The organism is Pseudoalteromonas sp. MMG022, assembly GCF_021654245.1.
Lineage (GTDB): Bacteria > Pseudomonadota > Gammaproteobacteria > Enterobacterales > Alteromonadaceae > Pseudoalteromonas > Pseudoalteromonas amylolytica.
Genome location: NZ_JAKFZQ010000002.1, coordinates 230686 through 288356, shown reverse-complemented (window position 1 = coordinate 288356; position 57671 = coordinate 230686). Strand labels below are relative to the sequence as shown.

Sequence of the window (57671 nt, the reverse complement as noted above, 5' to 3'; positions counted from 1 at the left end):
CTGACTACCTAACCCAGCTACAGATCCAACTAGTTAGTGTATCGCAAGCACTCCATGAAGCATTGAAAAAATCCGGAATAAGTGATTTAAATCAGCTTGTTGATGTACTTAGCTGACCTATAATTATTAGAAACCCACCAATAGCACTTTGCCAAGCGCCATGCCTTCTCTTTGGCAACTAAAATCAATGCGGCTATCCATCGGAGTTTGATACATCGACTCCAACTTTTTAAATGGCGTACCAATAAATTTAACCGTTTTCACCCGTAAACTCATACGAGAACGCTTATCCAAAAATGCAAAGGCTGTGGCATTGAGAGTCTCTTTACACGATTCCAAAATATCGCCAGAGAGAATATGCTGATGGATTGCTTGATGTATTTCTTGAGGTTCGATTTGCTGCTGGCTGCTGGCCAAAACACATGTTGCATACACATCTAGCAGAGCAACCGCTCGGACCTTTTGATTGTTTCTGTCTTCATAAATGGCCATAACACAGGGGACTTTGGTTTCGTCAAAATCCTGCGGCTTAATGGACTGGATCACCAACCCTTTATCGACTTGCTTATGGATAAGGCGTTCAAGCTGGCCTAGTTTTGGTAGTGCAAGCTGACCATTGACTTCCACCTGCTCTAAGATCACTTCACTTTCTTCTGTCCCTTGCACCAAGGGCAACAGATTATCGTGTAATTGTTGGTCGGAAAAAGGTTTTGATAACACAAAGCGCGCGCCCGCTTGCAACGCTTCGTTGATTTTATCCTTTTCATCAACTGTGGTGATCATCGCCACAGTCATATTAAGCTGACGCTTCTTTATCGCCTGCAGCAAAGTCAAACCCGACATATCGGGCATATGCCAGTCGGTTAACACAATATCGGGACGCCAGTTTCCTATCTCTCGCAACGCTAATTTAACGCTACTTGCTTTTCGGATCAAAAGCTTACGGTAGCCAAACTTTTCTAGCGCACGCCTTACAATTTCTAATGTTGCAGGGCTGTCATCGACAATCAGTATCTTCACATTTGACCACTTTAGATAAAAACTTGTTTTTTATTATAGGCATATTTTTTATGCATCACTAAACTCAAAGAGAGTTTCTAACCGGGTTAAGCTAGTTAAACAATGCACAATTTATATTTCCCCACTGAGATCTATCAATATATCGCACTCAATTTCGGCCTGCTAATTCTTGCGGCTTGGTTCTATATTCTTTTGCTGATCCTGCGCGAATTCAGGCATTTTGCAACCACTATGGTAAAACACAAACCCAGCATGCAAGACGAGGATATTTTGAGAGTCTGTCGGGAATCGGTAGACAATGCCTTAAGCTATGTTAACGATAATAGCGAAACCATTTCACAGCTGGCACAAATACAACAAACGTTGGAACAGCAACTGGCAGAAATACGTTCCTCAACTCAAGATCGTATGTCCAAACAAGAAGCGGAATCTATCAAAGCATTAAATCAAAAGTTGGTGCAATCTCACGCTCTGATCCGCAAGCTCAAAGGGGATCTTGATCAAAGCACTGAGAAGCTAAAAAGAACCAGACAAAAACTGTATAGCCAATATGATGAAATTGAGACGCTACAAAAAGAGCACCAAGAACTTCAAGAGAAATATCAAGCCATTCAGGAGCAAGCTCAGGCGTCGCCACAGAATGCACAGGGTTTTGAGCAAGAAAAGGCACAAATGAGTGAAATCATAAATAATTACAAGCGCCAGATAGCTGAGCAGAACCAAGCTTTAGAACAGTTATCGTTGCAAGCTGACACCAGCAGTGACTCTGATTTAGACCAAATTAAGACAGAACTGGAACAAACAAAAGCCGCGCTTAAGCACCTCAAAAAAGAGAAAAACTTCATTGAAAGTAGATATTTAGAAATAACTAAAACAAAAGATCAGTAATTTGTGGCATTTGATATCTTACAATTGGGCATTTATCCAGAGTTTTTTAAAACAAAAAATTAACCTTGGTGACATTTTGTCAAAAAGCATGTATTTTACCGATGCAGTCTTTTGATAGCTTAGCGCTGTAATTTGAAATGAATTTAGATTAGTGAACTATCAAAGTTACGACCGTCACTAAGCAGGAAAGGGATTACATAATGACGTATATATCTGACACCAGTGCCCAAGATACTCAGGTACAAGCACAACGCTCAAAAACAAAGCTCGCAATACCATTTATTGCGATTATCGCATTTATTGTGTTTATATATTTCATCGTTACCCCTGCAATAGCCAACTGGAGTAGCGGGCAATCAGCCGTTGAACTGGGAAAAATTCGCATAGCACAAGTTGAGCAAGGAATGTTTGTCAGAGATTTCTCGGTACAAGGGCGCGTCATTGCTGCTAAACGTCCCGTATTGTACAGCCCTGCGCAGGGAACTGTAACCTATTTAGTCGAAGCAGGCGATAGTGTGACAACCGGTCAAACGTTAGCAATTATTGATAGCCCAGAGCTAAAAAGCCTTTATGACCAAGAAATTGCTAACCTAACAAAACTAAAAACACATTTAGAACGTGAAAAGATCCAAGTTAAAAAGTCTAATCTAGCCCATGACAACCTAATTGGCAAAGCTGAGGTATCACTCAACGCAGCGCGCCGAGAGATGCGACGCTCAGAAGAAGCGATGAAAAATAGTGTGATAAGCGACATCGACTATCAAAAGGCCAAAGACGATTTACAAAACGCCGAGCGAGAATACCAACATGTCCTCAAAGAAGTCGCCTTGCTCAAAGAGAGCCAAAAGTTTGAAATACAAACCAGAGAGCTGGAATTAGAGTCACAGCAGGTCAAAGTTACTGAGCTCAAGCGTCAAGTCGATGGTCTGAAGATTAGCTCACCCGTTACAGGCTTGGTTGGCAACTTAAATGCACAACAAAAGAATTCAGTTGCTAAAAATCAGCCGCTGCTAAGCGTGGTTGACCTTACTCAATATGAATTAGAAGTGAGCATACCTGAAAGTTATGCCGATGACCTTGCACTGGGTATGGAAGCTGAAATAACGTTGAACCAAACCCTTTACGAGGGAGAGTTAGTCGCCATATCACCGGAGATAACCAAAGGCACTGTAAATGGCAAAATTCGTTTCAAAGACGACTCCTTAACAGGCCTTAGACAAAACCAACGACTCACCACCCGAATTATATTAGAACAAAAGAACAACATTGCATTCTTGCCTAGAGGTCAGTTCATTAACACCTACAATGGACAATTTGCTTACGTTGTTAAAGATAATGAAGCAGTTAAAACCCCAATAAAATTAGGCTCGCGAAGTCTTGCTCAGGTCGAGATACTGTCTGGGTTGAAGCAAGGCGATCAGGTTGTTATCTCAGATAATGAAATCTTCAAAGATGCGCCCAGCGTGCGTATCTTACAATAGAAAGGAACTGTGTATGTTAAAGATGCAAAACCTCGCGAAAGTTTTTTATGCTGATCGTATTAAAACTCAGGCATTGCACCCATTTGACTTAACGATAGAGAAAGGAGAGTTCGTAAGCGTAATAGGGCCTTCAGGCTCTGGTAAAACGACTTTCTTGAATATCGCAGGGTTACTTGAAGAGCACAGCGAAGGTTTATATCTACTTGATGGACAAGATGTCTCCAAGATGAAAGATAAGCAAAAATCAGCATATCGAAATGAAAAAATAGGTTTCGTATTTCAAAGCTTTAACCTTATTCCTGAACTGAATTTGTATGACAATGTTGATATGCCACTGCGCTATAGAAAATTCACAGCAGCAGAACGCGACGAACGTATAATGCAAGCACTCGAACAAGTCGGTTTAGCTGGAAGAAAAAACCACTACCCAACTCAGCTTTCAGGCGGACAACAGCAACGCGTTGCGATTGCAAGGGCCATTGCAGGCTCACCAGCGGTGATCTTGGCGGATGAACCGACAGGTAACTTAGACTCCAAAATGGCCGATGGCATTATGGCGTTACTTAAGGATATTAATGCCCAGGGCACTAGCATTATCATGGTGACGCATGACAATGAACAAGCGGTTCAAGCCAATCGCATCATCCAAATCAAAGATGGTTATTTAGACGAATACCATCAATTAAAAAAAGCTGTAGCCATCGCCTGAAATAAACCATAGTACACGCCGCTATGAGCGAATATCTACATCCTATTTCCTTAGAGACCTACTGGCACATTTTACTGTACCAGTAGGCATGTTAAACTGAGCCACATAACAAACCAACGGGGAGTATGTGGTGTTAAAAATCTCCAATAATGTTGAGATTTCAGCTTGGGAAATAGAGCTCAGTGCCATCCGTGCACAGGGCGCTGGCGGGCAAAACGTTAATAAAGTCTCTAGTGCAATTCATCTCAAGTTTGATATCAACCGTTCGGCTCTACCTGAGTTTTACAAACAGCGATTACTGGCCTTAAACGATAGCCGCATCACCAAAGATGGCGTCATCATTATTAAGGCACAGAGCCACCGTACGCAAGAAATGAACAAAGAAGAGGCCCTTGAGCGGTTGAAAACTCTGATACTTAATGCCACCAAAATCGAAAAAGCGCGCAGAGCAACTAAGCCCACACGAAGTTCACAACGCAAGCGCGTAGAGAGCAAAGTTAAGCGTGGTCAGACAAAAAATTTAAGAGGTAAAGTTAAGTTTTAGCTTTGACGGGTAAATGCACCACAAATTGTGCACCACCCCATTGGGAAGTCTGTATCTCACAGTATCCACCATGCCAGTGGACTATCTTGTTCACAATCGCTAGCCCCAAGCCAAATCCACCCGAAGTTTTGTTGCGACTTTTTTCCAATCTAACAAAGGGTTCAAACACTTTTTCACGCACAGCAGGCTCGATACCCATGCCGTCATCTCCCACAAATAATTGTACTTGTCCTTGCTCGTAGTTCATCGCTAAGTAGATATGCTCTTTGCCGTATTTATCAGCATTTTGTAACAGGTTTTGCATCACTCTGGCGATATAGTTACGCTCAGCAACAATAGGTAGCTGTTCAAGCTGACATTCAAACTTAATCTGTTTGTGGGTCACTCTTTTGAGCTTTTCCAATTGCTCATGCAGCAACTCAACAAAATCGAAGGCGTTAAACTGAAGCTCATTTTGTGCCATTTCGAGGCGTGCATAACTGAGCATTTCATCAATCAAGGTTTCCATCTCTTGAACGTCTTCTGACATTAATGAGACTTGCTCTGGGGCATCTTTATGCATTAGCGCCAATGCAAACTTCAAACGCGCCAAGGGTGTTCTGAGCTCATGAGATACCGCATTGACTAAGTGCTTTTGGTTGCTCATCAAGTTAGCCACTTTCTTAGCCATGGTGTGAAATTGGCTGGTCAAGTTGGCTATCGCTGAAAAGCGAGAAGGCGCAATAGAAATATCAAGCTGACCTTTTGCCAGCTGACTGGTAACGTACTTGAGCTGCATTAAATCGCGCCAAAGTGGCCGCAGCCAAAACATCAATAGCACAGCCAACAACAAAAATGAGCATAGCTTTATCAAATACTTTGGCAACACCGCCTGCTCAACTGGCATGAACGGTCCGAGTTGAACCAGCGTTTGCTTATCTTGCATTAAAAACGATAGCACTGCATGATTGTGCTCCGTGTAAGTGGTCACAACCTCGCCCTGCAACAGCTGACTTCGCTGTTCAGGCAGCCAAGCAACTTCATCCACGTGCAAAGTATTGAGCGACGAATTGGGAGAAGGTGCATCGGTCACACTAGCTTGCAAAGACTTGGCCACTTGCTTGGCATGGCGCAGCTCATCTGGTGCTTGATAGACCCAGTGTTGCCAAATAAGTTCACTGCCCTGATTAATGGCAATAATACTGATAAATACCACTAGATACAGGCTGACTAACAAACGGATCATTCAGCCTTTAGCCCCATGCCGACTTAGAACACAAATAGCCTTTACCCCAAACGGTGATCAGTCGCTCCGGTTGCTCTAGATTATCATTGAGCTTTTTACGCAAGCGGGATATACGCACATCTACACTACGATCTAGCCCATCATATTCTCTACCAACCACGTGCTTATAAATATACTCGCGGCTTTGTGTTTCACCCGCATGGCTGGCTAGCGCCCACAATAAATCAAATTCATAGCTAGTTAGTTCAATCTCTTGCTTACAAAGCAACACCTTTCGATTTGCTTTATCAATGCTAAGTTGACCAAGGGTAAGCTGTTCACCAAAACGTATAGTTGAACTGTTGCGTCGTAACAACGCATTTAAGCGAGCCAACAGTACATGTGGTTCGACAGGTTTGATAACATAATCATCCGCGCCTATTTCTAAGCCGCGTACTTGATCAAAATCACTGTCTTTGGCGGTCAGAAACAGTATCGGCCCCTGATATTGTGGTCTGACTTGGCGACATACGCTAAAACCATCCTGATTGGGTAACATAATATCCAGCACCACCACATCGGGTTGTGCTGCTAAGATGGCTTCAACAGCCTCGGCTCCATCATGTACCTGATTTACCTCAAAACCATTACTTTGTAAAAACTGCGCTGTCAACTCGGCCAGCCGAATATCATCTTCAACAAGCATTACATGCGCCATTAGAATATACTCCAGTCTGTTTTTAATCTTCTTCTGTATTGGCTGCTCATCGCAGCGTTAACTTTAATAACCTGTTGTGCTAGCACCACCTGCTCAGAGTCAATGAGGCGAAAAGTCATATTCTTTTGTAACGAGATATCGAGCTTTTCCGTTATGCTTTGTTTTGCATGCCAACAACGTATTTTCATTTCTTCCTGATATAAACAGGCATCAACGGGTTGCGTAGCTTGCCAATTTACTTTCACCGTCATCGTACAAAGCTCCCCCAGTTGTTTGACAATACAAGTAATTGGCTTAATCTCGAGCTTGGGAACCTTTGTAAAACTCCCAGCAGCCATTATATTTGTGCAGCCCAATACCAAAGATAAGGCAACCGCAAGCTGTACACTAGAATTCATACAGCCCCCCAATAAAGATACTGCTGGAACCACTGCTTGTGACTAGCGGGCTATCACTGATACCGTCAGCTAACCAAGTGTGCTTAATGTTAAACTTAAGCTGCCAGTGTTTGTTGATTCTATGGTTGTAGGCTATGGATGCAAATGGAGAAAGACTACTGCGCCCTTGATAGTACAAACGCGGATCTGAACTGTCCGTTGTACGCAGTCCATAATAGTAATCAACCAGCTGCTGGCTTTGCCACTGAGCGCCTACTTTTAGCTGTAACTTAGCGTTAGCCTCAATTGGCAAGGGCAATTGTTGACTATAAGTGAGTGTTGCATGTTGGCCTTTGTAAACACCACCTAAGTCATGAAGCCAAGATACGCTTAGTTTGCTGGTGTCGTTGATATACCAATGTAAAAGCAGGCCACCATCGATGGTCCAATCTCGGGAAGTAATTTCATCAATACTGATTTTTGGCTTGTATGAAGGCGTTTTAGTGGGGTTGTCCTCATCGGAGGTTGGCGGCACCGCTTCTGGCAAGTTGTCGACCACCATGCCATTCACGTCAAGGTACTTATCGGGAGCCACAATACTACGAAGGTGATGCCTTTCAAAAAAAGCTTGCTCAACATTGGGCTCAACGATGAAACTTAGGTCAAGGTCTCGTTGATGGCTAAACGTATACCCAACCGTGGTATTTTCCACAAAGAAATTATCACCGTAGTAGCTAAAATAAGGCAAAATAAACAGCGGTATATTGTCACCACCTTCCAAGGGGTTGGTCATCACCCCAGCCCCGACGGCAACAGCAAACTGCCATTGTCCAACTTCAATGCAATCTTCTCCTTGGGGCTGACATTGCTGAGCGTGCACACCCATCGCTGCCACCATGCTCATGGCGACTAAAACCTGCTTCAAACTTACCTCCTCTGTTTAGCCGTTGTGGTCTTTTCGCTAAAGGTCACCTAATTTAACCCCAGCTGCACATAAGCGAATTTTCCCGATAAAGCTAATTTACCATTGTATTTGCAATTTGCTATCTAGAGTAACACTTAATAACAATTCACTGATTAAAGGTAACAGTTAATCTGGCGGAATTTTGTACATTAGTACAGACTCATTTATAGAAGGAGATATAAAATGTTTAATCGAAGATTGCTCGCTGTGGGAGTGACCTTGTTGCTGAGCGCATGCTCAAGCGACAACGACGAAAGTTCAACGGATAACCCCACAACGTTACCCAAGCTGAATGCTATCAAAGTGTCGACTAGCCCGCTTGCCAGAGCAAGTACAGAACAATTTTCTAACCATTTAAAAAATGGCATATTTATAGGCCGTTATAACGCTGTTGCCTACCCAGACGACTTAGAGACAGGCAGCCCAACTACGACCTCAGACTTCTCTGTTACCAACCAGCAAGAGCAAGGCGTTGATGAAGCCGATAGGGTAAAATATGACGGTCAATACATGTATATTGCTGGTAATACAGATCTAAACTTGCAAACTCCTCAGCAGTATCGTCAATTCGTTCGCATTATGAAACGAGATGACGAGGGAGACCTTACACAAGTAAACGAAATCACCAGCACTGAAACCGCTTACCAAAAGCAACGCCTCTACTTAACAGACAATACGCTCACCGTACTAAGCCATGATAATGGCTGGTTTGGCATTGCGGAACCGGCTATGACGCAGAGCACATTTCCTGCCCCAGCAGCAAACCAATTTGAATTCAGTGTTGTGGATGTTACCACGCCAGAACAAGTAGCTGTAAAGGCCCATTACACTATTGAAGGGAGCTTAATTGACAGTAGAGTGATAGACGATCACTTGTACTTAGTAAGTAATTATTACCCTCAGTTTGACGGCTTTACGGGTAGTGGCTCCACAGAGCAAACCAAGTTGAAAGACTATCAGGCAATACAAAAAGAGAACATCATTAATCTGCTGCCAAAAATTAAAAATGTTACAACCGATGAGTCAACCCCATTGTTTAGCTCCAATGACTGTTACATCAACAATGATGCGACTGAATTAGATGGCTTTAATGCCATTATGACCATTACAAAAGTGTCTTTGGCAGATCCAACTCAACGTAGTGCTATATGTGTTAACGCGCCAGTTGATGGACTTTATGCATCACCAAAATCGCTATATACCTTTGCAACTAACTACTCAGAAGATGACTTAAACTCAGTTATCCATAAGTTTGATTTGAGCAATAGTGCTCTAAGTTATGCCGCAACAGGCGAGGTTTCTGGGCATTTTGGCTGGAGAAATAAAAACTTACGTTTCAGTGAATTTGACCAGTACTTACGTGTGGTCACGTCTAAAGGAGATAATACCAACGGCTACGAGCATAAACTCAGAATTCTAGAGCAACAGGGCCAATCCCTTGTTGTAACCAGTGAGTTACCCAATGATAGTTACCCAACACCACTGGGTAAGGTCAATGGAGACGGCATAGTCGATGAAGATGTCTATGCTGTACGTTTTACAGATAATCGTGCTTTTGTAGTGACCTTTAGACAAGTTGACCCTCTCTACGTCATAGACTTATCTAACTTGCAAATGCCCAAGATAGCAGGGGCATTGGAAATACCTGGTTATTCCGCTTACTTACACCCAGTAGATGAAAACTTGTTACTCGGTGTAGGTCAACATGTGGAGCAAATTGATGGCGACCTCCCAGTGATAGGGCAGGGTGCAAAAGTCAGCTTATTCGATATAAGCGACATTACCAATCCACAGCAACTCAGTGAGCATGTGTTCCAAGATGGATATACAGCGGCTGAAAATGATTACCACGCATTTAATGTGCTAACAATGAATGATGGTTCATTACGTTTTACTTTACCAATTGAGTCTTGGCATGACGGTAGCTCGTCAGAAACAACCTGGACCAGAGAAAATATGCTAGCTGCGTTTGAAGTGAACCCAAGCACGATGCAGTTAAACTACATGGGCGGTAGCCCCATTAGTTACACAGACACCAATGATGTGCCATATGTTTGGTCTGGGGACGATCGCGCGATTATCCACCTAGATGACCTGTATTACATTCATGGTAATTATATTTGGCAAAGTGACTGGCATACACCTGAAGTAAATAACGGCCCCCTTTAAAGGAAAGGTATCAGCGCATGACAGAAGTTACGCCGTTAGCTGATACCGACTCGATTGCACCTTTATAACAAATGGATTCCCACCGAGTGGATTCCCACCGAGTGGATTCTAAGTTGGCAGAGCCGTAAAAAGTTCAGCCAGCTTATTTCTAATCACTGGGTTATTTGTAGTTTGTTGAAGCTGTTTGAGTTTGCTTAAACTCGCGGCACTCAAAGATTGACCTGACTCCATTATCGTACGTGTAAACGCCGCCACATATTTAGGATGGGGAGCGTTAAGTAGCGCACTAACCACCTCTTCTTGATAATTCCCGTATTTACTCAGTACCTTGATACTATTGAGTTTTGCTCCATCATCATGGCCGTGAAGTAACGCAGGGAGTTGCGCTAGCAAGCCCTTGTCTTTGCTGTTACCCACCGCTAATACCGTAGTCGCCAAATTTTGCCGTGCGGATAGGTTTTCCGCTAGATAACTGGCCACATTGTGTGCTTGTTCTGGCGAGAAATGTGCCATAGTGCCAATACTTAATAGCGCCGTATTGGCAACCTGATGGCCTGGCTGCTGCACAATCGACTGTAGCGCGTGAAGTGATAGCTCACTCGATGCTCCAAAACGTCCCAATGCCATGGCCACTTTATGTTTGTCTAAGTCCGTTGTTTGTTCAAGCTGTAGTAAATCCACCAGCATGGCTTCAGCTTCAGTGGTTTGTAGCTTCTGTAGCGCATAAATAATCGCGGAGCTAAACTGTGGCTGCATATCCAACAAGGCTTGAATTTCATAGGCGCCATAGTTTTCAATAAGATATGCTCCCACCACTTTAGCCAACTCGGGAGAAAGTGACTCTTTGAGCTGCTCAAGAGATTGATCCAAAGTTTCTTTACTGGTTATCTGAATATCAGTCTCGGTGATGGTTTCAGCTTGAAGATGTGCATTGGCTCTAGCGTTTGCAGCAAGTAAAGTTGTCTTGTGAGCTGGTATCTCACTCACTGCTACCGTTTGCTCAACAATGTAGCGCTGTTGCTGCTGCTCCCACACTCTCTGGTTGGTATAGTTTAAGTTTTTAACCATCCCCTGCTGTCCGGCCAACAGTTGCCACTGTTCTTGCTCTGTGAGAGGTTGACGCTGTGTGTCAAAATAAGATTGGGTGACAATCGAGCGTTTAACTTCATTGCCAGTTTGGTGGTAACTGTATTTCACTTGACGCAATGCATCGGAGTACGTCAACGGCTGATCGACATCATAGCTCAACAAATTAAATATTTGCCCTACGACCTGCAAGGTGTGCTCATTCGGTAAGCCAAGTAAATCCAGCTGTACAAAACGATTTTTATTGCGATGTACACTAAACGGTAACAGTGCAACCAATGGCACAGGTTTGCCATCTTGTGTGTATCGAATATTGCTTAGCTGCCCCAGCCAAACATGCCCGTCGTCTTGTCGTTGCAAGAGCATATGCCAAGAGAGCGTTGAGTGAGATAACATCACTTGATTAGCACCAACAATAGAGGACTCTACCTGTACCATCAAACTCAATTCCTTTTGCTGCTGTGTGACAAGCTCTGATGGTAATGTTTGTGCGCGTTGTGCATGAGATTTTTTTGCATCAACATCACTGGCCTGTGAAAGCACTAGGTACACAATCATCAATACACTGACCAAAAACGCCGCAATAAGCACTTTAATTTTCATAATAACTCCAAAAATGGCGGCCTTAAGCCGCCTGTAAAAAATTAAAGTTGCTGCCAAGTTGGGCTAGCATATTCATAAAATGTTGTTTCACGTTCATAAAGTGGGTTCCACTTCATGATATCTACATGAAACTGCAACAAGCCCCACAGTTTCTTACAATAGCCTTGAATTTTGCCATCACCTCCCGATAGCTTTCCTGAGACTTTCAACTCTAAGAAACCTTCTTCACGCACTGCATCATCAACCATGACCCGTCGAATGCCAGCCTCTACATAGCCCTTTCCTTTCACTTTAAGTAGGCTTAGCTTCCCTTTAACACCCGCCTCTGCAATACCGTGACCAAATGAACCATATGCAGCACTCGATACAACGCCACCCACATACGGCTCTACCGATGCGTAAATATAATCCGGACGGCGTACACCACCGACTTCGAATGGTACATCATTGTCATAGCCACCAATCACGCCACCTACCGTAAAATCAGCGCCCGCCTCAATTCCGGCACCAAATTTAACCCCCAATTTAAGTAAACCAAGTGGGTCTAATGGCAGCTCTACTTTTGGCTTGAATGGCTCAGGGATCAGGTCAAAATAATATTCAACAGGATAACTTACTGACGCATCTAATAAGTCATCGCAGTTTGGCTCAAATACCGCCACCGCGTCATCGCCCACCGTCAGATTAAAGCTCATGCCCTGAGTACAATCTAACTTAGATGGATCAAAAGAGAACTCCACAAAACCCACTGCCATTTTGAAATTACGGTTATGCAGTTTCAGCCAGTTACTACCTTGATAAAAACCGCTGGTGGCACCATTGGCAACGCTGTCAACGAACATCCAACCTTGCTGATCTCGATACTGATGGGTGCGACCAACCGCATTGTTTTTCGTAACCACTCGAGCCGTTTGTTCTACATAGCCGGGATCTTTATACAAAGAAGCGTGTGCCGGTAACATTGCTAATGTGCTCAGTAGCGCAGAGAAGCACATTGAAGTTAAAGTTTTCATTATTTTTCCTGTGTTAAGTTTGTAAATAGAAGAGCCGCGCAGCCGAGCGCTAATATAGGGATTGAAACTTACATTTTAGTTACAAATAGACTTAATTTAGGTACTTATCGTTAAATACAGAATTTATAATGAGATTTAGAATATTGCTTCAATTGGAGGTGTTATTTACATTCAATGCATAATTGCATATAGCAGATGTTCAAGGTGTTTGTGATATCAGTTTACCCAGTACTTCATCAAGGTATATTTTGGTCTTTTGCTGCGCGGTTTCTGGCAACCACTTAAGGTGGGCATCATAATACTCTTTGCTTTGGTATACCTGCATGATATGCGCATTGAATCGTTGCAAAAATTCACGACTTTTTAGCGTGTTATTACACATCCAGTGGCCAATAACATATTTCGGTGCATCCGCTATATCATACACGCGATATTGAATAGGTAACTGTTGCTGGTGTCGATATATTTCTGCCGGAAATCCAAGTAGGAAATCAGCGCGCTTTTTTCGAAACATATGGTACATGGTATCGTAATAGTTGGTTCCATCACGAAACAGCTTGTTGTCATTACTTACTTTTTCAAGTTGGCGGTCTAAAAAGGGGCCATATGATACCGTAGGTGCAACAACCAGCAGAGAATTACGGTAGTGACTGAATAAATGCGGTAGAGACTTAACTTCACCATGTTCATTGAGAACACTCTGATCTAACGGCTCATCACTGACATGCTGATACAAACGGCGGCTAAGGTAAATATTCACAGGTAAGCTGAACAAAAACTCCTTTAATCGTTCTGGAGTTTTGATTCTGTTGGCAACGCACACTGCATCTGTATCACTACTTTCCCGCATGGCTCTTAACGAGCGCTTATAACTGGCAGGGAATAATGATAGCTGTTCAAACTTTAATTCTCGGATCATGAGAAAGTTGGTGTTGTTACCAATATTAGAAGGTGGTACTTCACGTCGATAAACGCGCAGATCGACTTCATCATCCACATATAATTGCACAGCATATGCAATATCAAGATAGAGAAATAGCAAAAACAAAACCAAAAAAATATGCATAACATGATCGTACATTTTTTAATCAGCAATATTTAGCATAGGCCATAGTGTGGATAGTGTGCCAGCAAGGAAAGTGAAGTTATTCAAGTATTCTGCGGTACAAGAAGCTCGACAAAGGGCTATTGTAAGTCACTCGAGTCATCAGATGTTAGTAAACGAATGATCTCTTCTAAATACACTCTTGTTTGCTTTTTATCTTGTTTAGGTAACCATTTTAAATGCGCATCATAAAAATCATTCTGCTTGTATATCTCCATCATTAACTTATTGAACATGGATAGAAACTCTTTACTTTGTTCATTGTTGTTACACATCCAGTAGCCAATGATGTACCTGGGGGCATCTGCCACGCTGTAGGCACGATAAGCCACTTTTTCATACTTCGAGTGACGATACACTTCGGCAGGGTAGCCTAGTAAGAAGTCTGCCCTTTTAGACTTAAACATATTGTACATATCATCATAAGGGTTGCTACCAACACGATACACCTTATTGCTGGCGCTTACGTGTTCCAATTGCGCATCAAAAAATGGCCCATAAGACATGGTTGGTGTAAAAACGATGGTCGCATATTTATAGTGAGCAAATAACTTTATGAGTGAGATAACCTCCCCATTCTCATTGAGTACCAGAGGAGCTAGTGGTGGCTCAGAGGCGTGTTGGTATAGTCTGCGGCTTAAGTAAATACTGACAGGATAACTAAACAAAAACTCTTGTAGACGCGCTTTGGTTTTAACTCTATTTGGTACACATACAGCGTGCTCACTGGCACGCATCGCCTTGACAGCACGGCGGTAACTGGCAGGAACTAATGACACCTTTCCCAAAGGAATGGCGTTCATGATCAAGATATTGGTACTGTTGGCTATATTGGTCGTTGGATTCAATCCTTGGTAAATTGTAAAGTCCTTCTCGTCATCCACATATAACTGAACGGCGCCAACCAAAGAACAGCTTAACAAGCTCATTAAGCACGATACAACTTTAAACAAACTAAAAACCGATAATAACAACCTATCTAATAAGCATAGAACACAAAATTACAAAAATGCCAGCAAGATGCTGGCATTTGTAAAGCGGTATAACAAAAACAACTAGTTACTACTGTGTTTGTCAAACCACCATTGAATATAGGCCACTTTGTTCATTAAATTAGAAGGGCGAGCTGTGATCCCATGTGATGCATCAGGAATACGCACCATAGCGGTTTCAACACCCTGTAGCTTAAGCGCTTGATAATACTGCTCAGTTTCCGAGATAGGCGTGCGATAGTCTGCATCTCCTGTCAGTAGCATGGTTGGTGTTTTAACATTACCCACATAACTTATAGGGGAGCGTTTCATATAATGTTCTGTATGCTCCCACGGCTTGCCAGGAAACCAATAATCTGTGAAAAATGGATAATAATCAGCAGTTAATACAAAGCTGAACCAATTAATCACTGGTTTGGCAACTACCGCTGCTGCAAACCTATCGGTATGGCCAACAATCCAGGCTGTTAATACCCCGCCACCGGAACCGCCAGTAACAAATAGCCTTTTCTCATCAATAAACCCTTTACTAATCAATGTATCAACACCTGTCATGAGATCATCAAAGTCGTTACTTGGATAATTGTGATGAATTGTCTGCGCAAATGCCTTACCGTAAGAGTCACTCCCTCGTGGATTCATGTATAGAACGACACTGCCTTTAGCTGCAAAGAGTTGTGCTTCTGCGCTAAAGTGAGGGCCGTAGTTTGCCACTGGGCCACCATGTATCTCCAATACCAGTGGGTACTTTTTGCTGCTGTCAAACCCAGGAGGATATACAACCCACCCCTGAATATCCAATTGATCATGTTTAGATTTAACCCAGATCTCCTCGACCTTACCCAGCGCCTTATTACCTAACGCATCTTCGTTCAGTTGAGTTAAGCGTTCTGTTTTCCCTCTTTGTATTAATCCAACATCAGCAGGTCTTTGTGTATCTGCAAGTGTAAAAGCAACATCTCCCTTTGCACTTACATCAAAACTTCCGCCAGAGTAAGGTCGCCCAAAGGACTCACTGCCCACTTTCTTCGTAATGACTTTAGCATCGCCTTTGAGTGGTTGGTGTGCGACAACTGTTTGACCTTGAGAATCGTAACTGTAATAAAGACCACGGCTTTGTGCGTCCCACTGAATATGGCTCACGCTTCGGTCAAGCTTTTGAGTCAGCACACGCGTTTCATCGCTGTGTAAATCCAGTACATAGATATCGGCATTTTCGTAGTTGGTACGTTTATCGTTATATCCCAAATAAGCTAGGAAACGTCCATTTGGAGAAATCGTTGGCGATCTATCTGGACCAACGCGCTCTGTGATAGCTGCAACCTCCAATGAGCTCATATCTAAAGCATACACCTCAGTATTTGTCGGTTTTAATCTATAGTCGGCATGTCGGTTAGCAGAAAAATAGAGCGTTTTACCATCAGCACTAAAGCTTACTCTACCGCCATGATTAAACTCTCCTGTCGTCAACTGTTGTGCATTACCACCATTGGCATCAATACTAAACAAATGAGTAAAGCCCGCTTTTTTATAGCCAGCACCATCTACACGGTAGTAAACATCATCAATATAAACGGGGGGCTTTGCCCAGTCAGCGCCTTTTGGTTTGCCAGCTAAACTAACAGGTGTTTTCGCCGAAGCACTCACAAACTGGCTAAAAACAATGTGCTTGCCATCAGGTGTCTAGGTAAGGTTGCGTGGTGATTGCGTCAAGTTGCTAATTTTCGCTACGGCTCCTGTACTCAGCCATTTAACATATATTTGACTACTACCATCTCGAGTTGAGATAAATGCTAAGCGATCTCCTTGAGGAGAAAGGATTGGCGCATAATCGATATGGACACCACTGGTGACAGGTTGCAGTTGCTTAGTCTTTACATCGACTGACCAAATATTACTGATTTTTTTATCGGTTTTAATGTCCATGCGATTGCGCACAAAATACACTAGTTTGCCATCATCACTGAACTCAATTTGGTTAGCATACTCAAGGTCAAAAACGTCTATCAACTCAAGGGGCTTTTCAACAGCCAATGCGCTATTCATAACAAGGCTTACGCCCAAAGCAATTACACAGTGTTTCATTGTCGCTTCATTCCTTTTTTAAAATCAGAGCTTAATATCTACCCAGCAAGTAGAAGAGGTCAATTATTTGCGATCAATGCAAGCTTTTGGTCATGAATCCACTTTCCCGCGATTTTGAAGTTATCTTTCAACGTGCCTTCATGCACAAACCCTAACGCTGTTAGCAAACCAAATGAAGCTTCGTTTCCTTCAGAAACAGTCGCTATGAGTTTGTGAAAACCGCATTCAATGAGAGTAAAATCAATCACCGCTGCTGTTGACTCCTTCGCATATCCTACCCCTTGAAATTCAGGCAGTATCATAAATCCCAATTCTGCTTGCTGATATGGATGCCACATCGCTAAAAATCCGTGCAACCCAACTAACTCGCAGGTTTCTTTGCATTCGATCACTAACGTCAACCACTGTGACCGTTCTTTATGCCAAGATTCATTTTCTTCACATCGCTGTTGAAACTTTGCGTGAATCTCGGCCTCCGACATGGTATCCGAGACCCATTCAAGAACCCGCTCATTGGTGTGTAGCTTAACAAACAATGGCCAATCATGTTCTCTCATCAGCCTTAGCCGAAGCCTAGGTGTTTCTATCATTACAGCTTTTCTCTTCTCTTCTGTTACCTAAATCGTAAAGGGGCTTTACAACTATTTCAATCGTCAATACTAAGAATAAAATACGGTGATTTCCTTACCTTGGTCGCCTGTTCAAATGCATAGCCCAGCTCCAGTAGTTTTCCTTCTTGATTGGCTCCACTAAAGAAGGAGAGTCCTAAGGGAAGAGCGCGATGTTCAGACATAGGCACCGTTATTATTGGATACCCAGCAATAGCAGAAGGGCTAGAACTTAACCCAGTGTAGCTGTCACCATTTACTGTATCTATTACCCAAGCAGGACCATTAGTGGGCGCGACTAATGCGTCTAATTGATGCTCAGTTAACAGTTGATCGATACCTTTGTGCTGCGCTTTTTCTGTCACCACTCGTTTGGCAGCAAGATAAGCTTCACTGTTTAAGCCACCTTTTTTCCCAGTCATTTCCAATAAGCCTTGATTAAATCTTTGTTCAGACAAAGTGGCATTAAAGGCTATCAACTGAGCGAGTGACTTAACAGCGACCGTATCTGGCGTCTTAGCTAAGTATCGGTTAACACCTTCATTAAATTCATAAAGTAAAATATCAAACTCAGCCTGACCCAACTCTTCTTGATAGTCCAAAGTTAAGTTATCGACGATAGTCGCGCCCTGACTCTTTAATACTTCAATGGCTCGTTTAAATGCAGTGCTGGCCACCTCATTAAAGTCGCTGATATTGCGGGCAATACCGATGCGCTTGCCGTTCAAACCATTTGCCTTTAAGTGCTTTTGATAATACCCCTCAGGCTTTGCTGTCAGCACCTCTAACATCACCGCTGCGTCTGCAACTGTTCTGGTCATTGGGCCGGGGGAATCTTGAGAATGAGATAATGGTATAACGCCTTCAGTAGAGACTAATCCTACTGTAGGCTTTAACCCTACGGTGGCTGTGTGGGCAGCAGGGCAGGTGATAGAACCATCCGTCTCTGTTCCAACCGCGCCCGCTGTTAGGTTGGCTGCCACAGCCACCGCCGAGCCCGAACTTGAGCCACAAGGGGTACGATTCAAAACATAAGGGTTTTTGGTTTGTCCGCCAACATCACTCCAACCACTAGCACTTTGTGTTGATTTGAAATTAGCCCATTCACTTAAATTGGCTTTACCTAAAATTATCGCCCCAGCGGCTTTAATTCGGCTAACAAGCTGCGCATCTTGCCTAGCGTGATTGTGTTGTAGTGCAATGGCACCTGCTGTAGTTGGCATATTCCCCTCAGTTTCAATGTTATCTTTAATAATGATGGGCATGCCAAACAAGAGGCCATGCTCTTGTATCGTTGAGTGTGCGCGGTCTTTTTCTTTGGCAATCTCAATGGCACGTTGGTTAACCCTCATGATTGCATTTAATTTGGGGCCATCTTCATCAAGCAGTGCGATACGTGTCAGGTAGTACTGAGTAATTTGTTGGTATGTGAGCTGCTGTTCATCAACTAATCTCTGCAATTGCGCAAAGCTATGCTCTTGTAAGTCTAAATTTGGCTGCTGAGCCAACGCCTTTGCATTCACCAGGCTCAACAAAGAGAGTAAACTTATAAAAGTAAAAGATTTTTTCAACAACATAGGCTTTCTACGGTTAAGAAATTTATTACCCATAGTTATTGAACAAGATATATTTGGCAAGCACTTTTGACCCTACAAAAGAAACAGCCCAGTATAAACGGGGCTGTTTCTTTATTCGTCAATGTTACTTTTGAGTCTGCGCTTTATACTTCAGTCTGTACGCATGTAGCAGGGGTTCGGTGTACCCATTGGGTTGTTGTGCTCCCTTAAACACCAACTCTTGTGCAGCTTGAAAAGCTAAATTAGTTGCTAAAGACTGTTCATCCACGGCCATTGGACGGTAATTCGTATCATGTTGGTTTTGACTATCAACAACGTGGGCCATACGCGCAAATGTTTGCTTCACTTGTTCCACACTACAGATCTCATGCTTTAGCCAATTTGCTATATGCTGACTTGAAATCCGCAATGTTGCTCGGTCTTCCATTAAGCCTACATGATTAATATCGGGCACTTTAGAACAACCTATACCCTGATCTATCCAGCGTACAACATATCCCAAAATACCCTGAATATTGTTATCCAACTCGGCTTGAATATCCTCTTTGCTCAGTGCTCTATCTAACAATAGAGGTGGCGTTAATAAATCATCCAACGAAGCCTGTTGGCGAGTCATTAGTTCACGTTGCTTTTCAAACACATCCACAAAGTGATAGTGCATCGCATGTAAGGTCGCAGCGGTGGGCGAGGGCACCCATGCGGTGTTTGCGCCCGCTTCAAGGTGAGCCTGCTTTTGCTGCATCATCAATGCCATTTTATCAGGCATGGGCCACATCCCCTTACCTATTTGTGCTTTGCCACTGAATCCACACGCCAGCCCAATATCGACGTTGCGATCTTCATATGATGCAATCCAAGGTTGAGATTTTATCTGTGCTTTTGGTAACACAGGACCTGCAAACATTGAGGTATGAATTTCATCGCCCGTGCGGTCCAAAAACCCTGTATTGATAAACACAACTCTGGATTTTGCTTGTGCGATACATGCTTTTAGGTTCACTGATGTTCTGCGTTCTTCGTCCATTACCCCCAACTTTATAGTATTGGTCGGTAGTCGTAACAATGCTTCAACTTCACTAAATAATTGCTCTGTGAAAGCGACTTCTTCAGGGCCATGCATTTTCGGCTTAACAATATTGATGCTTTGCGCACTTGAATTATGAACTGAGCTGCAGCCTTGGAGGTCATGCAACGCACACAGTGCGGTGATCACCGCATCCATGATCCCTTCGAATACTTGCTCACCATGCTTATCAACTATTGCGGGGTTGCGCATCAAGTGCCCAACATTTCGCACAAACATCATACTGCGGCCTTTTAGCGTGATTGGCTCGCCATGCTTGCTGATATAGTGTCGATCGTCATTCAATCGACGTGTGATCGTCTGTCCTTGTTTTGAAAATGACTCAGACAATGTACCTTGCATCAGCCCCAGCCAATTTTGGTACACCAGAACCTTGTCTTGCGCATCAACAGCCGCAACCGAATCCTCACAATCCATAATGGTTGTCAGCGCAGACTCAAGTAACACGTCTTTTATTCCAGCTTTGTCGGCCTGCCCGATTGTGCTGTGTGGATCAATTTGAATTTCAATATGTAGATCATGGTGTTTTAACAAGATCGCGGTGGGATTTTGTGGCTGTCCCTGATAACCAACGAATTGCTCTTCAAACGCCAATGCAACCTGTGTCGAATCGTTTAATGTGACAACCAACTTGCCACCTAACACCGCATAACCGCTACTTTCGATGTGTGAGCCATGGGCAAGTGGCAACGCTTGGTCTAGAAACTGACGTACATACGCCATTACTTTAAAGCCACGAACAGGGTTATAAGCCGATGTCTTTTCTGCACCATCGTCTTCAGGCAGTAAGTCTGTGCCATACAAAGCATCGTACAGGGACCCCCAACGAGCATTAGCAGCATTCAATGCAAATCGCGCGTTACTTACCGGTACTACCAACTGAGGTGCCGCAGCAAGGGCTATTTCAGGTTCAACATTGAGAGTATCAATGCAAACTCCTTCAGGTTCGCTATGTAAATAACCAATATCTTCTAAAAATGTCCGATACTGTAGCGCATCCCACTTAGGGTGTTGTTGATGGAACGCGTCTATTTGCTGTTGCAATAAGTCTCTCTTGCTAAGCAATGCCTTATTCAAGGGTGAGAGGGTATCGATGATACAGGCAAAGCCTTGCCAAAAAGCTTCCTGAGTAAGCCCTGTGCCAGGCAAAGCCTGTTGATTTACAAAGTCATATAGGCATTGATCGATAGTCAATCCTGCCTCTTGTACGCTTGCATGCATAACGGTGATCCTAAGTCGATTTTGAACGGGTTTAAAATAACCATATCGCATTTGAGCACAAAACAAACCCCAAAATACATTCACGAAAAATATACTCACAATAACAACTATAAATTTAAAAAATCTACATTTCGGGCCTAGTGTGTAATTAAGCGTCAGTGGCTAGACCAGTGCGCAACTCTCACAACTTAAAATATTTAACCCGTTCGAAGGAATTTAATTATGACTCGTTATCAATCACAGCTAGATAAGTTCACTACCCTTTGTCAAACACAAGGTAAAACTTGGCAATCAATCAGTCCAGAATTTGCCAGCAGAATGAACTTGCAAAACCGCTTTAAAACGGGTTTGGACATTGCCAAGTATACCGCTAAAGTTATGCGCGAAGACATGAATGCTTATGATCTTGATAGCAGTCAATACACTCAATCATTAGGCTGCTGGCATGGTTTTACTGCTCAGCAGATGATGATGGCAATCAAGAGGCACCAAAAAACAACCAAACGCTCATATGTCTATTTAAGCGGCTGGATGGTGGCTGCATTGCGCTCAGAGTTTGGCCCGCTACCAGACCAAAGTATGCACGAGAAGACAGCAGTTCCAAGCTTGATTGAAGAGATTTACACATTTTTAAAGCAAGCGGACGCTCGCGAGTTAGATCACCTTTACCGTGAGTTGGACGAGGCCAATGCTAAAGGCTTGGATAGCAGCGCACTTGTCGAAAAAATTGATAACTTTGAAACGCATATTGTTCCTATCATCGCCGATATTGACGCCGGTTTTGGTAACGAAGAAGCAACCTACCTGCTGGCAAAAAAAATGATAGAAGCGGGCGCGTGTGCGATTCAAATCGAAAACCAAGTTTCTGATGCAAAACAGTGTGGTCACCAAGCAGGCAAAGTAACCGTTCCGCATGAAGATTTCTTAGCTAAAATCAACGCAGTGCGCTACGCATTCCTTGAGCTAGGCGTAGAAGATGGCATTATCGTGGCACGTACAGACTCGCTAGGCGCTAGCCTGACGCAAAAGATACCCGTATCAAAAGCGCCTGGCGATTTAGCTAGTCAATACAACGCATTTTTAGACACCACACCAGTTAATAATGCAGACGATCTTCAAGATGGGGAAATGGCCATTAAGCTTGACGGAGAACTGCGCAAACCTGTTCGCTTAGACAATGGCTTATATCAATTCAGAGCTGGCACGGAAAAAGACCGAGTAGTGCTGGACTGTGTTACAAGCCTTCAGTCAGGAGCAGACCTCCTTTGGATCGAAACAGAAAAGCCTAATGTTCAACAAATCGCTGAACTGGTCAATCGAGTTAAAGAGCAAGTTCCAAACGCAAAGCTTGTATACAACAACTCACCGTCATTTAACTGGACGCTGAAATTCCGCGAACAAGTATATACACAGTGGCAAGAAGAGGGGAGGGACCTTTCTCAGTACCCAGACCCAAGTCAAGATGCAAAAGCGCTTATGGACCCTCAGTTGGATAACTCAGAACTGGCAGCGGCTGCGGACATATTGGTACAAAACTTCCAACGCGATGGTGCGCGTGAGGCAGGGATTTTCCATCACCTAATCACTTTACCAACATACCACACCGCGGCATTAAGCACGGATATTTTGGCTGAAGGTTACTTTGGTGACTTGGGTATGCTTGCATACGTGCGAGATGTACAGCGACAAGAAATTCGTCGTGAGCAAGCATCCGTTAAGCACCAAGATTTAGCCGGTTCTAACATTGGTGATACACATAAAGAGTACTTCTCTGGAGAAAACGCTCTCAAAGCGGGGGGAGAAGCAAACACCATGAACCAATTCTAATACCAATCAAGGTTGTTCCTTAACTCAGGGGCCGATAGGCCCCTTTTTTAATGGCGCTATAAGTAATGGATCAGAATTTTACCAAATCATCATGGCAATGCCATATATAGAGTAATCTCAGCCTTTTAGGCACTAAAACAAGGGAAAAAGCGGCACATTATCAACCATCTGAAAATACTCACTATCATTTGGCCACGCTACAAAGCAAAATTTTACTAACCTACATTGTGCTGGAACACTATTTTACTAACTTGCAGAGTAAATAAATCAAAATTTTACCAACTCACAAGCAGGTAAACCGAAATTTTACTAACTCGTTGATTAATAATGTTAGTAGGCCTCATTGTTGCCAAATACTCAATTTGTAAACCCCCTTTACATTTTTCCATAACCTTCTATTAGAACACGATATATAGAGCCTGTTCAGAAAAAACAGTACAAAAAACACCAAATTACATGCAGCTTTATTGTAATACAGATGGCTTACCCTACTTTGTATATAACGAGCGCTTGTCATAATAACGTCAGTAAACGAATTAGTATATATTCCTTTATCAATCAATAACATGGCTTTTCCCAGTTTATTAAGCACACAAAAAATTTACATGTCTTTGAATTTAAAAGAATAGAAGAAGTAAGGGGTTACACAAAACTACAAATCATGCTTCAAAGGAATTTTAGTTAGTAAATTTGTGATCTGGGCTTTAAAGGCTGGATTTAATGACCTTCATCCAAATGGTGTACTCCAAATGTTCAGCTATTTGCAGACGATAGCAGTGAATATCTAAAACAGATAAGGTAACACATGCAGATCAGATTATTACTAACTTGGCTACACACTAGTATGCTGATTGATTGCAGCAGATCTTAGTTGGCCTGCACGCAGTATCTTTTTGCTCTAAAAGCAATCTTTTAACTTTCTCCTTATTTGTTCAGGAACACTAAAGCTTCTCACTTCCATAATCTTTTGACTGATTCCTTAATAGCTCCATTTTTCTTACACATTTTTTGCTTCTAATAGCAATCACAGACGGAGGACAAATGAATGACACAACGCACCATGAAACATGGAGACTGGGCCAAAATTGTAGAATCGCGCTCTAAAAAGCAACAAGCGCCAGCGAAAAAAAATGGACAAAGTGCAACGATCATTTTTACCCTACTTATTGGTTTTGCCATTTTTGCAATGCTTTGGGCAAAGTTGTTAGAAACATCCCACGGGCGTGATATACCAGTGCTTGAAAAAGAGCAAAAACAAAGGATTTCTCGTTATTTCTCAAAACAGTTCATTATGGGGAACTGGCAGTTCTACGATGCGGAATTTACAAATTCAGACATCAATATTTTGATTGAAATGCCGAATCGATTGGCGATGAGTGAGCAACAGTTAACACAATACATAAAAGGGTCACTATGTCCTTCGACCAACAGTCGAATATGGCGAGATGTAAACCACTATAACCTCAACATAAACCTGTTTGTTGGCAAACCCCGCAACGGTACATATGCGCAATGTAGCAACCCGAATAACCGTTACACTGGCTAATTTGCCAGTGTAAAGGGGGTTAACATTACTCCAGCTCTAGGCGAGCCTTTTCAGTCATTTCAGAAGGCAAAGATTTATTTACCGATACGCCCAGCTCTTTAAATTCAGAAGCCTGCTTTATTAAATTACCCTTACCGCTATATAGTTGAGCGAAAGCTTTATCATAGCTTTCTTTTGCCTTGTCTAATTGTTTGCCAACACCATCCATACTATTTAAGAAAGCATTAAGCTTGTTGTAAAACTTTTCAGCTCTTTGTGCAAGTTCTCTACTGTGCTTGCTTTGTTCTTCAAACTTCCATAATTGTTTAACAATGTTGAGGCTCGTCAATAAAGTAGTTGGTGTAGCAACTAATACATTCATGTCTAACGCTTGCTGATAAAGCCCAGGGTTATGCTTTATCGCCTCCACAAAAGCAGACTCTACAGGGATAAACATGATCACGACCTCGGGAGAGTTCAACCCAGGTAACCGCTCGTAGGATTTGTCTCCCAGCTCCTTTATTCTGGCCTGAATAGCCTGGCAATGCTCAACCAAAGCGCGTTGCGCTTGTTCATTACTATCCGCGTTAACATAACGAGTATAGGCATTGAGTGATGTTTTAGCGTCTATCACTAGATGCCGTTGCTGCGGCAAATACACAATCACATCTGGACGAAACTTTCCTTGCTCAGTGGTAAATGACACTTCTCGTTTGTAATCAAAGCCAGCTCTTAGCCCAGCGCTATCCAGTACATTTTCAAGCATTAACTCTCCCCAATTACCTTGGGTTTTCTTCTGACCCTGTAACGCAGTAGTCAGCCTATCAGCTTGCTCTGTAATTGACTTATTATTCGCCTGTAAATGCATCAGTTCAGTTTTTAGCGATGCTCTTTGCTTTAATTCTTCACTATGAATGGCTTCCATTTTATCTCGAAAGCCCTTCAACTCACCTTGTACTGGTTGCAGTATCTGGCTCAACCGTTCTTGGCTTTGAATATTAAAGCGCGCAGTTTTTTCTTCAAATATCTGATTTGCTATGTTTTCAAACTCTTGCTTTAGCAGTGCTTTGGACTTTTCTAACTGAGCGATTTGGGCATCAAAAGCTTGTTGTTTTTGTTCAAGAGTGGTTTTCAAATCTGTCAGTTCAATTTCCAGTCCGTGAGATTGCTCTCGGCTTTGTGCCAGTGACTGTTCACATTGCTGCCATAACCGTTGATATTGCTCAGCCTGCTGTTGCTTCTCAGATAATCGAGCTTGATATTGCTGACAATGGCCATGCAACTGCAGTTTATCATCTTGTAGCTGAGCAAGTTGTTGCTCAAGTATGGAACTTTGTGATCCCTGCTGCGCTAGATTTTGTTCTAGGGTAGATAATTGTGAAGAAAGTCGCTGTCGCTGTATCAAATACCAGGGAAGGGCAAGCAGCGTACCAACGCCCACAGACACAACATGGAACCAACTTATTTGTGATATAACGGCATCAAGCATACTTTATCTCAAAGATATTTCTCTTATAGCTGATGATACCTTAGTGAGTCGTTACAAGCACTTAATTAACCTCAGCTGTAAATAAGAGTTTTGATAAAATGAGTAGTTAACTCTTTGCTATTTTAGCATCCAATGATGATATTTCGCCCATTACCATGGCATTTTGAGTAATAGCAAGTTATTAAAAATGAAAGTAACGAAAAGAGGCATATTAGCTTTATTGGAAAAACTTGCTTACGTGCAGCAGAGGTTAACTAGTGCCATCTTCCAGTTGTTGCGCGTCATAACGGTAACCGGCACCATACACCGAGCCAATGAGTTTGGCTGAAAAACCTAATTGTTTAACCTTTTTACGGATATTTTTAATATGGCTATCAATGACACGGTCCGAGATATCAAAGTTATCCGGCTGAATAAAGTCTAAGATTTGTTGGCGAGAGAATACTCTACTCGGGGCATTGTACAACAAGGCAAACACGTCAAATTCAACTTTCGTCAGCGAAAGTGATTTGTTGCAAATAGCGACACTCAATTGTGACTCGTCCACAATCACCTTCTGCTGAGTCTCTGCTGTGGGTAAACAGCGCCTTAAAATAGCTTTGATGCGCATCACCAACTCTGCAGCACTAAATGGCTTACACACATAATCATCAGCGCCGAATTCTAACCCTTTGAGCCTGTCAGCTTCTGCAACCTTCGCTGTCATCATCACAATCGGAACCATAGAGAACAGTCTAATTTGCTTCATGCACTCCACACCATCTTGATTGGGCAGCATTATATCCATCACGATTGCATCGGGCTGGTTGTCTTGCACCCAAGGCACGACCTGTGCACCATCAGCAATATGAGTAGTTTGAAAGCCAGAGGCTTTAAAGAACAACATAACTTGCTCTGCAATATCAAAGTCATCCTCAACAATTAAAATATGGTGCATAGTTCCTCTTTGGACGTTTTATATTCTACTTAGCCCTCAATTGCTTGAGCGCCTTTCGACGTAATGAATCAGATAAAGTGTCGTCTAATAATAACATGGTTAGAATACTATTGAGATCCTCGCTTTTAGCTACTTCATCTAATAGATCGTAATCATATTGTGATTGTGGTTCTATAAATTTCAGTTGGGTAGAAGCCGTTTCACCACACATGTTTGTGTATCCTTTCATTTTGATTAACCGGACACCTGCTAGCAGGGTTAAATTATCAGTGTTGATATTTCAACCTAACAATGTGGAGTAAATATGGAATTTAGAACCGTACAAGAAAAAATGCTAGAAACAAAAAAGCCAGCTTTCGCTGGCTTTATTACAAATGGTAATCAAGGGGGGAAATCAACAAATGCTCATCGCTACCAACAAGCATAATTATAGACTGCCCACATTGAGATTTAGTTCAAAATTAAATTCAAACTTTATCAATTAATTGCATCAGCGCAATAAAGACAACATTTGCTCTTCATCAAACTTATTTAAATTCATAGACTTATCCTCAAACAATGCATCAACCAACGCTTGTTTTTGAACCTGCATATTGAAGACCTTCTGCTCTATTGAATTTGCCATTATCAGCTTGTAAACAAACACAGGTTTGTCTTGGCCAATGCGATATGCTCTATCAGTTGCTTGGTTCTCGACAGCGGGGTTCCACCAGGGATCAAAATGGATCACCGTATCAGCCTGAGTTAAGTTCAGCCCCGTACCACCGGCTTTGAGACTGATCAAAAATACGTTACATTCACCACTTGTAAAGGCTTGTATGGCTTTATCTCTATGCCTAGTTTGTCCTGTTAACATGGTGTAGGGTAAATCAAGCTCAGTGCACTGTTGGGCGATTAAATCCAATACCGTGGTAAACTGGCTAAAAATAATGACCCGGCGTCCTTGTTCTAACATAATGGGTAAATGTTGACTCAGCCAATCCAGCTTTGCGCTTGAAGCATCGCTTTGTTTGTCAACTAACTGAGAATGACAACAGATCTGCCGCAACTTAAGCAATGCATCCAAAAACATTAACTTACTGCGCTGCACACCTTGTTCTTTAAATAGGTTTAATAGGTTGCTCTCAACTTGTTGCTGCACACTTGCATATAGCTGCGCTTGTTTCGGTGAAAATTCTAACTCTTTAACTAATTCAGTTTTGGCAGGAAGCTCTTGTACCACTTGCGCCTTGGTGCGACGTAAAATAAAAGGTGCAATGACACTGTGTAGCTCCTTCGCTCGCGCTGTATCTTGTTCTTTTTCAATAGGATATTGAAAATACTGTTTGAATTGTTGTCGAGTACCTAAGATATCGGGCATAACAAAGTCTAGCAATGACTTAAGCTCCAACAAATTGTTTTCCACCGGAGTACCACTTAAGCAGAGTTTAAACTGTGCCTTTAGCTGCTTTACACACTTTGAAATTTGCGCTGATTCATTTTTAATGTACTGCGCTTCATCCAGTACAATTGAATCAAAATCTAACGCCTTGTAGTACGCTAAATCACGCTTTAGAAGCGGGTAGGTCGTTAGAATAAATTTAGCTTTATGCACTGTCTCTAACTGCATTTCGCGATTACTACCATGCACCGTGGTCAGCGTTAAATGAGGCGCAAAACGTGCGAACTCGGCCTGCCAGTTACCAACTAAGCTAGTTGGACAAACGATCAGGCTCGGCATATTAACCAAGGTATTATGCTGATTTATAAAATAAGCGATAACTTGCAATGTTTTACCAAGGCCCATATCGTCAGCCAATATACCACCTAGCTGATGCCGATTAAGAAACCTGAGCCAGTTCACCCCTTGCTCTTGATAATCCCTCAGTGTAAACGTCTGATTTGTACTCGCTGGTATGAGATTGCTTGTTTCTTTGGGATGATTCAGTTCATCTAGATATTCCAGTAATCGCTTATCTTCGCAACTAACCGCAACATCTTTCAAATTGAATAGATCTTTAGCGAAATATAAAGGGAACTTAAATTGGCTATTAGAAAGATAGTAGCTAAAACGTTCTTTTAATTTAATCAGCAGTTCATAACTTGCACTAGGAACAGCATATGATTGCTCCGCTATTTTCACATATTGATATTGGCTTGCCAGTTCATTTATCTCCAGACACGGCTTCACATCCCAATCTAGCAAAACGGTCTTATCATCAAATTGTACTTTGCCAAGAATATGGTGATGCCTATCACGCCTTATCGATAACGAAACTTTAGGCTCAGTGACTAAGCTCGTTTCATTGAGCTCTTCGACTATCCAACCTTTGCTAAGCAATTGCAAGCGAATTTCATTGTTAAACCAATGCTCCGCTTGTTCACTTTCAACAGGCAATGAAAACAACCCATCTTTATTATTCAAGCCCAAACCAGTAAGCAACTGCTCACTTCTTTTTCTCTGCTTTGCAACTTCATTTCTAGACAATTTCTTTGAATTGTCTAAGGTAAGTTTAAGGCGGACACCATCGCTAGAAGAGCTGACACTCAAGCGACTTGTTAGATGACCATTCGGAGATAGATTCGATACACCTGCCTGAGTCATTCCAGCTGGCGCTTGAATTAAATCATCAGAATATAGCTCAGCAAATCGTGTAGCAACCTGAATCAGCTGTTCAATAGGAACTGATGGCATCGTCAATAGGTGTGCAATTTCTTCGCTACTAAGCTCTGAGCTAATTCGGCCAACCAACATACGCTCTGTATCCAAATAATAAGGAGGATCTGTTTTTAGCAGCAGCCAGTGCTCAGTATTAGATAGTTGTGCTTTAAGTTGCGCGTATTGACTATCTTGCTGCCAAACAAACTTTAAGTTTTGTTGATGAGCAGAAGATAAGGGAGTGCGATCATTTTGAAAATATAAGCGGTTGGTATGTAAGAGTTGTTGAAGCGCGGCATATCCCCATGCACCACTTAATTCGAAGTGGCCAGGAGAGTTTTGGGAGCGGATCCAAGTGAACAATCTAAAGTCTTCATCCGATACGCCAGGTGGTGGCAGCTGACTGTTAATCTGTTGCTCTGTAAGTGGCCGTCCCAGAGGATAATGACCATCAGGTCTAAAAGCACTCAGCTTTGGCATCACCTGCAGTTCACCGCCATGTAGCTCTAAAGAAAATAATAAAACATTGTTGATATCTGAGGGCTTGGTTAACTGTAACTGCTCTAATTCATTAAACCAATCATTGATTAGATACGCCTCACCAAACCCGCCAGAGTGTTCAATTTTTAGCTTGAGTAATACAGCTGCAATATGGCGACATTTGGCATTACTTGAACACGTGCACTGGGCTTCAACGCGAACCCCACGTGTATTGTGCTCTATAGTAATGTGCTGAGAGAAAGTATTCCCATAGTTGCCAATAATTTGCGCGTCGATCTTTGAAAAATCATCGCTGTGTTCGAGAAAGCTAATTTGCGAGTCTTTGAGATACTCTTTAGCTTTACTCAGCATTTGAGCATTAAAATACTGCTTCAAAAAGCGCTCTGAAAGTGGAAATTGATTTGCTTGTTCTTGCTTGATTTCTTCAAACAAGGCAAGCAATTGTTCTTTAGACAACTGCGTAGACATCAGCACGACACAAAACTTTACCAATCCGCCCAGTATATGGGATCCAAGCACTAAGCAAAAGGGCTATACGCAGATTTAACGCGGGTATTTTACTGGTTGGAGCAGAGAATCGTCAGTTTAAACGTAAGCCAAACAATCATTCAGTATTGCTTGGCTTATTTATGAGCTAATTATAGCTAGACAAGATTTTTTGCAGATGCTCTAAACGCTTTCCTGTAAGAACACGATTATCAATTTTTATGGTGATATCGCCTGTTTTTAAGCTCCTTTGTACTTTCACAAAATCGCTCTCCAGCAGAGATTCATTACGATGCGCTTTATCCTCAAAGGTGGTTAGATATTTTGTTATCATTAACGCACGCTTTTCGTCGGTCATCTCTTCGAACATAAAGGGCTGAGTGCTCACCTCTTGGATCATGTTGTTAAACATCTCAGGATCTAAGCTAATGGCTTCAATTATTTTTTTAGCTGCCTCACGACCAACATGGTTGGCTGTGGGATACAAATTTAAAACATGCTTCGGAATATGCTCATAGGCTTTGATAGCGTCCGCAATCGCTGTATGTGAAACCCCCTCAATGGCGGCGATTTCTCTAAATGAACCTTTTTTACCTTGTTCTTGTAACTTAAGCTTAGTACCTGCGTAAGCTTGGCCCAGCTCCCAAAGGCTGGGAGCGATATATTGATCAGACGAAACAGCAAGCAATTTAGCGTCATCATCATTAAAATCATTCGATGATAAGACCACATAATCAGCACCAGCAAAGATACATGCTTTACGTCTACGAGACCCAGATAAAACCCATTGGATATTGTCTTTTTGCCAGCACAGTGCTGGGTGCAAATTGCGTTTGTCACTTTTAATGGCAGGTAGTATGTCAGCAACAGAGCGCTCATTAAGCAATGACTGCTCTCGTCTATTCTGCCCATAAACCTTTGTTTTTAGTTCGATATCTTTATGTCTGATAACGTGACATGTCAAAGTGATGGTTCGATTAGGATCGCTTGGTGCCGGCATGGTGATCACATCGCCGACTTTCGCCTGATCGAGTAAGTCATCAAGACTGCTTCCTTCAACAGGAGACGCAAAAGGGTCTAATCGAGTATCATTCTTACGTTTTTTTGCCATGGGAAACCTTTATTCTTATTGCGTCAATGTTGATTGAGTTGAAGGCCAATTTGAACGGATTAACATTTCTAACTCATCCACTACATCTTTGATATTTTCTTGTGCTTTTAACAACGACTCCCGACTTGCTAGGCTATCTGATGTTTTTTGATCAAAGATCGTATTAAACGATGATGAACTAGCGGTAATCGCTGAGCTGTGGTTAATTGGATAACTCATAACTTGTCTACCAAATGCGCTACGGACATCCTTGACGATATCACGCTGGGAATGATTACCTTTGACATAATTGGTGACTAAGAATTGCATAAAATCCCAACCATCGTGCCCAAGCGCAGCTACGGTGTGGTATATCTCGCCTAATCGCTTCAGATATTTATTATTTGCATCAAAATCAACCGCTTCAGGGTGTACTGGTATTAGCATTGCTGTAGATGCCATTAACGCATTATAAAACATAAAGTTAAGTGAAGGCGCGGTATCAATTAAAATAATGTCAAATTCATCTTCTACTGGTTCAATCACTTTTTCATAAAGTTTGTGGTAATGCCGCGTTTGCTCATATCCTGAGCTCTCTTTGAGCTCAGTTGCTGTTTCATGTTCAAAATAAAAATCATCCATACCTGATGGCAATACGCGAATATTAGGTATATGAGTACATTGAAAGGCACTAGAGACGACACTACGCCAAGTTTCATTTTCTTCAAGTTCAATACAATCACGCATAAGGTCACCTACAGTTATAGGCTCTGGGTCACTTGACGGGAAGAAACTTGAAGATGAACCTTGAGGATCTAAATCGATTATCCCTATTCGGTATCGTTTAATATTGGTTGTAGCTAGGGCTGCTGCAATATTTACTAAGGATGTTGTTTTGCCACAGCCTCCTTTAAGGGAGTTGATAACAATAACTTGCAACTTATCGCCTTCTTTACGCTGATCAGCGTTAACTCCCATGATTTCAGCCATTGCAAAGATATTGGCCAAAGTATATGCGTAATGTCCATTTGCACCTTTTTGAATGTTCAAGTGATCAAAATCACCTTGATCATGTCTTCTCTTGAGAGTTCTATTATTGCAACCCAGTAAATCAGCAGCAGCTTTTTGGGTATAAGTTCTTAGCTCTTTTTCATCGGTTTTAAGATGCGCTCTGTAATGCTGAATACGGCCTTCTAGCGATTGCTCTGCGACTTCAGCAGTTGCTTTTAATAAGCTATATGTTGAGAGTGCTTTGTTATTAATTGACATACGCGATATCCTTTACTTGATAGTAAACATTATAATGTCCATCAAATAAGGAGTAAACAATAAAATACCAAGACATCCAAAAAAATACTTATAAATTCTTTTACTTAAGTATAAGTAAGTAAAGTTTAGATATGGTTAGAATATAGGTATTAAAGACTAGAGCTATAAAAAAGTACCTTAACTATATAATTAATAAAGAAAAGATTATAAAATACAGATCATAAATTTACGAAGTAAAGATCTGATCTTTATCAACTGCCAGATCACGAAATAACTAAGGTAAAATCAGATAGTTAGCTTACGAACAGTTTATCAACAAGGTTATTCACAAATTTAATGCTAGAGATCAAGTTTATACTAAGTTAAATCAGTTAGTTATGAACATTGAATAGCAAAAACGGACTATTTTGTTAGTACAGATCGGATCTTTTCTTAGTTCAGATCGGATCTGTACTAAGTAAGGGTTGAGTTATACACAGTTATTAATGATCTTACCTGTTATAAATGCTTATTTGACCTTTTTTTAAGTAACTAACGCTATAAGTTGGGCCAAGTTAGTAAAAAGGTGATCTTGAAATTTCTAGAGTTAGTAAAAATCAGATCTCATACAAAAAATAGTGATTGGATCAGTTTTTTACTAACATTAGTCATTAACTTTTTTGAACGAATATGTTGTTATAAGCTGTCATAAAATTTTGGAAGTAGAAAAATGAGCCGAAAGGTGAACATCTCAGTAGATAACTTGCCTGATTCGTTACGAGGCCAGATCCATGGTGTGGAAAGTGCGATTGATAATGAAAGTCTAGCATTATTTACTGACAATAAAGATGTTCGGATATCGATAGAAAATGCCGCCCATGGTTTAAGAGCTTATTCGAATACCTTCAATCATTATGATCTTTGGGGCCGCTTTGTTCGCTCTGGTCATAAAAAATTGCCTTTGGAAGATGCGCCTAAAAAGACCATCATTACCCGACGTATTTCTGAGAAAGTTGATGGCATTCTTTATGAAGGCGAAATCAAAATTACTCCAGCTGTGGTCAGCGCGAAAAAAGATGGCGACGATATGGAGTATTTGGTTTGGCCATCGGATCGTGAAGAGAAAGTTGAACGAGCGTTAATTCGTTTAGCATCTAAAGGCAAAATCGTAAAAATTAATTTTAAATCTGGTATCCAGTATGCCGTGATTTTCTCAATGAATGAATTGGCCCAAGAGCTAAAAGCTGTTGGTCAGTCAATGCCTTATCCGCAGATAAAAGAATCACTCGAAGCATTGCAAGGTTCAAAGCTATCATTTAAATATTCTGCCACAGATACCCGAAATTCAGATATCGATGATTCGTTCTACGAGTCGAATATGAACTTTCTATCATCACTACACTTTAGTGGTAAAAAGGGGCAGGGCGGAAACATTAAATGTGTAGCCTGTTTAAATGCTTTTGTGCACAACATGATTGATAACTTAGAGTACAAAGGATACTACTTTAATAGTGCACAAGAATTAAAACGTGGTTTATCGCGTTGGATGATGCTTAGGTTATATCACCTATGGCGCTATGCGGCCCCTGGTAAAACCTATCATTTTAGATTGTTATCTATTATGGAAAAATATGGTTCAATTTATTCAACAGATGATATTTCTGAAAATAAATTAAAGGCGCTTCGTCGTGACATGACAACTACAATGAAAGATCTCATAGAGAAGGGCGCTATCTCAGAATATAACATTACCAATGTAAAAGATGATAAAACGGGTCAAATCATAGACTATGTTTATGAAATGCATCCATCAGCGCAGTTTTGTGAAGAAATTCTTGCACTGAATAAGCATCACAAACGCATCGAAATTCAAGGCGGTAAAAGAATTGTAGAAAATGCTGAGGTGATAGATGAAGACACATTGGAAGAAATAGTTAAAAAATAAACTTAAGAAAGCGCCACAAGGCGCTTTTTTTAATCCACTTTTTCTAAGTAAATTCGATCTACCAAAAAATTGTACGCGCGTTTTCTCGGATGATTATCAACTTTTTCGTAATTTGATAAGTCTCCTAATTTTGTTTCAGGGTGTGGATTAAATAATATAAATGGAAGTGCAGCACTAACGTGATAACGTTTTTGCGCAGTAAAGCGTACATTAACTTCTGGCGATACTCTCGTTGGTCTTCTAATTCTCAACTTACTGTTAGCACCTAAACTATTGACGCGAATTTTTTCTTGCTCAACTAGAGACTGCCATGATTGCTGATCAATCATTCTAGGATTTGAGTAGTTCGATGAACGAGAAAGCATATCTAAAGCGGCTTCTTTTGAGAGTGTACGCGTAGCGTGTTTGGTCATCCATGTGAATCTAACAGAATAAGGTATGGCTGTTTCACTATGGATCTTTCTATAACCAGCTATGGTGATCAATGATGGAACCGCACTATGTACGGCGTCAAATCGAGCATCATTGTTTGGAATTTCAAGAATAAGCTCTTTAAATTTCTGCTTCGCTTCATTTACTGCTTTAAGTCGTGCTTGCAAATTACCTTTGGGGTCATTGATAGAAATGATTCCAGGATGTCGTTGAACGACCTTGCCGCTGACCTTATGATTTATAAATAAATCTTTGTAAGCACTTACAATCATTTTTGTCGCTTCTTGCCCAGAAACCTTATTAACTTCAATAGTCAGTGGGGCTTTCTCTTCCTGCTCTTTTTCAATTTTTGGCAATTCAAAATATGTCGATTTGATAATATCGGACTGCTGTAACTCTTCGCAGAATAAAGACAATTGTTCGTGAAGTAAGTCAAATTGTGAGCGAATTGAAAATTTAGGTGTCATTGTAGAACACATCATCCTTTAAGTTTGTTAGATGCTGAGATGGTTTCATAAGTAACACGATGTATGATGTGTTCTCTATTCATAGGATAGCAGATATTCTTTAATTTATAAATATTAGCTTGTTCGCCATTTAATCTAAGGTGATAGTGAAAGTCACGATTTATTGATTGGCTGGTCGAATAAAAAAACACATGCTCAGAGTAACTACACGAATTAAGTGTAGGAATTGAGAGATGTAAGTTGGTACTAACATACAGCTATGTGGAGGTCAGGATTTTCGTGCTTCTAAGATAATGAGCTATTGACGAGACAGATGTTCTAGTATGATGTGTTCCTTGTAAAGTATGGCAGCTACACAGACTTAGTTGTAACTTTCATTGACGACAAAGGAGAGGGTTAATCATTACCAACTAAGCATTCCCTAGTAAGAAAGGGTTATACGTTATTACTTTTCCATACAGAGCAAGCCATGTATGACTGCAATGCAAAGACTAAATACTGACATTATTTTTCGATTCTCAATGAAAGAACAGGACTATAACCATATCAAGATATTATGTTAAATCTATTGTATCTGCCGTTTACACCTCTAATATTATTGAATTATCAAGTTTTTTGCAGAGGCCTAGAAGGTAGGGGAAATTGGCTCGCTGTATTGAGATAAGTTAAGGGTTGTTTTCCTCAGATTTATTTCGATGACCCATGCGCCAACTGCTTTAGCAGATAAAGATTACCCACTTTAAACACTCGTCATTTAGTAATCGTTCGGGGCGTTGTGTTATGTGCCTTTTGGAGGTTAGTGGGGGACTCCCTCAAATATACGCACCGAATATACGAGTTTTACAGTTGCAATTATACAGACCAGCATTAAGCAAGATGAAGCCTAGTACTAACGATACACTTTCGGGGTGTAGTTCATCAATGTAATTTCAACATATAACGCCTCAATTGCAGACTACTCCCAGCGCGTACATATAAAACCTTTGCAAGCATGGTACGCAGTTTTGTCTCGTGTTCAAGGCATCACTGAATGTTGATGTCTATCGCAAACAAGAGATTTAACATAACTCAATAGAAGCTCATAGTATGTCATTCGATTTATAGACTACTCGCTTAGTGCCGACTTAGTCCTGAATAAAAATAGTGAGTTGTAGAAGCGGAAAACTAGACCTTGTTAGTTTATTGACAATTGTTCACTGCAATTATGTAGGATGCTGACCTTTTCGGAAATATAATAATAAGTATGATGTGTTCTTATTGTGAAAGAATGTCAAATTTTCCTTGATGCCAAGACGTCTATACGTTACTTTCAGTTTTGAGTAATACTACTTGGAATGAGGAAATAGAATGAAACCATGGAGTCCTGACAGTTGGAGAGATCATCCAATTGTTCAGCAACCTGAATACCCCGATCAATCAGCATTAAAAGAAGTCGAAAAACAGCTTAACAGCGCACCTCCATTAGTGTTTGCCGAAGAGACTCGCAGTTTGTATAAACAACTAGCGGATGTCTGTGAAGGTAAAGCGTTTTTGCTACAAGGCGGTGATTGCGCGGAGTCATTCTCAGACTTTAACGCGGCTAATATTAGAGACACGTTTAAGACATTGCTACAAATGGCAGTGGTATTAACTTATGGTGGTAAATGCCCCGTTGTGAAAATTGCGCGAATGGCAGGCCAATATGCAAAACCGCGTTCATCAGACTTCGAGACCATTGACGGCATCGCCTTGCCTTCGTATCGCGGTGACATCATCAACAATTTTGAATTTACTGAAGCGGCAAGAATCCCAGATCCTAATCGCTTAATGACCGCTTATCATCACAGCGCCGCCACCCTTAACTTACTCAGAGCGTTTGCTCAGGGTGGACTTGCAGATTTACATCAAGTTAATCGCTGGAATATGAGCTTTGTTGCCGCCAATCCACTAAAAGAAAAGTTTCAACAACTCGCAGACCGCATCCAAGATGCACTAGAGTTTATGGAAGTCTGCGGTATCGTCTCTGCGGTTGCTCCTAGTTTAAAAGAAACAGACCTTTATACTTCGCATGAAGCACTGCTGCTTGGATATGAAGAAGCACTGACTCGACGTGACCATTTAAGCGGAGACTGGTACGACTGTTCGGCGCATTTCGTGTGGATTGGTGAGCGTACTCGCCAGCTAGATCATGCTCACATCGAATTTTTCCGTGGGATTAAAAACCCAATCGGTGTTAAAGTCGGCCCAGGTATGAAACCTGACGAGCTGATCGAGCTTATCGATGCACTCAACCCTGACAATATTCCTGGCCGCTTAACGCTTATCACACGAATGGGGGCTGATGTACTACCAGAGAAGTTACCGGCACTAGTCAGAAAAGTTCAAGAAGAAGGCCGCAAGGTAATTTGGTCATCTGACCCGATGCATGGTAATACTGAAAAAGCAAGCACCGGCTATAAAACTCGTAGCTTCAATAATATTCTACGTGAAATAAGCCAGTTCTTTGCAGTACATAAGGCCGAAGGCTCATACCCAGGTGGTGTGCATCTAGAAATGACTGGTCAGCATGTTACTGAATGTACTGGCGGTGCTTATGGTCTATCTGATGAAGACCTAGCTCAGAGATACCGTACTCAGTGCGATCCAAGGCTTAATGCAGACCAAGTATTAGAATTAGGATTCTTGGTGGCAGACTTACTAAAAGATGCCCGCACTAAAGCATAACTGAAAAGGCCGCATAAGCGGCCTTTTTAATACTTACGTCTTGTTAATCCCGTCTCGGAAATAATCTTGGCGGAGATCTCTTCGACTGAATGGCTTGTTGAGTTAAGGTAAGGCGTTTTATGTCGCTTGAATAACATTTCGACCTCACGCACTTCAATACGACATTGACGTAATGAAGCGTACTTTGAATTGGCCATGCGTCCTTCGCGAATCGCCGCCAGTCTCTCTGGATTTATCGTTAAGCCAAATAGTTTGTGTTTATACGGTAGTAGGCAGCTAGGGTAGTTACCTTTTTCTAAATCATCTTCGGTCATCGGATAATTAGCCGCTTTTATGCCGTATTGTAGAGCAAGGTATAAACTCGTTGGTGTTTTACCACTGCGGCTAACGCCCACAAGTATTATGTCAGCTTGTTCATAATCTTTTATATTTGCGCCATCGTCATTGGCCAGTGCATAGTTAACCGCGTCAATTCGAAAGTCATAACTTGCTTCATGTATTGAGTGGGTACGGTGAATCTTAGGCACTGGGTCAACATTGAGCTCTTTTTTAACTACTTTGCTGGCAAGGGCTAAAAAGTCATAACATACACCTTGCGATGAAAGAATAATTTCAGACAACTCTGGATTTACAAAAGTAAAAAATACCAGTGGGCGCTCACCACAGCTCTGTGCCGTTGAGTCGATAAGCCTTTTAATTTCCGTTGCTTTTTTCTTGGTTTCTACAAATGGAATGGTTTGATGGTTAAACTCCACTGGAAACATAGAAAGCGTGGCGTGGCCAAATACTTCGGATGTGATAGCGGTTCCGTCTGAAATATAAAATGCCGTTCTCATGATAACCTTATTGTTTCAAATTAGCTGAATTTTCCCTATCGCGGTTTACGTAGGTGTGCTTACCAGTGTAGAATGCCTGCGACCCCTACAAAAGGTCAAACAATCTCTCACATTTATTACAATTTGTTTTTGGAGACAGTTCCGTGCAAGACTACGTTCTCTGGTATCAAGAGTTAGGTATGCAAGACGTACCTCGAGTTGGTGGTAAAAATGCTTCACTTGGGGAAATGATATCTAATTTATCAAACGCTGGTGTACAAGTTCCAGGAGGATTCGCGACTACCGCAGAAGCCTTCAATGAATTCCTAGACCAATCAGGTCTCAACGAAAAGATCCACACCATACTAGATACCCTTGATGTCGATGACGTCAACACCCTCGCCAAGGTTGGCGCCCAAATTAGACAATGGATCATAGATACCCCCTTCCAACCATCTCTAGACCAAGCAATCCGCGACGCTTACACCACTCTTCATGGTGATACAAATTCAGACGTTTCATTTGCCGTTCGTTCATCAGCAACTGCTGAGGATATGCCAGATGCATCATTTGCAGGCCAGCAAGAAACATTTTTGAACGTTCGTGGTATTGACGCTGTGATGGTTGCGATTAAGCACGTATTCGCTTCGTTATTTAACGATCGCGCAATTTCTTATCGTGTTCACCAAGGCTATGATCACCGTGGAGTTGCTTTATCTGCTGGTATCCAACGCATGGTTCGTTCAGACAAAGCATCTTCAGGCGTTATGTTTAGTATCGATACTGAATCTGGTTTTGAAGACGTGGTATTTGTAACCTCAAGTTACGGTCTTGGTGAGATGGTTGTTCAGGGTGCAGTAAACCCAGATGAATTCTATGTCCATAAACCTACACTAAACAAAGGCTTGCCAGCTGTTGTACGTCGTAATATCGGCTCTAAAGCAATTCAAATGATTTACTCAAGTGACGAGTCACACGGTAAGCAAGTTGAAATTGTTGATATGGACCCAGCAAAGTCAGCTCAGTTTTCTATTACTGATGAAGAAGTACAAGAGCTAGCAAAACAAGCTGTTATCATTGAGAAGCATTATGGCCGACCAATGGATATTGAGTGGGCGAAAGATGGTAATGATGGTAAACTTTACATCGTTCAGGCCCGCCCTGAAACCGTTCGCTCAAATGAAGACGCTAATGTTATGGAGCGCTTCCAACTTAAGGCACAATCAACGGTTATCGCAGAAGGTCGCGCAATCGGCCATAAAATTGGTTCTGGTGTTGTTCGTGTACTTAACTCAATTGATGAAATGGACAAAGTACAACAAGGTGACGTGCTCGTTACTGACATGACTGACCCAGACTGGGAACCAATCATGAAACGCGCTGCTGCAATCGTTACTAACCGTGGTGGCCGTACATGTCACGCAGCAATTATTGCCCGCGAATTAGGTATCCCAGCAGTTGTAGGTTGTGGCAATGCAACAGATCTCATCACCAATAACCAACACGTAACAGTATCATGTGCCGAAGGCGACACTGGCTACATCTACGAAGGTGAATTGGAATATGAAGTAATTTCGTCACGTGTTGATGAAATGCCAGAATTACCAATGAAGATAATGATGAACGTGGGCAACCCAGACCGCGCATTTGACTTTGCTCGTTTACCACATGCTGGTATCGGCTTAGCCCGTTTAGAATTTATCATTAACCGTATGATTGGTGTTCACCCTAAAGCGCTTATTAATTTCGATAGCCAAGACGCTGACCTACAAGCAGAAATCAATGATATCATTGCAGGTTATGAGTCGCCGGTTGAGTTCTACATTGCTAAATTAGTTGAAGGTATCTCCACTCTAGGCTGTGCATTTGCGCCTGAACGTGTAATCGTTCGTATGTCTGACTTTAAATCTAATGAGTATGCAAACTTAGTAGGTGGCCAGCAATACGAACCGGAAGAAGAAAACCCAATGATCGGTTTCCGTGGCGCATCGCGATATATTTCTGAAGATTTCCGCGAATGTTTTGCACTTGAATGTGAAGCTATCAAGCGTGTACGTAATGGTATGGGCCTGACCAATGTCGAGATCATGATCCCATTTGTTCGTACACTTGAAGAAGCAGCTCAAGTTATCGAACTATTGGAAGCGCATGGCCTCAAGCGCGGCGAGAATGGTCTTAAAGTGATCATGATGTGTGAATTGCCATCAAATGCATTACTTGCAGAAGAATTCTTAGAGTACTTCGATGGTTTCTCTATCGGTTCTAACGACTTAACTCAGCTGACACTCGGTCTTGACCGTGATTCAGGATTAATCGCTCACTTATTTGATGAACGTAATCCTGCAATTAAAAAACTACTTTCTATGGCAATCAAAACAGCCAAAGATAAAGGGAAGTATGTAGGTATTTGTGGTCAGGGTCCTTCAGATCATGAAGACTTTGCAGCTTGGTTGGTAGAGCAGGGTATTGACTCTGTTTCACTAAACCCTGATACAGTACTAGAAACTTGGTTATACCTAGCTGATAAGCTTAAAGACTAACCAAACATATGCAAAAGGCCGGTAATCACCGGCCTTTTTGATTTATTACTTTAGCCCATCTAATTTATAACATGCCTTAGTAAATATTGACTGCACTTTCTTTAACCAAGTGCGAGCCTTTGGGTAGTACATTGCAAAACACACCAACGCCGCCAACAAAAATATAATTGATGGACCAGGCACAATCACAAAAACTAGCGCTAGCAGTATAAACAAACTACCTAGAGCCAAAATACATAGTTTTTTCATTGGCCACCTCCTAAAGTTACTTTCTCAATATAAGACATGGGATGTGTCAAAGTTTTCTTAATATGTAACAAAGATTAAATTTCTCAATTTTTTAAATCTAACTCCATGATACAATGTGTCAAAAGCAATAATTTATTACCATCATGATCGCCAATATAAGTCAGCAAGATACAGCAAACGAACTACTAAACGACTATTTGCACACGATAAAAAGTGCAGGGTTTGCAGGAGAAACTGATTGTAGCTATGGAACAAGGCTTATAAATTCAACTGACAACAGCATTTATCAAAATGTTCCTCAAGCTGTTATTTTCCCTAAAAACAATAAAGATATCCAAACGGCATTGCAGTGCGCCGCGCAAGACCCTTTTTTATCGCTTACTTTTGGACCTCGTGGTGGCGGCACCGGCACAAATGGACAATCCCTTACACCTGGTATCGTCATAGACCTTTCCCGTCATATGCGCGAGATAATAGAGATCAATGTTGAAGAACGCTGGGTTAGGGTACAAGCAGGTGTTATTAAAGATCAGCTCAATGACTTCTTGAAGCCTTATGGATTCTTCTTTGCCCCTGACTTATCGACCAGCAACCGCGCAACTGTAGGCGGCATGGTGAACACAGATGCGTCAGGGCAAGGGTCTTTGGTATATGGTAAAACAAGCGACCATGTTTTAGGGCTAAAAACCTATCTTGTTGATGGCACGGAACTAAACACTAGTAAAATAGCCATTGAAAAAGCAAAGATTATTGCCGAGCAAGACAACCGTATCGCACAAATTTATTCGCAAGTGCTCGAATCTTGCGAACCAAATCGAGATCTTATCTTATCGAAATTTCCTCGGTTGAATCGGTTTTTAACCGGTTATGATTTAGAAAATGTTTTCAACGAGGACCTTAGCACCTTCGACCTTTCACGTATTATTACTGGTTCGGAAGGTTCACTGGGCGTGGTGAGCGAAGCGAAACTGAACATAACACCAATTGCGCCGTACAAGACATTAATCAATATCAAATATGATAGTTTTGACTCAGCACTTAGAAACTCACCGTTTCTCGTAGAAGCTCAGGCTACATCTGTCGAAACAGTCGACAGTAAAGTTTTAAATCTTGCTAAGGAAGACATTATCTGGCATTCAGTATCGGACTTAATTACTGATGTACCAGGCATAGATATGCACGGTTTAAACATGGTCGAATTCAACGGTGAAACAGCTGATGAAATGGACGATAAAATATCAGAGTTATGTCGCAAATTGGATGTGCTCATTGCGAACAAGCAAGCGGGTGTTATTGGGTATCAACTCACTAATAATAAAGAAGATATTTTAAAAATATACGCAATGCGTAAAAAGTCCGTGGGTCTGCTAGGTAATACCAAAGGCAAACAAAAGCCACTGGCATTTGCAGAAGATACCGCTGTTCCACCGGAGAATTTGGCTGACTTTATTTCTGAGTTTAGAGCACTTTTAGACTCTCATAATCTTCAATATGGTATGTTTGGCCACGTTGATGCTGGTGTTCTTCATGTTCGCCCAGCGCTTGATATGTGTGATCCAGAGCAAGAAAAGCTACTGCGCACAATTTCAGATCAAGTGGTTGCCCTTACCGCCAAATATGGTGGCTTAATGTGGGGGGAGCACGGGAAAGGTTATCGCAGTGAATATGGACCCGAATTTTTTGGCGAGCAATTATTTAATGAGCTACGAAAAATCAAATCTGCTTTTGACAGAGACAACCGTCTAAACCCAGGAAAAATATGTACACCTATTGAAAGTGAAGACTCACTAGTTAGTGTTGATGATAAAAAACGAGCCTGGTTTGATAAACGCATTGATATCGACGTACGCAACAGTTATGAAAATGCCATGAACTGTAATGGTAACGGTTTGTGCTTCAACTATGACGAAGCTTCACCCATGTGCCCATCTTATAAAGTTACAAAAGATAGACGCCATTCACCTAAAGGCCGCGCCAGCTTAATTCGTGAGTGGTTGCGACTGCAAAAAGAAGCAAATGTCGACGTACTTAGCGTTGAAAAGCAACTCATTCATAAAGAAAATGATACCACGTGGTGGGAACGTTACAGAAATAGTAGCGCGAAGAAGCAGGGGGCTTACGATTTTTCTCATGAAGTTAAAGAATCAATGGACGAATGCTTGGCTTGTAAAGCCTGTACCACGGCTTGCCCAATTAAAGTTGATGTCCCCAGTTTTAGAGCGCGCTTTTTAAATCTTTATCACAGCAAATACAACCGTCCTCTAAAAGATTACTTAGTTGGAAACATTGAAACTATGGCACCCATTCTTTCCAAGTTTGCGTCCTTTGTTAATCCTATCGTTTCAAGTGATCTTGTATCAGCTTCAATAAAACGTATGTTTGGCTACGTTGATACACCTATGCTCAGCACACCTTCACTTCAAAGGCGCGTTGAAGACAAGTACCATTATAATGAAACTTTGCTTGAAAATATGAGCGAGCAAGAGAAACTAAATTCTGTTTTTATCGTACAAGATCCATTTACTAGTTATTATGAAGCAGAACTTGTTGCATCCTGTGTTGATGTTGTAGAAGCGTTAGGTAAAACTCCTATTCTTTTACCTTTCGTACCCAATGGTAAGGCACAACATGTAAAAGGTTTCTTAAAAGCATTTAGTAAAACCGCGAATAAAGCCGCCGAGTTTTTACATCAACTTGCACAACATAACATTCCCATGATCGGCCTCGATGCGTCTTTGGTTATGGTCTACCGAGATGAATACAAACAGTTTGTAACTGACGATAAGTTAGACTTTTCAGTTCGCCTTGCCCACGAGTGGTTAAAAGATCAGGACTGGTCTAAGCTAGTTTTAAATGTTGAGCCCGCAAGTCAGTACACTTTGTTGACTCATTGTACGGAAACCACTGCATTGCCGAGCACTTCCAAAGTGTGGCAGGATATCTTTTCCCAGCTTGGCCTTAAACTTGTAACTCCGAATACAGGTTGTTGTGGTATGGCCGGCACCTATGGTCATGAGTTACAAAACCAGAAAAATAGTCGAACACTTTATGAAATGTCTTGGCAAAGTCATGTTCAAGCAGTGTCACCTGATAATTTACTCGCAACGGGCTTTTCATGTAGAAGCCAGGTGAAGCGCTACGAAAAGCAAAAGCCATTGCACCCGATTGAGTTTATCGCTCGTGCTATAACTTAGCGTCGACTGAAACTTTCTTTAACTTGGATTGGCCCTTAAAAACAAAAATGAGGGTCAATTTAACATAATTACAATTTGCGTTTTACGCCTGACTTTGCACGGTCTTTTATGTTTGTTTGAATATAGATTTGGTCAGTGGTAGCTATCTTCGCGTGTCCCAAATCTTCTGATAGATGTTTCAACGGTCGATGCTGTGCATCATGCGTAGCACCAGTATGGCGCAACCAATGAGCAGTAGCCGCTTTTAACTGTTCAGCTTCATCAGTAAACCCATCTTTGTTAAGAGATTCTACTGCTAAATCAAAGCTTTGCTGTACAATACGACGTATTTGTCGCACGTTCATTCCACCCTGACCACGTAATTTATGGATTATCGGGTAGGGTTCGTCAACTCGGGGGAGGGGAGCTAAACCTCGATATGCACGATAGCGTTTTAAGTGTTCTATAAAATCATTACTTAACGTTACATCTCGTAATTTATTGCCTTTACCCATGATCCGCAAGTACCAAAACCCATCTGGGTCCTGCCAAAAGTGACTCATAACCGGAGACCACTGCGCACGCTCTGATAATTCAGAAATTCTCAGATAAAGCCCCTTTAAACAGGCAAGAGTAAATAAATTACGCTCAAGTTCTGGGTGTTCTTCGCACATATCTTTTGTGACACCTAACACATATTCCCATTGTAAGTTGCTTAGCGTATCAGGTAATTTTATCTGCGACTGTACTACAAGATATGGACTATTTTTTTTGACCACGGGTACAAAGTTGGTATTTGACTTTTCTTCTAAAATGGCGAATTTGTAAAACACGTTTAATGCTGTAAACATCGCCGCTAATGTTTGCTGACTAACAGAGTTTTCTTTGGCAACAAAAGGGCGCCAGTTATCATTGACTTGGCGAATCCCTTTTTGATCTTTGTAACGCCACTGGACTGAATCTGCACACCATGAACTCTCAGGCTCAACCATAAAATCTACATACTCTTCAACATCATCACGCTTTAGGGAGAACACTGACTGCTTTTTTTTGAGCCATGCCCAAAGGTAGTATCGTTCAAGTTCATTGCGAAAACGGTTGAAAGTAGCCTCGGACTTTCTGCCGTATACATAAAGAAACTGATATAAAAAAGCTACGTCTTCCCAAACATCCTCAACATTTGAGGACAGATGGGTTAAGAACACATCAAGTTGCGGGTATTCATGGGACAACGTTTTATCTTCTATATGTGCAATTTGGTAACGAAGTTGCTTGAGTGTGTCGACCAATGGTATCAACATTCTTTAAATGTCCGATATTGACTAGTATTGGACATTTTATAGAATCGATAATTTAAATCAAGCTTAGCAATATTGGAATGGCGCAGATAGAGCTCAAACATAACAGACCAGTCGCTGGCAGTCTAGCGAGTAACTACCAGAGCAAGTCGAAGCGAGTACATTTAATCATTAGGCTGGTGCATTTCTGTTGGCAAACTTTAATAGAATTTCAGCATCAGTAGCGTCTCGTCCATTATCATCACTGTAGAAAAAACTTAAGTTCCAATCTTCTTCGAAATTGGCATACAAAGTGGCTCGTAAAAGCCTTGTTTTATTGTCATTATCTCTCGTAAGTAATTGATTTGGAGTTATGATGAAGTTATTGGGCATTTTATTTAATTTAACATAACGTAAATTATGGGATATATAGCATCATTTTTAGGCTATCGTATAGAGCCGTTTTCAATCATCGCTTGACCGCATTATTGCGTATTCTATAATTAACTCAATGTTGTTCCTTGTTCGGATTGTCTAGTTGTTCAAATCATTTCTGTGTCTTATCGCCTTAGCTGTTGCTTTTAATTGCTTCCCAAGTTCAGCTACGAATAAAGATTATGAATATCAACTCACTCGAGCTCAATATTTTTTGCGTTCGGACCCTGAGCAAGCACTAAATATTTTGGGTAGTATTGAGGATGTTACAAAATTAACAGACGAACAACAGATTTCTTATTACGTACTTAAAATGCGTTTATCGCTTATTCTAAACAAGTTAGATGACGTTGAGCCAAATATCGAACAGCTTTTTGTTCATGATGGACAGCCGGAGTTTGTAAATCGGCTCGTGAGCATTTTAAGTGGTACTGGAATTTGGTTGAGGAAGCTTGACTATCTTGATGCAGCGCAGCACACTTTTTCTTGTGCGTTAAAACACGCCAGTAAGTCTTCTCAACGGATTTCCCTTTTAATCAGCAGCGCTATCGTTGCACGATACCAGCACCAGTTTGAATTGGCTAAAGCACTTTATAAGGAAGCTGCAGACATTGCCAAACGCCGAGATGATCAAAGAGGTTTAGCGACCATTGAAAATAACCTAGGCGCTATATCACTAGATCAAAAAGACTTTGCTAAGGCAAATGAACATTTTCGTAATGCGTTGGCTGGATTCCAAGTGGTACACAATCACTCAGGTCACATAAACTCAGGGATAAACTTATTGTTAACCTTTGTGCTTCAGGAGCAATACCTTAACTATCAAAGATTATACTCGCGTATAGCGCAACTCTCTGATGAATACCCAGATGATTCTAAGAAAGCTTATTTACTTTGGGTCAATACAGCCTATTACCATCGACAAGGCGTGAGCCCAGATCTAATGACAAAGAAAAAGCTTATGGAAGCGTTCGAGCAGTTGGCTGGCGTCCAATTACAGCGACTCATTGACAAACACTTAGCTAGGCCAATGGGAATCGAATTGGTGCTAGCTCCACCAGCCGAGGCTAAAGCACTAACGAATAAGCCTTGGTTTGATAAGGTGGCACGTTGTAATTGGTAATATAGGCTCACTCATCGCGCTAATAATTCTGATAACACAATATTGTTGTTGTTGTCTCGACTGCTTCTGATGATTTCATCATGATTAAACTTCAAGCCAGATTTTAGAAGTCGGTCATACAGTATCACATTAACCGTCGCTGCCAAGTTCATACACCCTTGAGTCGGAACATAGATCACATCTTGGCATAGCTTAAGCGTTTCTTTGTCTAAAGAGCCATCCTCTGGTCCGAACATATAAAAAGCGCTTTTAGGATGCTTATATTCAGTGAGCGGTTTGGCCCCTTCAATCAGTTCAATAGCGACAGGCGTTGCACCCAATGGCAAAACAGAACTAAGGGAATCCGTACCAATCAAAGGAATGTTTTGGTAGACCTTTTTTGTGTCAGTCGTAAATTTTCGCGCGTTTTCAAAACGTTTCCCAGTATAAAATACAGAATTCACACCATAACACCCCGCTGCTCGCATAACAGCACCAACATTGCTAGGGCTCTTCGGGTTAGTCAACCCTATACACGCAAATCCACTATCAAACATTTTTTATCTCGCCACACCGATTACTGCAACGCGAATCTACAGCAATAAAGCCAAAAGATCTAGGGGAATACGCTTGCTTATAAAGCTATGCTAAAATAGCGGCAATATACCAAATGCGAAGTACAGCTAAATAAATTTATGAATAATGACACTTTTTGGCAGATTATCGAGTCGGTGCACCATGAAAACGATGTCAACCAAGCACTCAGAACAGCCCTGTCACCTCTGCAAACAAAAGACATCGCTCAGTTCGATGAGTTATACACACAAAATCTAAGAAAGCTTTGGCACTGGGATAACTGGACATTTGCCTATGTAATTTGTGGCTGTAACAGTGAATATGACTTTTTAGATTTTTGTAACTGGTTAATATTACAAGGTAAAAATAATCTTGAATTGTTTGTTAAAGACCCAGAAGCGCTGGCAGAATACCCACATATGCCATACCAAGACAACCTCCCTGCTCCTTACTGCGACGAGCTAGATTTAGTCGCGGGCTTACTTTATGAAGATCTCTCTGGCGAAGAGTTACCCTATCATAACGTCGTTAATTTTCAGCCACAGGGGAAAAAATTTAAAAATAAGCCCAAATTATTAAAGGCCCAATTTCCAAAACTGTTTGAAAAATTCTGGCAACAAAAGTAAAAATGGCGCCGTTTGCGCCATATTCAATGAATCTACTAATTAGTACTCGATGATAGCGCGTAAAGCATTACCGCTTTCGCCATCGTGACATTTTCTGTTTCCGCCATCACGATTTTCTACAACTAAGGTGTATTTTGTTTTATTCTCATCAAATTGACGGATGGCTTCTAATACTTGGCCCAGCAAATAAGTTTGTTCTGGGTAAATAATTACAGGCTCAAGCTCAAAGCCACCATCATGATCGAATAGACATATTTTACATAGCCTGAGCAAGTAAATGCAGCAGTTACCTGTGCTTATGCAGCAAACATGAATACGCCTGCTGTAACCATTTTGATATAGTTTCTCATCTCTTTGCCTTAGCGCTACTATTACCAGTCTGGCACCAATTCAGTGCCAGACAAATCTGCGATAAAGAGATGAACTATTTCTTCATGTAATAGTACAGAGTAATTAATGTTCGAGGATAATACGCAACATACGACGTAGCGGTTCAGCTGCTCCCCATAATAGCTGATCGCCTACCGTAAAGGCGCTAATGTATTCTGGGCCCATACTTAGTTTTCTAATACGCCCAACAGGAATTGACAAGGTGCCGGTAACATTCACTGGTGTCAGCTCCTGTGCTGTTTGCTCTCTATCATTTGGAATGACCTTAACCCACTCATTATGAGACGCCAAAATACGTTCGATCTCATCAACCGGTAAGTCAGCTTTAAGTTTGATTGTCATCGCCTGAGAGTGACAGCGCATCGCACCAATTCTCACACAAAGGCCATCGATAGGAATAGGAGACTTTAATGAACCTAAAATTTTGTTGGCTTCCACTTGAGCCTTCCATTCTTCTTTTGACTGACCCGACTCCATTGGCACGTCAATCCATGGGATCAAACTACCCGCCAGTGGTACACCAAATTGATCGGTCGGTAAGTCCTCAGACTTAATTTTGTTCGCCACGATTTTATCAATTTCAAGAATGGCAGAACCTGGGTCTGCTAGCTGCTGTGCAACAGATGCGTGAATTTCCCCCATTTGCGTGATCAATTCTCGCATATTGCGCGCACCAGCACCCGATGCGGCTTGGTAAGTCATGGGGCTTACCCATTCAATCAAGTCTTTTTCGAACAACCCACCTAATGCCAGTAACATCAAAGAGACTGTACAGTTGCCACCTACAAAGGTTTTAACCCCCTGCTCTAACCCTTGTGTGATTACATCATTATTTACCGGGTCCAAAATAATGATACTTTCTTGCGCCATGCGTAGCGCTGATGCGGCGTCTATCCAATAACCGTTCCAACCTGACTCACGCAATGCTGGATAAACAGACTTAGTGTAATCGCCCCCCTGACATGAAATTATAATCTCCATTTCAGATAAGGCGTTTACATCATTGGCATCTAGCAAAGGTTTTGCATCGCCGGCAAAATCAGGGCCTAGTTGCCCCGTTTGTGATGTTGTAAAGAAATATGAATCAACTTTTGAAAAGTCATTTTCTTCTAACATTCTGTGCATTAACACAGAGCCAACCATACCACGCCAACCAACGAGTCCCACTTTCTTCATATTTTGTTTACCTTACTTTAAAAATTAATAGACATTGCGTGAGTCTAGACGTCCAAAATAACAAATAAGTTGAGTTTCGACTAGCCATAATTTGCGAATATTTTGCCACTATTTGACTTTCAGAATTGATGAGTACTTAAGATGAACGACTAGGTCGCTCAGAGCAAAGTAGCATCAGGATTCAAATCATAAAATCGGCTATCTATTGGAATTATCTTGTTAGGAAGACTAATGCAGGGACAATCTAATTGACTTTCATCTTATTATTCATAATAAGCTGATATCTATTAATATATTCTTAAATGGAATGGTCTGACATAAAAAACCCCGCAAAGCGGGGTTTGGATACAACATGTAAAGGTTGTCCTAATCTGATGTTCACAACATCAATTCAGAACTCGGTTCCAGGTTGTTTTATAATTATTTGTTATAACCTTTTAGATTCGGTGCACTTTAAAGCATAAAGATGACAGATTTATTAAACAACTGACATTTATACTTAAATTTTTATGTTAAGCGCTAGTTCACTTAACGTTATGACATTATTCTACGTCACATGTCATATTTTGGCAATGTAATCTAATTATTTTTTATGAGGGATAAAAAAAGCCAAGGTGTGAACCTTGGCTTCAAATTTACAGTAACAAGTTCGTTTGATTAGAATTCGTAGCTGTAGTTTATACTCACAGACGTACCGACTTCTTTTTGACGAACAATGATGTCTGACTGAGTTACCTCTTGTTCTTCATCTAGTAAGTTTTTGATTTTAAACTTAACTTTTGAGTTGAAATCGGGGTACCACGTATACACTAAATCCAGTGAATGGAATGGCTGTTCAAATGCATCTTCACGGCCACCAATACCCGATGCGAGAATACGCTCACCAAATACGTTGTAAACTAATGAGCCACTGTGTTGGCCATCCGCAGAATCATAACCAAGCTGTAAGTTTACTACATACTTAGAATGACCTGTCATGCGTTTGGTTGGGTTTGTTAAGTTACCCGCAAAGGCAGGATCAATAGACACTTCTGAGTCACTTAAGGTAATGTTACCCGACGTAAAAATACCGCTCACAACACTCGAAAGGTCAAATAGCCACTCTGTTTCTATACCATAGACTTCACCTTCAATACCGTTAACGAATGATGCGGTGTAATCTTCATCTCCTACGCGAAGTACAGTTTCAATCGGATTTGTAATGTCCTTATAGAACGCACCAACCGAGAAGTTATCGCCGTTGTCCATGTAGTATTCAAAGCGTGCATCGTAATTTTCTAAGTCGCTACTTTTAAGCCCAGGTGTACCAAACGTTTTAATATCTGTTAGCGGGTCAAAGTAAGCAACAGCAACCAACTCTCGTAAGTCTGGGCGCACCACAGTTTCACCGTAACTAAATCGAACTTGATAGTTATTTTCAGCCAAATAAGTCAGAGCAAGCGATCTAAATATATCGTCCTGATTTACAGTTCCTTCCTGAATTTTTTCTTCTGAATAATAGATGCCTTGTGTTACTCGGTCGAAAATCAAACTAGAGGTACCAATAGAAACCTGTTTGAAATCTTCGTATCGTAGACCACCGCTTAGACGCCATGTGTTATCGAAGAACATATCAAATTCAAAATACCCAGCATCTATTTTCTGTGCGGCGATATAATCATCTGCACTTGGCGCTGTCGGCTCGTTAAACGACAAGAAGAAATCGTTGTTACCGATAAACTCGTCGGTTAGGTAGGAAGATAAACCCAATATACTGTTTTCGTCACCATTAACAGGGATTGGAATGCCAGTTTCATTGTTTATTGCAAAGCTTGATGTGTTATAAACACGGGCTCGATCGAGAAAGTCATAACCCGCTTTTAAAGTGACCTCGATACCTTCAAATGTAAGAGGTAGCGTTAAGTTGCCACTTGCCGATTTAACGTTATCTACCATGTTCGTGAATGAGTAAACCGCTCGGTTATCATCACCCGTCACGATAGAATTTTTGTAATTACCATTATCAAAGGTATCAATAAACTTATAATCAATATTGGTTGGTATACGCGTTTCTGCTTCTGATTCCGTGTACTGCCAATCTGCACCAAGCCCCATCCAATCCAAGAAGGTATGCTGGCCAATAAATTGGTCTACATCAAGTACGCGCTCTTCATAATTAAAACTATGGAAACGCTGTGCTTGGTCTGAACCCACTATCGTTCTTACAGTACTACCGTTTGGACTTTGTAAAATTGCTAAGCTAAGTTCATCTTCGTTGTCTTCAAGGTATATTTTTGAGTAATTTACGCTGTGCTGATCGAGTTTATAGCCTAAGCTGAATATTCCGCTAATACGCTCATTTTCAGTCGTGACTTTAGAATCTTTTACAGTGATATAACAACTATTGTTAACGTCATCTTCCGTTACCAACTCTGTGCTACAACCGTCGGATATTTCATCATCAACCACAGCTGTCTTACGCTCAGAATACGACCAATCATTGTCATATGATACAGCTAGCATCACACCGATATCGCCGCCAAAGTAACCTTCTTCAAAGCTATTACCAATCGTCGCTTTGATGTCGTAATTAGGGTCCAACGACTCTTTAGTTACGACTAAATCACGAGGTAATGACAAAGTGAAAGATTTATTGATAGCTGCGGCTTGTTCGGCTCGGTTCATCGTATCTGTATCGACAATGTTATCTTTGTCAACGATAGAGCTTAGACTAAAGTCACCTCTATAACGTAATACCGCGGCGTGAAGCGCATCGGGTTGTCCGTTGCTTGGTCGTGAATATGTATACCCTTCATCCGCATTGGAATTCATGCCAACACCAACTTCTATATTAGCGACAAACTCTGTAGGTACCGACTTGGTCCGAATGTCGATATTACCGCCACCAAACGCTGCTGGCATTGAAGGTGAATACGCCTTTTGAACCGCCAGACTTTCAATGATACTAGACGGGAAAATATCCAAAGGCACAACGTTACGCGTCAAATCGGGACTGGGTACTGACGCCCCGTTGAGTCTGGCACTTGAGTATCGCTCACCCAAACCACGTACATATACAAATTTACCATCTACCAAGGTCAAACCTGTCACACGTCGAAGCGCTGAAGCGGCATCACTATCACCTGTGCGGGATAGCTGCTCCGCGCCCATAATGTCGGCAACAAACGCTTGGTTTTTGCGCTCTTCGATGACCGCTGCTGCACTGCCTTGTAAACGTGTGCCAACCGCAACGACTTCTTCGATTGCTTGATCTTCAACCGCTAAACTTGGCACTGATGCACCTACAACGATTGCGGCGCTCACTGCCAAAGCAATTCTTTTTAATTTCATTTGAGTATTCATTTGCAATCCTGCCAAAAATCATAAAAAAGGCGCAATAGCTGCGCCTACTTCGTGATAAACAATTTAAATCACAAAAGATTACTGGTTTTTAGTCGCAGCGATTGCTTTTTGTACCCACTTATACCAGTCACTAGTTGTATCTTTATCAGATACAGCACCGATATAGTCTACTTGGTCAAAGAAGCTCAAATCTAAGCCGCTTAAGTTGTTTGCCTGAATCGTGATTTCAGTTGACGCTGTGTTTGTAGAGAAACCGTCAGCAGCCAATACACCTTCAGCACTGTTTAGTATCTGGCTAGACGCATTGTTAACAAACCACTCAGACTTAGAACCGCCACTTTTGAACTGCTCGCCATTTTTGTAGTGGTTCACACAAGCAAGTACTGAGTTATTGAAATTAAGCGTGTCGTTCTTTGCAGCTTCTTCCGCGTCATCTTTGAACTCAACACACGCAGTATTGTTATCAGCAACCGCTTTAACTAATAGCGCATTGTAGTACTGACCTTGGATGGCATCATCAAATTTAACAGCTTGAGATGCGCCGTTGTCACGGATAGACTTACCATCAGTGGTAACAACCGTTACGTTAGCAATTGTTGGGTTCGATGCTGGCGCTTCGCTGTACTCTTCTCCGCCATTTTTCTCACCATCGGTTTCAAAACCGTTGTTACCCATGAAACCTTCTGAACCTGCAGGAATGGTTACTAATTCATCATCATCGTTGGTATATGTAACATCTTTCTTCGTTTTAACAGTACCGTGTTGTACATAAATAAACTGTGCGTTGCCTTGCCACCCTGCATCGATGTCGATTGAGTCATCCTGAGTATCAGTTACAACGATATGCTTGATGTTTGCAGCACCACCAAAGAACTCGATGCCATCATCAAAGCCTTGGTGAATATGAAGGTAGTCAAAGGTAGAGCCAGAACCTACAGCATTTAAAGTCAGCGAGTTTAAGTCGTCGCCATCACCGCCTTCACGTGGGCCTGAACCTGCATACCAAATGTTGGCAAATTTGATAGTACCACTGCTGTCTGCATTGTTTTTACCACCAAAGTGGCTAGTGATACCTTCTGATGTTGCATTACAAGTATTTGCCGCACGTTCTGCGTTTGTACACTGGTTAGTTAAACCAAAGCCGTTGATGATGATACCACCCCAGTCAGCAAATTGAGGGCCAGTCTCGGCAATATCAAATTCTGAGAAAACGTTTGCTGAAGTAAATGTAATTGGCGCGTCAGCTGTACCAACGGCGTTAATTTTGGCACCACGACCGATACGAATAATAGCTTCACCAGATCTAAAAGCTAGCGTAGCGCCAGCTTCAACGTTAAGCGTTGGGCCATTAGTATCGATGGTACAGTTTTGGGTGGTATTACAGTCTTTACCCATTTGGATTGCGCCATCAAATACGTGCGCGCCACCATTTTCTAATGCGGCAAAAGTAATATCTTCTTCGATCTCTAACGTTTTACCCGCAAAGTCAGTACCGTATACACAGTGCGGTGCTACAAATTCACCTTGTACTTCATTACCTGCAACAGTACGTTTTGTACATGGATTGTCTTTACCGCCTGGATCTGGTGTAGGGTCAGTAGGATTACCTGAATTGTTCGTTGTGTTATTTGAATTATTTACGCTGTTATCATTAACCGTTGGCGTCACTTTAATATCACCACCACAACCAGCCAATACTAATGCTGAAGCAACAAGGCTTACCTTGAATAACCCAGAAAGTTTCATCTTTATCTCCAAAAAATATAATAATTATAAGCGCATAAAAAGCTTGGATATAAAGTAACTAGTTTGTATTACAGATGGGTTACACTTTATAGAAACAAAAGTGACAATTTAATAAATTGAAATAAAAAAACCGCCCGAAGGCGGCTTTGGTGTTGCGATTATAAAATCATAATAAGGCTTGTTTTAAAGTTTCACTGTGAAGCTTTTCTTTTTTCACATATTTGATCCATTGCTTAGCGATATTTTCAGACTTTTTATGTTTTTCAGCCTGCTCAAATGCCAATATTGATGCATCAAAGTTTTGCAAGTTATACTGTGCCATACCAAGAGCTACGTAAGCATTTGATTCGAAGGTTAACCCTCCTTTATCTAATGCTAAACGCGCAGCGTCTGCGGCTTCATCATACATTTCAAGCGTGATGTAGACCTCCGCAAGCCTTTGCTCATAGTTTCCGTGCTCTACTTGCTCGCTTGCTTTTTCAAAGTAGCTGATTGCTTTGTTATTTTCTTTGGCCTGGACTAAAGACTCAGCTATAAAAACTTGATTTTTCGGGTTATCTTCTACAACGCCTGACAGCAACCCCTGCTCCATAAGCTTGGCAGCTTTATAAGACAAGCCGTTATACATGTAAACTTGTGCTAGCTGCATAATGTGAGACCGAGTTTTAACAAAGCCTTGCTGTTTTGCAGCTTCAAAAATTGCCAGCTGCTTTTTCTCTTCACCTATTTCGCCATACATCCCTGCAAGCTGAACCCAATAGTCTGGTTTATTAAAAAGCTTAACCATTTTTTCAAGCGTCTTTGTCACTTCGATTGGTTGATTAAGAGAGTAATATAATGCACGTTGCAATACTAACCAATTCTCTTTTGGGATACCGTTATCAGCTTCAGTAACATTAATCACTGTATTTATGTATTTTAATGCTTCTTGGTAATTCTTTAATTGATAATTAGCTTGAGATCTTAACACATAATAATTATCAGGTATGGTTTTAGTATTTATAGAATCCCACTGCTCTAAATACTTTATAACCTTGTTATATTCAGAATTAGCCATCGCAAGCTGGGCTAAGCTAAAGGTTGTAGATAATCTTAATGATTCAGGAATTTCTTCCTCAGCAACCACGCTCTCAAATGCAGCGATTGCTTTATCAAGCTGGTTTTCGTTGTAATATATAAAACCATAAAAGTTATACATCATCGCAATTTCATAAGAGTTCATGCTAGATGATCGGTCTTTGATGCTATCTAACGCCTCTAAGCCTGCTTTGACGTCACCGTCATCAGCTAACTTCTGAGCTCTAGCAAGCTGGCTGTATACCTTTTCTCTAAGCGCTGGTACACGCTTTGTTTTGGTTTCTGCATATGCAGTACTTACACTGACGTACGGCGTAAGCGAGACGATTGATGGCGCAACAGCTACCGCCACGAACAGCGCACTATTTATCGTAATTCGTTTTATATTAATCATAATCGCACCTATACCTT

General features: G+C 41.5%; 43 protein-coding genes and 1 pseudogene (1 of these 44 running past the window's edge). 15 read left to right on the top strand and 29 right to left on the bottom strand.

Translation table 11 applies throughout. The annotated features are described in order from the left end of the window. Window positions 1–116, top strand: the 3' end of a protein-coding gene (locus L1070_RS02965) for a hypothetical protein (RefSeq protein WP_237124418.1). 310 nt of this gene lie to the left of the window's left edge; only the last 116 of its 426 coding nucleotides appear in the window; its start codon lies beyond the left edge, outside the window; it ends in the stop codon at window positions 114–116. Window positions 117–126: 10 nt separating this feature from the next. Here the strand turns inward: L1070_RS02965 and L1070_RS02960 are convergent, their stop codons facing one another. Beyond that, window positions 127–1020 (bottom strand): response regulator, encoded by an 894-nt coding sequence (locus L1070_RS02960; RefSeq protein WP_237124417.1) that lies wholly within the window; start codon window positions 1018–1020, stop codon window positions 127–129. A gap of 102 nt (window positions 1021–1122) precedes the next feature. Here L1070_RS02960 and L1070_RS02955 point away from each other — a divergent pair, with 102 nt between their 5' ends. From L1070_RS02955 to arfB, 4 genes are all read left to right on the top strand, one after another. Further along, window positions 1123–1908, top strand: coding sequence for a chromosome partitioning protein ParA (locus L1070_RS02955; RefSeq protein ID WP_237124416.1), 786 nt, complete (start codon window positions 1123–1125; stop codon window positions 1906–1908). 200 nt (window positions 1909–2108) lie between these two features. After that, on the top strand, window positions 2109–3389 hold the full coding sequence (locus L1070_RS02950; protein ID WP_237124415.1) for an HlyD family efflux transporter periplasmic adaptor subunit: 1281 nt from the start codon (window positions 2109–2111) through the stop codon (window positions 3387–3389). Between the two features lie 13 nt (window positions 3390–3402). Then, complete coding sequence (locus tag L1070_RS02945) at window positions 3403–4098, top strand: ABC transporter ATP-binding protein (RefSeq protein WP_237124414.1); 696 nt, start codon at window positions 3403–3405, stop codon at window positions 4096–4098. A gap of 130 nt (window positions 4099–4228) precedes the next feature. Continuing rightward, window positions 4229–4642, top strand: coding sequence for an alternative ribosome rescue aminoacyl-tRNA hydrolase ArfB (arfB, locus tag L1070_RS02940; protein ID WP_237124413.1), 414 nt, complete (start codon window positions 4229–4231; stop codon window positions 4640–4642). On the opposite strand, the gene L1070_RS02935 is transcribed toward arfB, so the two are convergent. From L1070_RS02935 to L1070_RS02920, 4 genes are read right to left on the bottom strand one after another with little or no spacing between them, the layout of a single operon-like run. Next, the gene (locus L1070_RS02935) at window positions 4632–5867 is read right to left on the bottom strand and encodes an ATP-binding protein (protein WP_237124412.1); all 1236 of its coding nucleotides are present in this window, start codon (window positions 5865–5867) and stop codon (window positions 4632–4634) included. The genes arfB and L1070_RS02935 overlap by 11 nt on opposite strands. 7 nt (window positions 5868–5874) lie before the next feature. Then, window positions 5875–6564 (bottom strand): response regulator, encoded by a 690-nt coding sequence (locus L1070_RS02930; protein ID WP_237124411.1) that lies wholly within the window; start codon window positions 6562–6564, stop codon window positions 5875–5877. Further along, the gene (locus L1070_RS02925) at window positions 6564–6962 is read right to left on the bottom strand and encodes a DUF3019 domain-containing protein (RefSeq protein ID WP_237124410.1); all 399 of its coding nucleotides are present in this window, start codon (window positions 6960–6962) and stop codon (window positions 6564–6566) included. Before L1070_RS02925 ends, L1070_RS02930 begins: the two co-directional genes overlap by 1 nt. Beyond that, window positions 6952–7866, bottom strand: coding sequence for a MipA/OmpV family protein (locus L1070_RS02920; protein WP_237124409.1), 915 nt, complete (start codon window positions 7864–7866; stop codon window positions 6952–6954). Before L1070_RS02920 ends, L1070_RS02925 begins: the two co-directional genes overlap by 11 nt. A 222-nt stretch (window positions 7867–8088) precedes the next feature. On the opposite strand from L1070_RS02920, the gene L1070_RS02915 reads away from it, so the two are divergent. Next, on the top strand, window positions 8089–10074 hold the full coding sequence (locus L1070_RS02915) for a beta-propeller domain-containing protein (protein ID WP_237124408.1): 1986 nt from the start codon (window positions 8089–8091) through the stop codon (window positions 10072–10074). 108 nt (window positions 10075–10182) lie between these two features. Here L1070_RS02915 and L1070_RS02910 read toward each other — a convergent pair whose 3' ends face one another. The 8 genes and pseudogenes from L1070_RS02910 to L1070_RS02875 form a co-directional block, all read right to left on the bottom strand. After that, a complete protein-coding gene (locus L1070_RS02910; protein ID WP_237124407.1) occupies window positions 10183–11763 on the bottom strand; it encodes a hypothetical protein in 1581 nt (526 codons plus the stop codon). Between the two features lie 41 nt (window positions 11764–11804). Further along, complete coding sequence (locus tag L1070_RS02905) at window positions 11805–12776, bottom strand: hypothetical protein (protein WP_237124406.1); 972 nt, start codon at window positions 12774–12776, stop codon at window positions 11805–11807. 199 nt (window positions 12777–12975) lie between these two features. Next, window positions 12976–13842 (bottom strand): hypothetical protein, encoded by an 867-nt coding sequence (locus L1070_RS02900; RefSeq protein WP_237124405.1) that lies wholly within the window; start codon window positions 13840–13842, stop codon window positions 12976–12978. A 119-nt stretch (window positions 13843–13961) separates the two neighbouring features. After that, window positions 13962–14810 (bottom strand): hypothetical protein, encoded by an 849-nt coding sequence (locus L1070_RS02895; protein WP_237124404.1) that lies wholly within the window; start codon window positions 14808–14810, stop codon window positions 13962–13964. Between the two features lie 126 nt (window positions 14811–14936). Continuing rightward, window positions 14937–16958: pseudogene (locus L1070_RS02890) on the bottom strand (S9 family peptidase). Window positions 16959–17017: 59 nt separating this feature from the next. Continuing rightward, complete coding sequence (locus tag L1070_RS02885) at window positions 17018–17548, bottom strand: GNAT family N-acetyltransferase (protein WP_070985895.1); 531 nt, start codon at window positions 17546–17548, stop codon at window positions 17018–17020. A gap of 56 nt (window positions 17549–17604) precedes the next feature. After that, on the bottom strand, window positions 17605–19143 hold the full coding sequence (locus L1070_RS02880; RefSeq protein ID WP_237124403.1) for an amidase: 1539 nt from the start codon (window positions 19141–19143) through the stop codon (window positions 17605–17607). A gap of 124 nt (window positions 19144–19267) precedes the next feature. Then, window positions 19268–21448, bottom strand: a complete 2181-nt coding sequence (locus tag L1070_RS02875; protein ID WP_237124402.1) for a malate synthase G — start codon at window positions 21446–21448, stop codon at window positions 19268–19270. Window positions 21449–21670: 222 nt separating this feature from the next. On the opposite strand from L1070_RS02875, the gene L1070_RS02870 reads away from it, so the two are divergent. Both L1070_RS02870 and L1070_RS02865 read left to right on the top strand, forming a co-directional pair. Beyond that, window positions 21671–23275 carry an isocitrate lyase gene (locus tag L1070_RS02870; RefSeq protein WP_237124401.1) on the top strand — a complete coding sequence of 535 codons (1605 nt, stop codon included), beginning with the start codon at window positions 21671–21673 and terminating at the stop codon, window positions 23273–23275. Window positions 23276–24320: 1045 nt separating this feature from the next. After that, window positions 24321–24821 carry a hypothetical protein gene (locus L1070_RS02865; protein ID WP_070985892.1) on the top strand — a complete coding sequence of 167 codons (501 nt, stop codon included), beginning with the start codon at window positions 24321–24323 and terminating at the stop codon, window positions 24819–24821. A gap of 25 nt (window positions 24822–24846) precedes the next feature. Here the strand turns inward: L1070_RS02865 and rmuC are convergent, their stop codons facing one another. The 3 genes from rmuC to L1070_RS02850 form a co-directional block, all read right to left on the bottom strand. Beyond that, complete coding sequence (gene rmuC, locus L1070_RS02860) at window positions 24847–26289, bottom strand: DNA recombination protein RmuC (protein WP_237124400.1); 1443 nt, start codon at window positions 26287–26289, stop codon at window positions 24847–24849. Window positions 26290–26539: 250 nt separating this feature from the next. Continuing rightward, complete coding sequence (locus tag L1070_RS02855; protein WP_070985890.1) at window positions 26540–27226, bottom strand: response regulator; 687 nt, start codon at window positions 27224–27226, stop codon at window positions 26540–26542. Window positions 27227–27251: 25 nt separating this feature from the next. Beyond that, window positions 27252–27455 (bottom strand): hypothetical protein, encoded by a 204-nt coding sequence (locus L1070_RS02850; protein ID WP_237124399.1) that lies wholly within the window; start codon window positions 27453–27455, stop codon window positions 27252–27254. Between the two features lie 75 nt (window positions 27456–27530). On the opposite strand from L1070_RS02850, the gene L1070_RS20315 reads away from it, so the two are divergent. Further along, complete coding sequence (locus L1070_RS20315; protein ID WP_275423229.1) at window positions 27531–27653, top strand: hypothetical protein; 123 nt, start codon at window positions 27531–27533, stop codon at window positions 27651–27653. A gap of 63 nt (window positions 27654–27716) precedes the next feature. Here the strand turns inward: L1070_RS20315 and L1070_RS02845 are convergent, their stop codons facing one another. From L1070_RS02845 to L1070_RS02835, 3 genes are all read right to left on the bottom strand, one after another. Then, the gene (locus L1070_RS02845; RefSeq protein ID WP_237124398.1) at window positions 27717–30833 is read right to left on the bottom strand and encodes a DEAD/DEAH box helicase; all 3117 of its coding nucleotides are present in this window, start codon (window positions 30831–30833) and stop codon (window positions 27717–27719) included. 166 nt (window positions 30834–30999) lie between these two features. After that, entirely contained in the window at window positions 31000–31962 is a 963-nt protein-coding gene (locus L1070_RS02840) for a transcriptional regulator (protein WP_070985886.1), read from the bottom strand. Window positions 31963–31977: 15 nt separating this feature from the next. After that, window positions 31978–33210 carry an AAA family ATPase gene (locus L1070_RS02835; protein ID WP_070985885.1) on the bottom strand — a complete coding sequence of 411 codons (1233 nt, stop codon included), beginning with the start codon at window positions 33208–33210 and terminating at the stop codon, window positions 31978–31980. Window positions 33211–33919: 709 nt separating this feature from the next. Here L1070_RS02835 and L1070_RS02830 point away from each other — a divergent pair. Next, window positions 33920–35134: a replication protein A gene (locus L1070_RS02830; protein WP_070985884.1), complete on the top strand. Its 1215-nt coding sequence runs from the start codon at window positions 33920–33922 to the stop codon at window positions 35132–35134. Between the two features lie 29 nt (window positions 35135–35163). Here L1070_RS02830 and L1070_RS02825 read toward each other — a convergent pair whose 3' ends face one another. Further along, complete coding sequence (locus L1070_RS02825) at window positions 35164–36033, bottom strand: DNA replication terminus site-binding protein (protein WP_237124397.1); 870 nt, start codon at window positions 36031–36033, stop codon at window positions 35164–35166. Between the two features lie 1347 nt (window positions 36034–37380). Between L1070_RS02825 and L1070_RS02820 the strand changes: the two genes are divergently transcribed. Continuing rightward, window positions 37381–38736, top strand: coding sequence for a 3-deoxy-7-phosphoheptulonate synthase class II (locus L1070_RS02820; RefSeq protein ID WP_070985882.1), 1356 nt, complete (start codon window positions 37381–37383; stop codon window positions 38734–38736). Between the two features lie 26 nt (window positions 38737–38762). Here L1070_RS02820 and L1070_RS02815 read toward each other — a convergent pair whose 3' ends face one another. Beyond that, window positions 38763–39572 (bottom strand): pyruvate, water dikinase regulatory protein, encoded by an 810-nt coding sequence (locus L1070_RS02815; protein ID WP_237124396.1) that lies wholly within the window; start codon window positions 39570–39572, stop codon window positions 38763–38765. A gap of 143 nt (window positions 39573–39715) precedes the next feature. On the opposite strand from L1070_RS02815, the gene ppsA reads away from it, so the two are divergent. Beyond that, on the top strand, window positions 39716–42091 hold the full coding sequence (ppsA, locus tag L1070_RS02810) for a phosphoenolpyruvate synthase (protein WP_237124395.1): 2376 nt from the start codon (window positions 39716–39718) through the stop codon (window positions 42089–42091). Between the two features lie 45 nt (window positions 42092–42136). Here the strand turns inward: ppsA and L1070_RS02805 are convergent, their stop codons facing one another. Beyond that, window positions 42137–42340 carry a PGPGW domain-containing protein gene (locus tag L1070_RS02805; RefSeq protein WP_237124394.1) on the bottom strand — a complete coding sequence of 68 codons (204 nt, stop codon included), beginning with the start codon at window positions 42338–42340 and terminating at the stop codon, window positions 42137–42139. A gap of 143 nt (window positions 42341–42483) precedes the next feature. On the opposite strand from L1070_RS02805, the gene L1070_RS02800 reads away from it, so the two are divergent. Then, window positions 42484–45534: an FAD-binding and (Fe-S)-binding domain-containing protein gene (locus tag L1070_RS02800; protein ID WP_237124393.1), complete on the top strand. Its 3051-nt coding sequence runs from the start codon at window positions 42484–42486 to the stop codon at window positions 45532–45534. Window positions 45535–45602: 68 nt separating this feature from the next. Here the strand turns inward: L1070_RS02800 and L1070_RS02795 are convergent, their stop codons facing one another. Beyond that, a complete protein-coding gene (locus tag L1070_RS02795) occupies window positions 45603–46814 on the bottom strand; it encodes a site-specific integrase (protein WP_237124392.1) in 1212 nt (403 codons plus the stop codon). Between the two features lie 514 nt (window positions 46815–47328). On the opposite strand from L1070_RS02795, the gene L1070_RS02790 reads away from it, so the two are divergent. Beyond that, window positions 47329–48348: a tetratricopeptide repeat protein gene (locus tag L1070_RS02790; protein ID WP_237124391.1), complete on the top strand. Its 1020-nt coding sequence runs from the start codon at window positions 47329–47331 to the stop codon at window positions 48346–48348. Window positions 48349–48359: 11 nt separating this feature from the next. On the opposite strand, the gene L1070_RS02785 is transcribed toward L1070_RS02790, so the two are convergent. Continuing rightward, window positions 48360–48884, bottom strand: coding sequence for an RNA methyltransferase (locus L1070_RS02785; RefSeq protein WP_237124390.1), 525 nt, complete (start codon window positions 48882–48884; stop codon window positions 48360–48362). Window positions 48885–49022: 138 nt separating this feature from the next. Here L1070_RS02785 and L1070_RS02780 point away from each other — a divergent pair, with 138 nt between their 5' ends. Next, entirely contained in the window at window positions 49023–49529 is a 507-nt protein-coding gene (locus L1070_RS02780; RefSeq protein WP_237124389.1) for a DUF4240 domain-containing protein, read from the top strand. A 39-nt stretch (window positions 49530–49568) separates the two neighbouring features. On the opposite strand, the gene L1070_RS02775 is transcribed toward L1070_RS02780, so the two are convergent. The 5 genes from L1070_RS02775 to L1070_RS02755 form a co-directional block, all read right to left on the bottom strand. Further along, window positions 49569–49802 (bottom strand): hypothetical protein, encoded by a 234-nt coding sequence (locus L1070_RS02775; RefSeq protein ID WP_237124388.1) that lies wholly within the window; start codon window positions 49800–49802, stop codon window positions 49569–49571. Between the two features lie 180 nt (window positions 49803–49982). Continuing rightward, the gene (gene asd, locus L1070_RS02770) at window positions 49983–51095 is read right to left on the bottom strand and encodes an aspartate-semialdehyde dehydrogenase (protein WP_070982907.1); all 1113 of its coding nucleotides are present in this window, start codon (window positions 51093–51095) and stop codon (window positions 49983–49985) included. Between the two features lie 657 nt (window positions 51096–51752). Further along, a complete protein-coding gene (locus tag L1070_RS02765) occupies window positions 51753–54437 on the bottom strand; it encodes a TonB-dependent receptor (protein ID WP_070982908.1) in 2685 nt (894 codons plus the stop codon). A gap of 78 nt (window positions 54438–54515) precedes the next feature. Beyond that, window positions 54516–56183: a hypothetical protein gene (locus L1070_RS02760; protein WP_237124387.1), complete on the bottom strand. Its 1668-nt coding sequence runs from the start codon at window positions 56181–56183 to the stop codon at window positions 54516–54518. 166 nt (window positions 56184–56349) lie between these two features. Further along, entirely contained in the window at window positions 56350–57654 is a 1305-nt protein-coding gene (locus L1070_RS02755) for a CDC27 family protein (RefSeq protein WP_237124386.1), read from the bottom strand. Window positions 57655–57671: the final 17 nt, after the last annotated feature.

Bases quoted from the DNA above. Each gene is read 5' to 3' on its own strand.
- L1070_RS02815 (WP_237124396.1), bottom strand. From the start codon at position 39,572: ATGAGAACGGCATTTTATATTTCAGACGGAACCGCTATCACATCCGAA.
- L1070_RS02900 (WP_237124405.1), bottom strand. From the start codon at position 13,842: ATGCATATTTTTTTGGTTTTGTTTTTGCTATTTCTCTATCTTGATATT.
- L1070_RS02880 (WP_237124403.1), bottom strand. From the start codon at position 19,143: ATGTTGTTGAAAAAATCTTTTACTTTTATAAGTTTACTCTCTTTGTTG.
- L1070_RS02805 (WP_237124394.1), bottom strand. From the start codon at position 42,340: ATGAAAAAACTATGTATTTTGGCTCTAGGTAGTTTGTTTATACTGCTA.
- L1070_RS02915 (WP_237124408.1), top strand. From the start codon at position 8,089: ATGTTTAATCGAAGATTGCTCGCTGTGGGAGTGACCTTGTTGCTGAGC.
- L1070_RS02905 (WP_237124406.1), bottom strand. From the start codon at position 12,776: ATGAAAACTTTAACTTCAATGTGCTTCTCTGCGCTACTGAGCACATTA.
- L1070_RS02885 (WP_070985895.1), bottom strand. From the start codon at position 17,548: ATGATAGAAACACCTAGGCTTCGGCTAAGGCTGATGAGAGAACATGAT.
- L1070_RS02825 (WP_237124397.1), bottom strand. From the start codon at position 36,033: ATGACACCTAAATTTTCAATTCGCTCACAATTTGACTTACTTCACGAA.
- L1070_RS02875 (WP_237124402.1), bottom strand. From the start codon at position 21,448: ATGCATGCAAGCGTACAAGAGGCAGGATTGACTATCGATCAATGCCTA.
- L1070_RS20315 (WP_275423229.1), top strand. From the start codon at position 27,531: ATGGAATTTAGAACCGTACAAGAAAAAATGCTAGAAACAAAAAAGCCA.
- L1070_RS02760 (WP_237124387.1), bottom strand. From the start codon at position 56,183: ATGAAACTTTCTGGGTTATTCAAGGTAAGCCTTGTTGCTTCAGCATTA.
- L1070_RS02785 (WP_237124390.1), bottom strand. From the start codon at position 48,884: ATGTTTGATAGTGGATTTGCGTGTATAGGGTTGACTAACCCGAAGAGC.
- rmuC (WP_237124400.1), bottom strand. From the start codon at position 26,289: ATGCTTGATGCCGTTATATCACAAATAAGTTGGTTCCATGTTGTGTCT.
- L1070_RS02925 (WP_237124410.1), bottom strand. From the start codon at position 6,962: ATGAATTCTAGTGTACAGCTTGCGGTTGCCTTATCTTTGGTATTGGGC.
- L1070_RS02950 (WP_237124415.1), top strand. From the start codon at position 2,109: ATGACGTATATATCTGACACCAGTGCCCAAGATACTCAGGTACAAGCA.
- L1070_RS02820 (WP_070985882.1), top strand. From the start codon at position 37,381: ATGAAACCATGGAGTCCTGACAGTTGGAGAGATCATCCAATTGTTCAG.
- L1070_RS02840 (WP_070985886.1), bottom strand. From the start codon at position 31,962: ATGGCAAAAAAACGTAAGAATGATACTCGATTAGACCCTTTTGCGTCT.
- L1070_RS02855 (WP_070985890.1), bottom strand. From the start codon at position 27,226: ATGCACCATATTTTAATTGTTGAGGATGACTTTGATATTGCAGAGCAA.
- L1070_RS02795 (WP_237124392.1), bottom strand. From the start codon at position 46,814: ATGTTGATACCATTGGTCGACACACTCAAGCAACTTCGTTACCAAATT.
- L1070_RS02935 (WP_237124412.1), bottom strand. From the start codon at position 5,867: ATGATCCGTTTGTTAGTCAGCCTGTATCTAGTGGTATTTATCAGTATT.
- L1070_RS02830 (WP_070985884.1), top strand. From the start codon at position 33,920: ATGAGCCGAAAGGTGAACATCTCAGTAGATAACTTGCCTGATTCGTTA.
- L1070_RS02780 (WP_237124389.1), top strand. From the start codon at position 49,023: ATGAATAATGACACTTTTTGGCAGATTATCGAGTCGGTGCACCATGAA.
- L1070_RS02955 (WP_237124416.1), top strand. From the start codon at position 1,123: ATGCACAATTTATATTTCCCCACTGAGATCTATCAATATATCGCACTC.
- L1070_RS02865 (WP_070985892.1), top strand. From the start codon at position 24,321: ATGACACAACGCACCATGAAACATGGAGACTGGGCCAAAATTGTAGAA.
- L1070_RS02850 (WP_237124399.1), bottom strand. From the start codon at position 27,455: ATGAAAGGATACACAAACATGTGTGGTGAAACGGCTTCTACCCAACTG.
- L1070_RS02910 (WP_237124407.1), bottom strand. From the start codon at position 11,763: ATGAAAATTAAAGTGCTTATTGCGGCGTTTTTGGTCAGTGTATTGATG.
- L1070_RS02845 (WP_237124398.1), bottom strand. From the start codon at position 30,833: ATGTCTACGCAGTTGTCTAAAGAACAATTGCTTGCCTTGTTTGAAGAA.
- L1070_RS02755 (WP_237124386.1), bottom strand. From the start codon at position 57,654: ATGATTAATATAAAACGAATTACGATAAATAGTGCGCTGTTCGTGGCG.
- L1070_RS02765 (WP_070982908.1), bottom strand. From the start codon at position 54,437: ATGAATACTCAAATGAAATTAAAAAGAATTGCTTTGGCAGTGAGCGCC.
- L1070_RS02895 (WP_237124404.1), bottom strand. From the start codon at position 14,810: ATGAGCTTGTTAAGCTGTTCTTTGGTTGGCGCCGTTCAGTTATATGTG.
- L1070_RS02835 (WP_070985885.1), bottom strand. From the start codon at position 33,210: ATGTCAATTAATAACAAAGCACTCTCAACATATAGCTTATTAAAAGCA.
- asd (WP_070982907.1), bottom strand. From the start codon at position 51,095: ATGAAGAAAGTGGGACTCGTTGGTTGGCGTGGTATGGTTGGCTCTGTG.
- L1070_RS02870 (WP_237124401.1), top strand. From the start codon at position 21,671: ATGACTCGTTATCAATCACAGCTAGATAAGTTCACTACCCTTTGTCAA.
- L1070_RS02800 (WP_237124393.1), top strand. From the start codon at position 42,484: ATGATCGCCAATATAAGTCAGCAAGATACAGCAAACGAACTACTAAAC.
- L1070_RS02945 (WP_237124414.1), top strand. From the start codon at position 3,403: ATGTTAAAGATGCAAAACCTCGCGAAAGTTTTTTATGCTGATCGTATT.
- L1070_RS02930 (WP_237124411.1), bottom strand. From the start codon at position 6,564: ATGGCGCATGTAATGCTTGTTGAAGATGATATTCGGCTGGCCGAGTTG.